This window comes from Metasolibacillus sp. FSL K6-0083 (assembly GCF_038630865.1).
Lineage (GTDB): Bacteria > Bacillota > Bacilli > Bacillales_A > Planococcaceae > Metasolibacillus > Metasolibacillus fluoroglycofenilyticus.
The window spans coordinates 2,191,514-2,249,184 of sequence record NZ_CP152046.1 but is presented as its reverse complement, the minus strand read 5'-3'; the positions used below and the strand labels follow the sequence as shown (position 1 = coordinate 2,249,184).

The window sequence follows — 57,671 nt, the reverse complement described above, 5'->3', positions numbered from 1 at the left end:
TATTTATGCAAGGTCAAAAAGTATACTTCTTAACTGTGGACAAATATGGAAATATTGTTCAAGCTACTAAAAACGGCTTAGATTATGATATCATTATAGTAGGACCTTAAAAATTTTTGATTAAAGCGAATAAAAAATTTAAGCACCTCCAGTACGAATGTGAATTCGTTACTGTAGGTGCCCTTTGTATTTATTAAATATCTTATAATATAGTAGTTTCTATACTAAGTATTTAGCTAGCCAAAAAAATCAAGATATAAAAAGTACGCAGCATTTACGATTACATTTAGCGAAGCGATTATGCGTCAAAAGCCTACAGGTACTTCAGGCGTTCTAAAAGCAGACTTGAACCGCTCGTCTATCCCAGCTTCGGGCACATTTGACTTATCTACGATTTTAGATATAACAAATGAGGCGGGAAATCCAATTACGTCCGAATATGAATTTGATAGCTACACAGTAGGGACAAATTCAACACAGGCAAGTAAACTTGTTATTAAACCAACTGCAAGCGGTACGATGGACAAGACGATTACAATTAAGATGAAAGATATGCCTGCTGCGTATGACTATGCGGGGCAAAATGCGTTTGACCTTGAAGACTTTGGTCAGTATATGTATCCACCAGCAGCTCATAGATTAAACACTATGTCATACGCACAATTAGCTGGTGACATTAGAGGTAACGCAGCAGAGTGGAACTCTGTTGATATGGAGATATCAGTAAATATCGGAGCTGCTCAAGCAATGGAGCAGGAATACTACTATGCAGTTGTAGCAGGCAATGCACCAGAGCCAACAGTAGACGATATCCTTACTACAGTAAGAAATAATTCGCCTGTTATAGGAAGTCCGATTATTTCGTTTGGTACAGGGAAAATCAAACAAGCTGCAGATACAAGTGTGATACTTGAACGGAAGGCTAATGGTTCTGAAGATGCAGATACTAGAAATGTATTCAAAACAGGGCAAAAAGTATACTTATTTACTAAGGATAAGTATGGAAATATTATTTGGGCTATAGAGAAACGGGACCCAATCGATTTGAATGCTCCTAGATATGTGATAATTACTAGATAATAATAAAACTTTATGATTTCATATTATATATGAGAAACATACTAACATTGAGGCTGGGACATAAATAGTTCTGGCCCACACAAAAAACGAAATGACGTCATGTCATTTCGTTTTTTGTGTGTGGCGAAGTGAAAATGGTGGTTTTCGTTACCCCCTTGCCACATATTTTCGGATGTTCACAGCCATCAAGGCAATGCCGATTTCATTTTCGACTTTCGATTCCCCACGAACCGAAAATCTCGTGAAACCTAAATTCGCTTTCAAAAATCCAAAAACTGGTTCTACATCTGTTTTGCGTTGATGATATAGATAGCCAGCTTTTTCTTCCGAAAGCTTCGTGCGTACATATTCTTTTTGTTGTTCCCAGCGCTCATTCACCGACAGTTTCCGATGCTTGCCTTCCTCCTCTTTCGTACAACTCGCACGAAGCGGACAACCCGTGCAGTTTTCACATTCATACACTTGGAACGTGCGCTCAAATCCATCTTTATCTTTTCTTTTAGACGTATAGCGGAAGGTTAACTTTTGCCCATTCGGACAAGTGTACGTATTTGTCTCTTTATCATACACCCAGTTACTCGTTTTGAACGGATCTTGTTTATACTTTTTGGTTTGTTCTTTTCGGAATTGATTATAGGTGATGAGTGCCTCACGCTCGTGATTCTCTAAAATATCCTTATAATTGGCTTCACTTCCACAACCAGCGTCTGCCACAATGTATTTTGGTAACTCAAAATAATCTGTTTCAATTCGATTTAAAAAAGGTGTCAATGTTTTCGTATCCGTTGGGTTTGGGTAGACACCATACGCCAATGTGTATTGTCCTTCTGTCGCGATTTGTATATTATAACCAGCTTTTAATTGGCCATTCTTCATATAATCGTCTTTCATTCGCATGAACGTCGCATCTTTATCGGTCTTGGAATAGCTATTCCGTGTGCCGAAAACTTCAAAATCACGCGCATATTTTTCTTTTCGTGTGACCCAGTCAGTTACTTGTTTTATCAGCTGTTTCGGCGTTTTACGTGCGCTTCGTAATGCTTTTCGTTCTTCGACTTGAGTAGAAGCTTCGATCTTTTCCGTGTAATCGACCACCACTTCTTCTAACTTTTCCGCCATCTCCTTCAGCTCGGGAATCGATAATTGTTCTTCCGATTCACGCTCGATGGCTGGAATGATTTGCTGTTGTAGCAGTTCTTCATATTAAACGATTCGATTTTTCAATGAGACTCGCCTCCTATTTTTCGATTGCACGTTTCCAAACAAACGTAAATTTATTCGCATCTGCTTCAATTTTTGTACCATCAATGAAGATTGCTTCTAAATCGATGAGTTTTTCTTCAACTAGTTGGCAACGGAATTGCACAAAACATTGGCGAATTAATTCCTGCATGACAGGATGAACACGGAAACGATTGATGGTGCGGTAACTTGGTTCGTAGCCTTGCGCCAGCCACATCATGCGCACGTTATCTTTCGTTAAATCCTCGATTGTGTATAGCCACATAAAATAATTTTTAACATCATACGTGGATGATACGAGGGACAGCCTGTGTGTTGAATAAAAGATCTAAACGCTTCATTGGGAATACTTTCGACAAGCTCATGAATGACAAACGCAATATCATTTTTTTGTAATTTGATTTCTAAATCAAGCGGTAAAATTAATTGATTCATGTTATAATCTTTAAACATAAGGACACTTCTTTCGTTTAAAATTTGGTAGTAGGATACTTAAATTTTAACAGATAGGTGTCTTTTTTTGTATTCAAAATCAAAGCCCCTGAAATTTTACTGTTCGTAAAATTTCAGGGGCTTTTCAGTTAGAGGTTGGGTTTTGTCCCAGCCTCATTTTTTATAGTAGAAGTGAAAGAAAGTCGAATAAACTCATTATTGTGATAGAGAAATCATTATACAATTATGTTTCGAACGCCTATTTTATTGCTTCCGCAATGTCCCTGAAAAGTTTGTGCCATTTTTGCGTTCGGCACTACAGTCAATCTCTGTCACTTTAATGGCATTATTTAAGTGCTCAAATTCGATAATGCAACGGTTCCCTTTGATTGATTCTTGCATAATTGCTTTTTTAGCAGATGTGATAACAGCGTAGCCTTCTGTTGTACCTTCATATTTACCATCATAGGCGGAGAGTCTGACATAAAAATCCTTGCTATTTGCACTTGAAATTGTTACATAGCGTGCATTACGCTCATATTGTCCTTTGCCCCACTGGTAGACATAGCGGTAGTTGCCATTCCACAGATTGCTGCTTGATGGGTTTTGCTGAAGGGAAGCATCTAGCTGTTTCTTTGCTTCTATAGCTCGTTCGTTTAAGGAATTGTTATCCTCATTTTTGTGTATGGCTTCTGCATCATCAGAAATATAGTAGAAATCCATGGAGTCCATGCGATATAGTAGCGTCACAACTTGCGCGCGGGTCATATTGTTTGTTGAGCCGAAAAACTTTTGTAAGTCGCGGTTTTCGTATTTTGGATTTTGTCCTGTTGAAATGGAGTGCTCCAATAAAAATTCGATAGAGCTATTTAAGTTTTGTTGTGCATCTGCTAAGTGAGCAATGGCTTGTGCCACAACACCGCGCTTAACAGGTTGGGAACGAATGGAATTATGTAAATAACCGTTTAGCGGAACACCGTAGCTTGCCAATGAATTATAAAATTCGTCAGACCATATTTCTGTTGTCGTTTGCTTTTTTAGTTCATCCTCTACTATCTCTAGCTCGAAATAATTAGCTAATAGTTTAGCGAATTGCTGTTCTGTAATCATTTCATTTGGTTTGAATGTACCGTCACTATAGCCATTAATAATTTCATATTTTTGTGCCCATAGTACAGCATCATAGGCAAAATGCTCCTTCGGTACATCTTTAAATCCCGCTGCTTCTGCGTGTAAGGCGGTTAGTATAAAAAAACAGGCAGCAATGACAACTGTATTGAAAATCGTTCTAAACACAAAAGCTCCCCCCTTCAAATTCCTACAGTAGCTGTTACTTCTAGTGTGACTGACTGCGAGGTAAAATTCAAGGAGCAAATCGTCCTAAATGGCAGTGCATATTAATACTATGTCTTTTTAGTATTTATGTTTATAATTGTAATTAAGGTATATTGACGAAAAGTAAATGCTTGGAGGGAAAGAGCCGATGAAAAAGAATCAAATGGCTACAGCGCTGCTGTTGTCTGCTTCTGTAGCTTTTGTTGCAGCGCCTATAAGCTATGCTGCTGAAGCATCAGATGCGGAAAAGCAAGCGGAAGAGGTAACGAAAAAAATAAACGCATTAACAAATAATTCAACAGCAGAGCAAGTATATGCAGCGCGCTTTGCTTATAATGCCCTTTCTGCCGAAGCAAGGGCACTTATTCAAAGTAATGTAATAGCTCGACTTGTCGCTGCAGAGGAACGTTTAAAAAATGCGCAAGAAGCTACAGATAAAAAAGCGAAGGCGGATGCAGAAGCAATCGAGCTAATGATTTATCGCCTTACATATAGTTCCTCAAAAGAGGAGGTTTATGCAGTAAAGGCCGCATATGATGAATTGTCTGCACTAGCAAAAGGTCGTGTAACAAGTCAAAGTTATTTATATTTAACAAAGCTACTTCAGGAAATTGCGAAGCAAGAAGCGATTATTGCAGCCGCAAAAGCAAGCGCAGCAGCGTTTGATAGATATATGGCGAATGTCACAAGACAATCTTCGGGAACGGTGTTAGCTAATGCGCGCTCATATTACAATCGCCTTTCCTACGAGGCAAAGCAATATGTGACGACATTATCAAAATTAGAAAGGCTAGAAGAGGCATACGGGAAAAATCCATCGGGACCACCGAAGCAGCCTACACACCCAAATACAAAGCAAGAGGATTTAACGGGCATTGTCGAAGTGAAAGATGACAGTAGACCCGCATCATTAAGTTATATTCCTGATAACGAGTATGGAACAATTGTGCCGGATAGTAGCGTGGATTTGCAATTTGTCAGAAGTGGTGATGAGCTATTTGCCTATGTTCCAGCAGATATTATTTATTACCAGCAGCAGCCAATTACGATTACCTCGTCAAATGGTGTTGAGGTGAAGCTACCAATTCAAGATTTAAAAGGTGTTAGTGGTACAGTTGCAGTAACATTAACGGTTGAGAACGATAAATTTTACTTTTCTGCAAAAGCGCGAGGCAATGATATTAGCTTTAGGGAATATGTGGAAATTACTCTCCCTACACAGGAATTTAAAGTTTCAAGAAATGCGATTGTGTATCAAGCAGAGGGCAAATTAAAGCGAACTCGAGTACCATTGAAGGTTGAAAAAAATGCCTTCATTGTGAAAACAAAGACATCTGGTAATTTTGTCGCTTCCATTATAGACTCGACTTCAAATTATTCTGATATAGAGGGTGACCCGAATGCTTACTATATAAATGAATTAGGAAGAAGAGGTATTTTGACGAACGCATCGGGTAGTAGTTACTTGCCAGCAAGGGCAGTAACGCGCGCTGATTTCGCAGTAATGCTAGCACGAGCAGCGAACTTATCATCTTCAAGCCCTACGCCATTTAATGATGTGCGCGGTAAAGCTTATGTGAAGGAAGTTCAGGCGTTACATGAAGCGGGGATTATGCCAGGGTCAGGAAGAGTCTATTATAATGCGAACGGACAAATAACGCGCCAACAGGCAGCCGTTATTTTAGACCGCTATTTGGAGCATTTAGGCGTAGATGTTTATCAAATTTCAAGAGCTGGGAACTTAAAATATACAGATGTATATATGCTGACGGAAGCAGAGCAAAAAAGTATTGCGTTAATGGATACATTAGATATTTTTACACCTAGTAAAAATGGCGAATTTAGACCGAATGCTACTTTAACACGCTCTGAAATGGCAAGAATACTGTATATCACAATGGAACTAGCAAACTTACTTTAAGTAGAAATCGGATTGAGTCTGAAAAAAGCGTGAGAAATCAACTTTGTAATGTTGGTTTTTTACGCTTTTATCACGAATAAAGGAGGAAAGCTGCATGCAATATTTATCGATAATCTTTTTCAATATTGTAGCACCGATTTTATTATTGCTACTTATCGGGGGCTTATTGCAAAAGAAGTTTTCCTTTAACTTAAAGGCGATGTCGCAGTTGATTACGTATTGCTTTATGCCAGCCGCTGTGTTGTTAAACCTATATGAAACAGCTATTCAGCCCAGCTTGATTGCTCAAGTTTTATTATTTATTCTCTTTTTTATCGGCGCACAAATGCTACTCGGCCACTTTATTGCAAAATTACTTCATCTTCCAAGGCAGGAGGCGGCAGTATTTAAAAATAGTGTTGTTTTAATTAATTCTGGAAATTACGGAATACCTGTAGCACAAATGATTTTTGCGACACAGCCAATTGGTGTAGCTATTCAAGTCATTATGGTTATTTTTCAAAATATAACGACCTATACATATGGTTTGTACAACTTGATTTCCACCTCGAAATCGGGCAAGGAAATTATTAAAGATTTTTTAAAAATGCCTATTATTTATGCGTTGATAGTGGGGATTTCATTAAATGTCCTGCACATTACAATCCCCCAGCCAATTTATATTCCAATGCGTTATGTGGCGGATGGCTTTGTTGCGGTTGCTCTTATTACACTAGGAGCGCAAATTTCCCAAATTGAAATGCGGGCAATGTTTAATAAGGTAGTTTTTATTAGCTGCATCACACGTCTTATCGTAGGACCTGCTAGTGCTTTCGTCGTTATTATTGCACTTCAGCTTGATGGGGTTGTGGCACAATCGCTGTTTATTGCCAGTGCTTTTCCGACATCACGCAATAGCTCTAGCTTAGCGCTAGAATATGACGTGGAGTCGGACACAGCAGCGCAAACAGTACTGTTTTCTACAATTGTTAGCTGTCTTACTGTCACAGTTGTCATTTATATGTCGGAGATATTATTTGGTTAAAAATAGGGAGGGGCTGTCGATGGTGCTTCTTCAAATTTTCACTTGTTAAAATAGCAAGAGCGTTTTTGAAGACGGGAGAAACACTGGGTTTAGCAGATTTTCCTTCGAATGAAAGCGAATAAGTGAAAATGAAATTTTCATTACATTGTAAAGAGGAAGCTATCCGAAAAGGTAGCTTCCTCTTTAGTCGGTATAAAATGAAACTTCAATCAGTAGGGGTTTTCCTCATCCCTACTTAGCCTTTAGCATATTTTCACTTAGGTCTTAAAGTGGGCGTCTTACTACCTGTTAATGTGGGATAAAACGATTGTTGAATTAAGTGTTGCTATTATCTAGTGTATGGGTTTGTTAAATCCATACCGTCTAGTGTTAAGCCCATTGCTTTTGCCACACCCTCACCGTAAGCAGGGTCAGCTAAGTAGCAGTGTAAAATATGGCGGCGTTTAATAAATTCTTCTACAGTACCCATTTCAGCTGCTGTCGTTTCAAATAGACGTTGCTGCTCTTCAGGTGACATTAAGCGGAAGAGCTTGCCTGGTTGCTCAAAGTAGTTGTTATCATCTGCACGGAAATCGTGAATACCCGCGTCACCATCAATGCGTAATAGTGGTTCAGCTAGCTCTGTATTGTGCTCCCATTCGCCGTAGCTATTTGGCTCATAGCTTAGTGTTGAGCCTAAATTGCCATCAAAGCGCATTGCACCATCGCGGTGGAATGTACGGAATGGACATTTTGGCGCGTTTACAGGAAGCATATAGTGGTTTACACCTAGGCGGTAACGCTGTGCATCCGCATAAGCAAAAATACGTCCTTGTAGCATTTTATCTGGTGAGAAGCTAATACCAGGAATAATATTTGATGGTGCGAATGCCGCCTGTTCTACCTCTGCAAAATAGTTATCAGGGTTGCGGTTTAATTCGAATTCGCCAACAGGAATTAATGGGAAGTCACCTTTATACCAAACTTTTGTTAAATCGAATGGGTTGTATGGTAAATTACGTGCTTCTTCTTCAGTCATAACTTGGATGTACATTTTCCATTTCGGGAAATCGCCACGCTCGATTGCTTCGTATAAATCGCGTTGTGAAGATTCACGGTCGCTACCGATAATTTCAGAAGCTTGAGCGCCTGTTAAATTATCAATACCTTGCTCTGTACGGAAGTGGAATTTTACCCATACACGCTCGTTGTTAGCGTTAATCATTGAATATGTGTGTGAGCCAAAACCATGCATATTTCGATAGCCTTTTGGAATACCACGGTCAGACATAACAATTGTTACTTGGTGTAGTGCTTCAGGTAATGAAGTCCAGAAATCCCAGTTTGAATTAGCGTTATGCATATTCGTGCGCGGGTCACGTTTAACAACGTGATTTAAGTCTGTAAAGTGTAATGGGTCACGGAAGAAGAATACAGGCGTGTTGTTCCCAACTAAGTCCCAGTTACCTTCCTCTGTATAGAATTTTAAAGCAAAGCCGCGAATATCGCGCTCAGCATCTGCTGCACCACGCTCACCAGCTACTGTTGAGAAACGTGCAAACATTTCTGTTTTCTTCCCAACTTCAGAGAAAATTTTTGCTTTTGTATATTTTGTAATATCATGAGTAACAGTAAATGTTCCAAATGCACCGGAGCCTTTTGCGTGCATACGGCGCTCAGGAATTAATTCACGGTTAAAGTTTGCTAACTTTTCGATTAACCAAACATCTTGTAGTAATAGTGGACCGCGTGAACCAGCAGACATTGAGTCATGATTGCTTACTACAGGTGCTCCACCGGCTGTTGTGAATCGGCGTTGTTTATCCATTGTCATAATGAATGTTCCCCCTAAAAAGTATTTTGAAAAACTCTACATCTATAATTATAGCAAAACTACATCATAATTTCTACTAAATTATAATAATTCTATTTAAGGAATTTGTTTTTTGTTCAGAAAATTTTGTAGTTTGAGGGGAAAAGTAAATAGGCTTGAGATTTAAGTAGGGGAAATGCTAATTAATTACGCCTTCCTTGACACTTGTCCAGATTTTCTCGAGCGTGCATGGAAAATCTATGACATCGGCTAAGGCTGACACCAACATGCTGTTAGTCACTTAGCCGTTACGCCCATGCTGCAATGTTTTTAGACTGAGCTCTTCTTTTTGCGAGTGATTTGGACATCTGCTGAAAGGAGTCTATGAAATGCATTTATTTCGCCATCTATAGAGGCGGGGGACCTTTACTGAAAGAAGTTAAATCATCATTTTACTTTAGACAGCACGCATTTTATGTTGCAAAAATGTGACGTTGATATATGCATTTTTTGTTTGAAAATAGGTATCAAAAGTAAAAGGATTGTAGCTCGGTTCAGCTTAAAAACATCATGTATATATAATATGATAAATATTGAAGCAGCAGATTGTGTAAAAAAGTTAGCCTATGTGTAGTCAACTGAAAATAAATTATCAATAATTGCTTATAATGCTTTTATGATTATATGGTTATTGAAAATGAGCTATACTAATTGAAAAAAGAAGGGGATATTTTGTAGTAATAGATGATAATGTACTAAGCTAGATAGCACAGCTTAACTTCTTTTAGCAATATTTTTGCGACGAGTAACCGCAGGAGCACATTCTTTTATACATATAGCAAGATGACAGATACAACAGTCTCTATATATGACGTTTTATAGGAATTTTAAGACTATAGGCGACCTTTTCATTTGTTTCTTATACAATAGAGGGTGACTATAGCGAGAAGGAGTCGCAATTTATGCAATTAACATTAACATTTATTATTTTAATCGCGACAATTACTTTATTTGTAACGAATCGTTTTCGTGCGGATTTAGTAGCGCTGCTTGCGCTAATAGCCTTTGTCGTATGCGGTATTTTGACGCCTGCCGAGGCACTTGTAGGTTTTTCGAATTCGGTTGTGATTATGATTGCTGGATTATTTGTAGTTGGTGCGGGTATTTTACGCACAGGGCTAGCGGGCATGGCAGGAAATCTGCTTTTGAAATGGTCTGGGGATAGTGAGCTCAAACTATTTATTTTACTGCTCGTCATCGTTGCAACAGTTGGGGCATTTATGAGTAATACAGGAACCGTTGCACTAATGCTACCAATCGTTGTAAGTGTTGCGATGAGCATACAGGCTAGTCCGTCCAAGTTTTTAATGCCATTGTCTTATATTGCAAGCATGTCAGGCTTGATGACATTAATCGCCTCGCCTCCCAATTTAATTGTTTCGCAGACTTTAGTTGATAATGGTTTTGACAAGCTAGGCTTCTTTACGATTACACCAATTGGTATTATTGCGACAATTACAGCGATTATTTATTTAGTTATAATTCGTAACAAGCTGCTGCCGAATGATAAAGAGCGTCTGCAAACGAATGCAGGCTATAAGTTATCGCCTAAAAAAATTGTGCAAGAATATGATTTGCATGATAAGCTTTTTTGCGTCAATGTGTCGGAGGGCTCAAGCATCGTGGGGCAAGGGCTAGCTGAGCTAAAGCTACCAGCAAATTATCATATTTTTATTATGAAAATTCAGCGTCGTGCTACAGAGGGAATCAATTTGCTGCCAATGACATATCAGGAGATGGCGGGCCCAACGAGTGTAATTCGACCAAATGACGCTCTTTATATTCAAGGGACACAGGAGGATGTTGAACGTTTTGCCACAGACTACCACTTAGCGATTGATTATATGACAGATGAACATGTTGAGGAGTTGATTTCGAAAAAAATCGGTGTGGCAGAGGTATTACTAACACCGCAATCAAGCTTAATTGGTGAAACGGTAAGCAAAATGGGCTTCCGTAAAAAATACAATTTAAACATTATAGGCATTAACCGCAAAGGTGACTATATACTGCAAAATATGGCGGAGCAAAGGCTGCGTTTTGGGGATGCTATATTAGTGCAAGGAACATGGGATGAAATTGATTTGCTGTCACGTGAAACACAGGATGTTGTCGTTGTAGGGCAGCCGCGTGAGCACGCGGGTGTGGCTGCAGCAACAGGGAAAGCGCCAATTGCTGGGGCTATTATGGCATTAATGGTTGGTTTGATGGTGTTTGAAGTGTTCGATGCTGTTATTTCAGTTTTAATCGGCGCTATTTTAATGATTGTCACAGGCTGCTTACGCAATATGGACGATGCCTACAATAAAATGAATTTTGAGAGTATTGTGCTCGTGGCGGCAATGCTTCCAATGGCAACAGCACTGCAAAAAACAGGGGGAATGGTGATTATTTCTGATGCCATCATTCGAGTGCTTGGGGACTACGGACCGTACGGCGTATTGCTCGGTATTTATATAGTGACAGTTGTTTTTGGTCAATTTGTCAGCAATACAGCAACAGCCGTATTATTTGCACCAATTGCAATGACGGCAGCCATCTCGATGGATGCCAATCCATACACATTTATGATTGCAGTTGCAGCAGCTGCTGGTATGGCTTTTGCGACACCAATCGCCTCACCGACGAACTCGTTAGTATTAACAGCCGGTGGCTATAAATTTATGGATTTCGTTAGAGTAGGTGTGCCGTTACAAATTATTATGTTTATCGTCATGATGATTGCTATCCCATTATTGTTTCCGTTTTAAAGGGGCGTCCGAAAAGCGTGCTAAAGCACCGCTTTTCGGACGCTTCATTTATGCTTCATTAAAATAATGGTCATTTAATATATGCGAGGTATTGTAAAAATCCGTACCAATTGCATCCAAATTTACTGTATAATAGCTTGCGGGAGGGATAAAATGATACGTGCATTAAAAGTGGGACTCAAGATTGAGTTAACGAATCGAAAAAACTTGTTTTTGTTGTTCATTGTTGCGCTTATTACGATAGGAATGATGTTTTATATCGAATCGCAATCTACGGGTAATCAAATTATTGAAAAGACGGGGGATTATTACTCTTCGCAGGCGGCGCTAACGAAGTTCCAAGTAGTTGATGCCTCAGATGATGGAGATGGCAGTGATTTATATAAAAATTTGAATAAGCAAAAAATTGCTGTTGCTCTACAAATTGCTGTATTAAAGATGAAAAATGATAGAGTTTATTACGAAACTTCTATTGAAATTGCTGAGCTACGCGCGGAGGCTTTTGAGTTAGAGGGATATGAAAAGGTAGCCTCCTTAATGCCATCGCGTATAAAAAATACATTGAACCATATGTATTTTTCCTATTTGTTAAAAACAGACAAGCCGGTAGCACAAAATCCGCTACAATATTTTCCGTTTTTATTACTGTTCTTTAGCATTGTTGGGGCAGGTTGGTATATTTTTATTAGTTTTTATACGAGCTCTATTTTGCTAGAGGATTTCGAGCATTCAAGCTTAATTAAAGGTTATCCGATACGTTTTGACCAATACATATTTACGAAATGTGTAACGCATTTTCTATACATATTGGCCTTTATTGCGGTCGTCTTTGTCTGCACATTGCCTTTAATATTTATGAATGGGCTGGGTGACGCGAGCTATCCAATTGCTGTTTATGTTGGGGAGCCAGCAATTTATTCGACACTTCATTATATCGCTCTAAGCATTGGCTATATGATTGTCGGGTCGATTTTCGCAATGTTGTTGTCTATTATTTTGAATGTAGTATTGAAAAATATGTATTTGACACTGTTTGTGCAAAGTATATTGTTCTTCTTGCCAGAGGTGTTTCCGTCGATGATTAGCTTCTTACCGTATAATCCATTCAATTTTTTGAATTTTAATAAAATTTTGAGTGGTTATCCTTTGGAACTTGCTCAGCCTGTAAGTTTAACGATGAATGTTGGGCTACTTGTCCTACTGATTAGCATCACACTTATGATGCTAATTATTAAAACATTCTTTTCTACAGGGAAAATAGCGAGAGCATAGGAGGGGACTACAATGTGGGCATACTTTAAATTTGAGCTTGTACAATTTTTTAAGAATAAGAAAAATATTGCGATTTATGTGCTGCTGCTATTCGCTGCACTGTTCTATGCAATTAAAATTGCACCTGCCTATGACCCGATTGAAAAGGTGGATGTAGATGAAATTGAGGCCCGTTATTTAACGAGAGAAACATTTATTCAGGAGATGGCAGATAGAAATTTACGCTTTGTACATCCCGCTGTGCGCTTTGCGCTAGACGTCTTTCATATGGTAAATCCATACGATCAAGAAAGGCTTGAAGCGCTAGAAAGTGGCGATTTGCAAAAATACGCAGCGGCAACTAGTCAATGGTACTATATTACGAACAGTTTTACGTATCGTAGCGATTCCTTTTTCTACAACCCTCGCTATTATACATATGGCAATCAATATGCGCATGAGGACGCATTTTATGCCTATTTAGAAACCGGCAAACGCTTTGAGGAGTTTGCGAAAGCAGATTATGCTTTATCAATTCCATTATTTGAGCAACGGACAGCATGGCAAACAGTGGAGCGTTTAATGAAAGGTGCTTTACCAATTGTGCTTATCGTTTGCGTCTTGTTATTGGCAGTAGATATTGTGACAAAGGACCGTCTGCATCCATCTGTACTGAAAGGTTTTCCAATTGCTGATTGGAAAAAGCTGTTGGTAAAAGGCTTTGTTACGTTTATTGGTAGCCTCGCTTTATTTGTGCCGTTAATAGCTGGCTTCCTCGTGATTGGGCTACAATTTGGCTTCGGGCATTTTGATATCCCAGTGCCACAATATATCCCAGATTATAAGGAGCAGCAGGAGGGCTTGTTTAAAATGATGTCTCTCGGCATGTTTTTAGTACAGTGCTTACAGCTATTATTGCTATGGTTTATCGCAATTATTACAGTTGTATTGCTGTGCAGTGTGTTGTTGCGTAATGAAGTGATTAATTTAGGCATTGGCTTCGTTATTATTTTTGCAGAGTATTTTTACTTTAGTCGCGGTATTGGATTTTTGTGGGATATCGAAAATTATCCGACATCTTATATTCAAGTTGGACAAATTGCCTCAAAAATACGCAATTTCTATTATAACGATGACAATATGTCGGTATTATTAGGGACGAAGCTACTGACGGTTTCTATCATTGTGATGCTAGCTATTACATTATGTATCTCATTAAATAAACGCTTTAAATTGGTGAAGTAGGAGGGGAATTGACTTGATTGAACTGCAAAATATAAAGCTTAGCTTTAGTAGCAAGAAAGTGTTAAATGATATTAGCGAAACCTTTCATCAAGGTGAGGTCATTGGGCTTGTTGCACCGAATGGAACGGGAAAATCTACTTTAATGAATGTCATGATGAATTATGTTGCACCTAATAGTGGAAAAGTGATATTTAAAAATGGTTTAACCTATTCAAGTAAAGCAAATGAGGTGAAAATTCATCAGCTAATTTCAATGATGCCTGACCAAAGCGATTTATATAACCATTTGAGCGGTCGTGACCATTTAAAAATCTATTGTACGATGTGGAAATCCGACCCGAAGCTTATCGACACAACGATTGCAGCATTAAACATGGGCCATTATGTCAATAAAAAAGCAGGCACTTATTCATTAGGGATGCGTCAGCGCCTATGTTTTGCAATGCAAATTGTTGCCAATACGGAAATTATGCTGATGGACGAAGTAATGAACGGACTTGACCCTATTAATGTAGAAATTATTTCAAACGTTCTTATGGAAAAAAAGGCGGAGGGTAAAATGATTATTATTGCCTCACATTTACTCGATAATTTAGAGAAATACGCGGATCGTCTATTTTTATTCAAAGATGGGAAACTAATGGATGTTGATGATATTGTTGAAGGTTTTAGTGAGCCAACAATGACAACAGTGCGCGTGAAAAATATGTCTAGTGATGTGAAGGTGGCATTCCAAACACGTTATCCAACGATTGCCCTGCAAACATTAGTTAATGATACGACCTTACTAACATTGGATAAAAAAGATGCCGAAACATTGGGAAGCATGACTGCCTATTTGGCTGAGCTACAGGTAAATGATTTTACATTTGGCAAAATAACCTTGAATGATTTATATGCGATGTATTATGGGGAAGAATCATAACAAATCGCCCATGTAGGATGGCGAATCGCCAATAGAACAAGAAGAACTGCCAATAGAATTAAGGAAACCGCCAATAGAACGTGGCAAGTCGCTGATAAATCAAAACAGCGTTCCGAATGCACTACTTTCGGGACGCTGTTTTTTATTAGTTACGAATTAAATAATCGAATGCGCCAAGAGCTGCTGTTGCGCCTGAGCCCATTGAAATAATGATTTGCTTGTAGGCACTGTCAGTACAATCACCCGCTGCAAATACGCCAGGCACGCTAGTCGACCCATGCTTATCTACAATAAGCTCGCCGAAGCGCGTACGCTCTAGTTCTTCGCCTAACCACTCTGTATTTGGTACAAGACCGATTAAAATAAAGACACCTTGTAAATCGATATGGCGCTCTTCGCCAGATTTAAGGTCTATGTAAGTAAGACCGTTCACTTTATCTGTACCTGTAATTTCTTTCGTTTGCGCTTGCGTCACAACTGTAACGTTCGGTAAGCTATACAGACGTTTTTGGAGTACCTCGTCTGCCTTTAATTCTGCGTTATACTCAATTACCGTAACATGCTTTACGATACCCGCTAAATCAATGGCAGCCTCAATACCTGAGTTACCACCACCGATTACAGCCACATCTTTACCAGCGAATAATGGACCATCACAGTGTGGGCAATAGGCAACACCTTTATTTTTGAATTCTGCTTCACCTGGTACACCTACATTGCGCCAACGAGCACCTGTTGATAAAATAACCGTTTTACTTTTTAAAACTGCACCGTTTTCAAGCTCAACTTCGATTAAATCTTTCTTCTCTAAACGTGTTGCACGCTGTAAATTCATAATATCGACCGGATAATCCTTTACGTGCTCCTCTAGGCTTGCTACTACTCGTGGACCTTCTGTATGCTTCGTTCCGATAAGATTTTCAATCGATAACGTATCATTTACTTGACCACCAAAGCGCTCTGCAACAAGACCTGTACGGATTCCTTTGCGCGCTGCATAAACTGCGGCGCTTGCGCCAGCAGGTCCACCACCGACAACAAGCACATCGAATGGCTCTTTATTGTCGAATTCAGCAGCATCTGGGCCACTACCTAGCTTACCTAAAATTTCTTCAAGCGTCATACGTCCGCTACCGAAAGGCTCACCATTTAAGTATACAGTCGGTACAGCCATAATATCTTTGCTTTCAACTTCTTCCTTGAAAGCTGCACCGTCAACCATTGTATGTGAAATATTTGGATTTAATACACTCATAATATTTAGCGCCTGTACAACATCAGGGCAATTATGACAGCTTAAGCTAATATATGATTCAAAGCGGTACTCGCCCTGAATGGCTTTTACTTGCTCAATGACAGCTTGCTCTACCTTTGGCGCACGTCCACTTACTTGTAATAAAGCTAAAACAAGTGACGTGAATTCATGACCAAGTGGTACACCTGCGAAAACAATACCTGTATCTTCATTTGCGCGATTCACGCTAAAGCTTGGCGTGCGTGGGAGTGTAGCTTGCTCTACAGTAATATGTGATGACATTGATTTTAGTTCATCTACTAATGCGAGCATATCGCGTGAAACGTCATCTGAGCCAGCACTAACTTTTAGAACAATATCGCCTTCTAGTAACTCTAAATATTGGGCTAATTGTGCTTTAATATCTGCATCTAATAACATGAGGGAAAACGACTCCTTATTTTGATAAGTTTTAATAATAATGGGCTTTTACAAGCAAATAAGTTTTTAGCATGAACAATACCTTAATAAAAAACAAGTAGCTGTCTGAGAAGCTATTGCGTAAGCATGCTTTTCAGACAGCCTTCTTTTTCTTAGATTTTACCTACTAATTCAAGGCTTGGTTTTAATGTAGCAGAACCCTCTTGCCATTTAGCTGGGCATACTTCGCCTGGATTGTTACGTACGTATTGAGCGGCTTTAATTTTGTTTACTAATGTGCTTGCATCGCGACCGATACCGTCAGCATTAATTTCTACAGCTTGTACAACGCCGTCTGGGTCAATAATAAATGTACCACGATTTGCAAGACCTGATTCTTCATCTAAAACGTCAAAGATTGTAGAAATTTGATGAGATGGGTCACCAATCATGATGTACTCGATTTTCCCAATTGCTTCTGAAGAATCGTGCCATGCTTTATGTGTAAAATGCGTGTCAGTTGATACAGAGTATACTTCAACACCTAGCTCTTTTAATGTTGCATATTGATTTTGTAAGTCTTCTAATTCAGTTGGACATACGAATGTGAAGTCCGCTGGGTAGAAGCATACAATACTCCATTTACCTTGGAAGTTTTCTGATGATACATCGATGAATTCACCTTGTTGGAAGGCCTGTGCTGTGAATGGTTCTACTTTTTTACCGATTAATGACATAATAAATTTCCTCCTTGAATTTAAAAGACTGCAATAATTATTCTACACGAATAGACAGCAATTGAGAAATGAAAGGCATTATAAATTTTAGATAATAAATAAGGCAAGATATGAGAAGCCTAATAATGCCAAGGAATACTAAGTTATCTGTGCTAGTCAATTCATATTAATAATAGTTATTGCTTTTTTATAATAATTATTGCTTACAACTAAAATTATGGTAGAAAACCGACTGCTCTGTCAAGGTTATGATAACCCAAAAAAAGTACATTATACGGAAAGTTCGAAATTTGTTCATAAAGAGGGAGTTATCCGAAAAGTTCACTTTGTTTTGCTACCACATTGAAATCAATATTTTCATCGCTTCCCTTTTACTGAAGGATAACGCTGCTAAAGCCAATGTTTATCCCATTTTTAAAAGAGGTGTTCTCTGTTTATATGAATCAACATCGCTACTGTCCAAAATGCCGGCTATGCACGGCTTTTTGGACAGCCCCAGCTATTAAAAATCAATGATAAGATACTTGACTAGCTAATAGTTGATTTTTCCTCTGATTTGTTGATGCGAGACGGCTATATAAGCTGAAATAGCTCCATTAAATAATTTTCATAAATAAACTTAAAAATTTTTGAAACTATTTCAGGAATTCTCCGTCTGTACGTTGCTTAAATGATAGATGGAGGTAAAGTGATGAAGAAAATTTATATGAATGGGCTATTACTGGTCGGCCTCATAATATTGATAATAGGTATAAATGCGAAATGGAATTCGTCTGTGGGAGATAGTAACAAGGCATTTGCACAAACTGTTCAAAAGGGGTTACTTGTCACGGAAAGAGAATTTGAGCAAGTGCTAACACTACAACAGCGACAGCCGATTTATATGAAGGGTGACTCCTTTATTAAAATTGGCGAGTTAGAGGCAAACCAGCCTGTTGTCATTATTGGTCAGGATGAGGCTTATTATGAATTGCGATTGGGTAAAATAACAGCCTTTGTTCGAAAGGAGCAAGCAATTGTCGACAGGAAGAAGCTGACGGCATTTGTACACACGGAACGATTGGCAGCAATTAAAACGTTACAAAGAACAATCGTTTATACTGAGGCTGATTTGCAAAGTGCCGCATTAATGCATTTGGAGGCAGACTATCGCTATCCAATCGTACATGAAGAAAAAGATTGGTATATTGTAAAAATAGGAGAGCGACCGGGATATATATATAAACAGTCAGTTACCTTAGATGAGGGGTTACCAGTACTTGTATATCATCATATATTGCCGAAAAGCTTGATGGAAACAACAAATAGTACAATATCATTAGAGGCTTTTGAACAGCAGATGAATTATTTAGCAGATAATCAATTTAAGACATTAACGACGCAGCAGCTTTATGATTATTTAGAGGGACGCCTTATTGTACCGATACATGCGGTGTTAATTACATTTGATGATGGTCTATTGTCTACACGAGAGTACGCCTATCCCATTTTAAAGCAATATGGGTTTACCGCGCTTCAGCATATTATTTCCTCGCGCACAAATAAAGCGCAGGGACTACAAAACTTTGATGCTACAGGACCACTACAGTTTTTTACAGCTACAGATTTGGCAAAGCTAGCAGATGTTTTTCAATTTGAGGCACATACGTATGATTTGCATTCACTTCATAATGGGCAGGGCATTGCTTTAGAAAATTCAAAGGAAGTGATTATAATGGACTTACAACGCAATATAGAGCAAGTACCAAATGCCATTTCACTAGCCTATCCATATGGGCATTATAATGAACAATTTATAGCGGCTGCTAAGGAGGTAGGGCTGTTAATAGGCTTTACAACAAAGGAGGGCTATGCCAATATGAGTAGCTCCAATTATGAGGTCAATCGTTTTGGAATGACAGAAAAGAGGTCATTTGAGCACTTTACTACTTATGTCAATGGTGAGATGATGTGGCCATAGAAAAGGGTGAAATTTCGTAAATGAATCAAATTGATCAGATTATTGATGAGCACTCACGTTATTTAGTACGCATTGCGTATTTATACGTGAAAAATTGGACAACAGCTGAGGATATTGTCCAAGAGGTTTTCGTGACATATTTTCAAAAAAGCGATCAATTTCGCAATGAGGCATCATTAAAGACTTATTTAACTAAAATGACGGCCAATCGTGCAAAAGATTATTTACGTTCATGGAAGCATAAAAAAGATGTGTTATTTGATACAATTTTTACTTCTACAAAAGGCACAGAGGAAGTATTGCTAGAGCAGGAACAATTAGCCTCACTAGAAAAAAATCTGTTCCAGCTACCATTAAAATACCGCGAGCCTTTAATATTATTTTATTATGATGAGCAGTCTATTGCGGAAATTGCAGCCTATTTACAACTTAATGAAAATACAGTGAAAACAAGACTGAGGCGAGCAAAGCAGCAATTAAAGGAGTTTTTTGAGGAAGAGGAGGTCGAAAGCAATTGAGCGATTTTAAACGCAAGCTTGATCAAATGATGGGCGACACATCAACACAGGAAAGACGAATCAAGCAACGTGTGTACGAAAATTTACGAGCGCCAGTTAAAAAACGTTCATGGCAAGTACCTTTTATAACAGCGGGAATTGCTGTAATAGCGCTATTCCTTTTTATCACATTTAATCCGATAGAGCAGCTTTCATCAAATGAAGGACCGGGAACACCGTATGACCCACTAGATGATTTAGCGCAAATTTCGGCGCTACAAAAAAAGAAGCTGCTATCAGCAATTGATTATGAGCAATTTGGGAAACTTCCACATTTTGAGCAGGTCGATGGGCTGCATTATGTAGATAGTGAGGCATTTTCATTAGCAGACAGTTCCGATACTTTTCATACGGTTATTGAGCGCAAATCTAATTTATATGATGGTGTTGTTTATGAGGTAGGAGATATTGTACGTACAATGACAAATACGACGAGCCATTTGCCGACATATGCAGATGCATACTATGAGGTCGTTGCTGTCCCGGGGGATCGAATCGTATTGAAAAATGGGGAGTTGAAAGTAAATGGAAAGCCTCTACAGTCCGAGTTATTAGATATCTACAAGGAGAATGGGGTTGAGATAGCAGGGGGCTATGACCAACTATTAAATGCACGAGAATATTTTTTATTAAATCATTTTCCAGCTAGTGAAACGCTACAAGCTGGGACTATCACACCTGTTCATAAAATTTATGGCGAGGTTGTAGGGCTAGCAACAGAGGAAAATACGGAGTCAATTTATTTGGAAGGTGGACAATCAGGCATATATACGGCTGAGCAATATTTTGATTTATTTTTATATGATAGCCTTTTTGATGAAGGGAATTTAGCTCAGTCACTTATCGACCCTTCAACAGTATTTACACAGATGAATCGTTTAGGTGAGCTATTTTTAGAATCAGCTTATCGCAATGTTTCCTCTGTTTCTAATAATCGGGTGGAGATACGCTACCAATACGGGAGAGCAGGCGTTAACGAGCATGTGTTTTATATGGTGCAACAGCCAGATACAGGTAGATGGATAGTGAGTGAATGAAAAATGGGCGTCCAAAGTGCCGTGCAGTAGCCGGCATTTTGGGCGCTAGCGGGTGCGTTTTGGTAGAAGGTTTGCTTAGTAAAGTAGCGAGAGCTTTCTTTGAAAATGTTAGAAACACTGACTTTAGCAATATTTCTTTTAGGTAAAAAGGAAAAGACGTGAATCTATTTTCCTATCCCGTGAATGCCCGATTGGTTCAACTAACAATCAGTGGGGGATGAGTGAAACTTCCACTGATTGAAGTTTCACTTTCTTTCATTTTCCATTAGTTCTTTAATATTTGCTCGGTAACGATATGGTGTTGTGTTTTGGTGCTGCTTGAATACTTTAATAAAATAGTTAACGTCCTCAAAGCCGTTTAAACTTGCGATTTCTGTAATGGCTAAATCAGTTTCAAGCAAAGTGTTGCAGGCTGCTTGAATACGCACATTCTGAACATAGCGCTTAAAAGGAATGCCCTGCTTTTTTGAAAACAGGGTGCTTAAATAATTAGCGCTAATGCCGAGTTTACTAGCAACAGAGTGCAAGTTCAAAGTGCTATCGCTAAATTCACGTTGAATCAGCTCAACCGCTAGCTCACTATAATCCACCTTTAGCTGCTCCCGTGATTTTTCAACAGCATCCATTAATGTTTGGGTAAACAGCATCATTTCTTGCAAAATTGAATATAAAATAGGCCCCTCTAATATAAGGTGAAAAAGCTGACGATAATCTGCCTCGATGCTTGCCTGCTGCTGCAAATGGTATTTCATCATATAGCGACGCAGTTGAGCGAGTACACTAGTTAAATGAATGCGCACATCATCATGATGGTAAAACGTATTCGCCTTTGCTAATTGATAAAGGAAAGCTTTAATGGCTGTCGTATTTTTTTCCTCTAAGCTATGAATCCATAGCTGTTGCTCCTCTGGCGTTAGTAGTGGGTCAAGTCGTACGATTGAAAATTGCTCTGAGCTAAGGAAAATATGTTCATAGCCTTTGTAAAAGCGCTGAATAAGCACCTTCTTCACTTCATCATACATTTCACGTATTGTTGCATTCTCTCCATCGTATAATGCAATATTCATATATTCGCCGCTAACCACATGCCACTCCTGTATAAGTAAACGAAGCTGCTTTAATAATTCAGTACGTAAGGTATTTTCCACAACGCAAATAATGCGATTTTGTAGCGGTAATGCGGTCATTTCTTGGAATAAATGCAGCTCGATAAACCATTCATAAAGGCGTAAATTCGATTCGAAATGAGACGGCTCGATAATGAAAAATTGCTTTTGGCTAACATCAACAAGTGTCGGTTTTTTCAAATATAAATCAACATAGAGTTGCACATCTGAAGCCTGTGTGGTAGCTAAAGGAGCGGCACGGTCAATATTTAAAGCGAGTAAAGTCGACTTCAATTGCTCTAGCGGAATTGGTTTGACAAACAGTTGCGCTGCCTGTAATTGAATAGCCTTTGCCGCATGCTGGAAAATGGGCTGTGCGGTTAACGCGATGATATGTGGTTGGTGGCGCAGCAATAGCTTTTCGATAGAGGGTGTTAGCATTTCAATTTCAATGACCACCACATTTGGTTGCAATCGTTCAATAGAATTTTGCAATTGTGCGGTATCCTGCACATGCTCTACTTCCACATGGCTAGGGAAATAGTTTTTTATATACCAACTAATGCCTCGTGCCTCCTCAATATCCCGATCAATCAATAAAATACGCATATCATCACCCCTTAAAATCACTCTTTTCAATATTATTTCTATTTTTAATCGTAAATATGAATTAATTTCTTTAAATATTACTATATTGTGCAATGTAAATCCATTTATTCAGAATTGAAAGAAATTTAAAGTGAGGATAGGGAAGGGGATGGAATGGTAAGCAACCAACAAGCTGATAGTCAGCAACCATTGATAGGGTTTCGACCGAAGCAGGCAATTAAAATGATTGTTTGTACCTTTCACGTATTTATTACAAATACCAGATCCGATGTTAACTGCAAAAGCTTTATCGCTATCGATTGCAGAAATGCTTATACCAGCACTGCTAGTAACACAGGCTGCGACGGTTACTAAGTTTATCGTGGCAGTTGTATCTATCTCGGCAATCCTATTTTTCTCGGTCGTTATTCCAGCTATTTTATCAACAGATATTCCGTTATCCATTCGCCAAATGATTATTATATGGTTTGAGCGGGTTGTCTTAACATTAATTTTAGTAACACCAATTGCATTTTTATTATTTTAAAGGGAGAGATTGAAAATGGCTTTTAAAACAAACATTAAAGCACCAAGAGGCAGTGAATTAACATGCAAAGGATGGACGCAAGAAGCGGCAATGCGCATGCTAATGAACAATCTTGACCCGGAAGTAGCCGAAAATCCAGATGAGTTGGTTGTTTATGGTGGTATTGGTAAAGCGGCGCGCAACTGGGAAAGCTATGAGCAGATTATCGAATCATTAAAGAAGCTTGAAAATGATGAGACATTAATTGTGCAGTCAGGGAAACCTGTTGCGGTATTCCGCACACATGAAAATGCGCCGCGTGTATTAATTGCAAACTCTAACCTAGTGCCTGGTTGGGCGAATTGGGATAAGTTTTATGAGTTAGAAGAGCGCGATTTAATGATGTATGGACAAATGACAGCAGGTAGCTGGATTTATATCGGTGCGCAAGGAATTTTACAAGGAACATATTTAAGCTTTGTAGAGGCAGGTAAAAAAGTGTTTGGCTCAGCAGATTTGCGTGGGAAATTCATTTTAACTGGTGGCATGGGTGGTATGAGCGGTGCGCAGCCACTTGCTGGTAAAATGGCGGGGGCAGTTATTTTAGTTGTGGAAGTAGACCGCGCAAAAATAGAGCGTAAAATGAAAGAAGCATACTGTGATTATTTAGTGGAAACAGTGGACGAGGCGATTGCGTTAGTGAATGAGCTACGCGAGAAAAAGGAGCCTGCATCAATCGGGCTTGTAGGGAATTGCGCGGATGTTAATCGCGAGCTATTAAATCGTGGGATTATCCCGGATTTCGTGACAGACCAAACGTCGGCACATGACCCAATTAACGGCTATGTACCAAATGGCATGACATTAGAGGAAGCGTTTGCGCTACGCAAAGCTGACCCGAAAGCCTATGAGCAAAAAGCGAAGGAAACAATGGCGGAGCATGTACGTACAATGTTAGAATTCCAACAAGCGGGTGCAGAAGTGTTCGACTACGGTAATAATATTCGCGCATATGCACAGGAAATGGGTGTAGAAAATGCCTTTGATTTCCCAGGTTTCGTACCAGCGTATATTCGTCCATTATTTTGTGAGGGTAAAGGACCGTTCCGTTGGGCTGCGTTATCTGGAGACCCAGAAGATATTTACAAAACTGATGCATTAGCGAAGGAAATGTTCGCGGATGATGAAGGCTTAGTAAACTGGATTGATATGGCACAAAAAATGGTGAAATGGCAAGGGCTACCTGCACGTATTTGTTGGTTAGGCTATGGTGACCGTCATCGCTTCGCATTACGTGTCAATGAGATGGTAGCGAGTGGCGAGTTAAAAGCGCCAATTGTCTTTGGCCGAGACCACTTAGACTCGGGCTCTGTTGCTTCACCAAACCGTGAAACAGAGGGAATGCGCGACGGTACGGATGCAGTGTCAGACTGGCCATTATTAAATGCGCTTGTCAATACGGCGAGCGGTGCAAGCTGGGTGAGCTTACATCACGGTGGTGGTGTAGGAATGGGCTTCTCACAGCACGCAGGTCAGGTGCTTGTAGCGGATGGCAGTGAGCTAGCAGCGGAAAAAATTCAGCGCGTATTAGTGGCAGACCCAGGTATGGGCGTTGTGCGCCATGCCGATGCAGGATACGATATTGCAATTCGCACAGCAAAAGAAAAAGGCGTACAAATGCCGATGTTAAAGGACTGAGGAAATGGCGTTATTAATTATTAATGCAAATGAAGTTGTAACATTAGCGAGTGAGAAAAAAGGGCCTCGTATAAAAGAGGCAATGGCAGAAATCAATGTACTGCAAGATGTAGCGGTATTGGTTGCTGAGGGGAAAATCGTCGAGATTGCTCCCCTTGAGCAATTAAAGCACAATCATACGGAGTTAGTAGAAAGCGCAGAAATCATCGACGCAAAAGGTCAAATCGTCTTACCAGGTTTCGTTGATGCACATACCCATTTAGTGCACGGTGGCACACGTGAAAATGAGTTTAATATGCGCTTAAACGGTTCGACATATATGGAAATTATGAATGCTGGTGGTGGCATTCACTATACGACGACAAAAACGCGTGAGGCGAGCTTTGATGAGCTGTATGATAAAACATATGCCCATTTAAACACATTTTTAAAGCACGGTATTACAACGGTTGAGGCGAAATCTGGCTACGGCCTTGATTGGGAAACAGAGTATAAGCAATTAACGGTTGCGAAAAAATTACAAGAAACGCATGCGGTAGATGTTGTTTCAACATTTATGGGTGCACATGCTGTACCGAAGGAATACAAGGAAAACAGCGATAAATTCGTCGATATCGTCATTGAAGAAATGCTACCAAAAGTAGCGGAGCAAGGCCTAGCTGAATTTAATGATGTCTTTTGCGAGCATGGTGTTTTTACGCCGGAGCAATCGCGCCGCATTTTATTAGCAGGCAAAGCTTTAGGCTTAACACCGAAAATTCATGCGGATGAAATTGAGCCGTATGAGGGGGCAGAGCTAGCAGCGGAAGTCGGGGCAATTTCAGCGGAGCATTTACTCGTCGCTTCAGATGAAGGGATTCGCCAAATGGCAGAGGCTGGAACAATTGCTGTGCTTTTACCGGGAACAGCTTTCTTCCTACGTGCGCCATTTGCACGAGGCCGCCTAATGGTTGATTCAGGAGTTCCTGTTGCAATTTCAACGGACTTCAACCCGGGCTCATCCCCTACAATTAGCTTGCCATTTATTCAAAATTTAGCTTGCTTAAATATGGGCATGACGATGGAAGAGGTTATTACAGCGACAACGATTAATGCGGCATATGCGATTAATCGCGGCGATGAAGTCGGCTCATTAGAGGCTGGTAAAAAAGCAGACATCGTCATTTTAAACGTACCAAACTACAAGCAAATGCAATATTTCTATGGCATGAACCATACACATACAGTTATTAAAGGCGGGCAAGTTGTTGTGAAGGATGGCGTTCTCGTATGAGTGAAGTCATTGTACAGCCAAGCTTTAAATGGCAGCGTCAAGATGGGCAGGATATAAAAGTGAAGGATTGGATTTGTCCTGTAGCGGAAATGACAGAGGAGCCTCAAGTCGTTGTACTAGGTGTGCCTTTATCGCGCTCGTCAATTAGTGCATCTGCCGCATCGGAATTTCCAAATGCCTTCCGCAAAAGCTGGGAGCTATTCGCGACCTATTATATTGATGAGCAAGTCGATATTCGTGGCTTGCGCGTAGCCGATATTGGCGATGTCAAAATGCATACGACCGATATTTTGCAATGTCATCGCAATATTGAACAGGCAATGAATGAAGTGATGCAGCGCTATCCACAAAGCTTTTACGTGTCAATTGGTGGTGACCATTCAATTACAGCACCGCTCATACGTGCATTGCGTGAGGGAAAGCGTGTTGGCATTTTGCAATTTGACACCCATTTAGATTTGCGTGATTTATCGGATGGCCCATCAAACGGTACACCGATTCGCCAGCTACTGGAGGCGGGTGTCGTGCGCGGTGAGGATGTATATAATATTGGCTTACACGGCTTTTATAATGCTCCGTCCTTAATTGAGGCGGCAAGGCATTACGGTGTCAATATGATTACATTGAAGCACATGCGTCGCAAAGGGGCACAGCAGCAAATTGCTGAGGTCATGACAGCGCTACAGGACAAGGTTGACTTTGTTTACGTAACCGTCGATATAGATGTACTAGATATCGCCTATGCTCCAGGCGTACCAGCCTCCACACCGGGCGGCATGCGTACAGACGAGCTCTTCGATTTATTGTTTGAGGTAGGCAAATATGAAGCGGTGCGCGCAATGGACTTTGTTTGCATTGACCCACATCGTGATTCGAAGGAGCTACAAACTATAAAAGCTGTGACCTATGCGTTTCTAACAGCAATGAGCTCTCGTTATATTCATTTGAAGAGATTGAAGCAGAACGCTATTATTTTGAAAAAGAATGAAAATGCATAATATTTTTTGCTTCATTAGAGTTAAACATCCCTATTTAAATCGAAAAAATGTTAGACCATTTATATGTGAATCTAACATTTTTTCTTTTTGTCTCTGCTTCTTATTAACGAATCGCTTTGATGTAAGTGCAGATGAAATCGCGGAACTATACAAATCTAATTTGAATAGGGTGATTTGAGTATTTCATTTTTTATTTTCAGATAAAAGTTTTTTTAACAGGACAGTGTCATAGGTTTCATCAATAATTAGAATGCTAAAGAAAGTTATAAATAGTACTGCCTTTAACCAGTTTGCTAAGTCGATGAACATAATTACTGTAAAAATTAAAGTCAAAGTAATTTTGGTTATTAATTTCATAGCTTTTCTGGTTTTTTTAGTATTCCCCATTACAAAAACCCCCTTATAAACTAAAATATGTTATTATATATTGTATTATATGGTATTTCATATAATATTACACTAGAAAGAGGGCTATAGAAATGAAAAAGCTTACAAAAGGAAGTATATTAGGGACAGCATTAGTAACCATTTTATCCACAGTTACACCTACTTTAAATGCAGAGGCTTCTTCGAACTCACTGGAGTTATTGAAACAGGATGTTTTACAAAAAGACTCCAATTTATTTGGGCATCAGGATTTAACGTTATCTAAGAATGAGATGATTAAATTCAGCGAGTATGTTGCATTGGATAATAATTTCTATTTCCTAAATGGTAGAGCATCTGTAGAATTGACTTCGGTGGAGTATGACAAGTTAGAGTTGATAATTTCTCATGCAAATAATGTTATACAAGAATTTAGTAGCACAACGGAATTTGAACTTGAAATCTTATCGCCTCAAGAAAGTTTAAATCAACTAACTGGAAATCAATCTTTGATTGCTCAAGCAGTGTATATAGAGGGTGTGACTAAGGTAGATTTCCATTGGTGGGGTGTTAAAATTTATCTTTCAAGAACAGATGCTAATAAAGCAGCAATGTTTGGATTAGGTGTTGCGGGTATTTGGATACCTAGTAAAGTTCTTACTACTGTTGCATTGGGATTAGGTATTGCTGGATCTCAACCGATACCTGGGGGTATTTGGATTGAACAATATTGGGTTGCTAGCTGGGGACCAATCAAAGAATTATTTGGTTTTGATGCATATGGTTATCAATAAATAATAAAAATATTTGTCGTACCTAAAAAGAATAGAGTATGTTTGAATGAACATACCTTAAAAAACTATCGATTTATTAAACTGCTTCTTGATTTATACAGCGTCCTATCATAAATCCAGTAAGGAAGCTGTTCTTTTCCCCATGTCTTTTCGGGATCAATTAAGGTAATTTCTTTTCACCTCCAACCATTGTGAAGTCCTAACAAAGGCAAGAAACGATCGGTAAGTTTGACTTTAATCAAATGAAAAGCCATGATTGCTATTGCAAATGAGGCTCGCCTGATGTGAATCTACTCACCCATAATTTCACAAACCAGCTATAGATTTTGTCGTCTCCACCTATTGTGAAGGGGATTCAAATACAAACGATTCGTCCATACTTCTTTTGGGGTATTCTGATTAGGATGCAACTAAAAAACTTTTTAAAAATTCCACCTCACACTAAGGGAAATGTTTGTTCTAAAATCGACCGCTATAAAAAATAAGAAAATGGCTTGATTTTAATGGGCTACGAATAATTTAGGTAAAGTTTTTCCATTATCAAGGTAATAAATTTTTCTGATTTATTGCTATACGCAGGTTAGTCAGTGAGTATTCTATATAAAATTAAAAAACCGTTTGGAAAGTAGCATAGTTCATACGCTTTCCAAACGGTTTTTTTAGTCATACTTATTTTTTAGAGCTCTTATTCTTCATATAAAGTAAAAGACTTGAAGCCACATAAATGATTATTAGAAATACGGGTATTTTAAAAAGCCAATGACTTTCCACAAATAGTAATTTTGGGAAAAGCAGCGCAAGAAAAGCGAAAACTAGCAATCCAATTGTTTTGCTAAAAGATATTTGCTCGTCATTCTTTTTTTCGTCACCGTATTTTATAGCCGCTATATTTTACACTAGCGCTGCGGCAGTAACTAAGGCAATTAAAATGGCAGGTACTTTGAACGACCAGTGCTCCCTCACGAATATTTCACGTATGAAGTAAATCATGAAAAAAGCTGGGATTAGTATTCCTATTAATCTTCTAAAATTCATATCAGCGTTTAATCTCTCGCTTTTTAATTAATAAGAAAATTCCCCGAATTAGTAAGGCTATACTAATAGCAAGAGTGAATAGTCCGCTAATGGGGGTTAAAAATCCAACTGAAAATACTATTATACTTAAAATAATCAATACTACTGCCATAATTATTCCCCCCTTCCTTTATAATAATTGATAAATATGTTATTTTCTACTTCCAGAGATGCATCTTATTTTGACTATTTTTAGTCATATATGAAAAATACATGTTTTTGAAAGTGCACTAAGCATTGGTTTCTACTAAAGCTTCTTCTACAATTAAAGCGAGTGGAGGATGCGACGATGAATAAGCAAGAGATGTATGACTTTTTTAATTTATATAAAATAGAATGTAATAAAACAGATGAATGGTTAGCAGAGCGTTTGAAGCAGGAGCCATTCTCTTTAACGACAGAAGAATTAACATTTGGTGCGCGTGTTGCGTGGCGCAACAGTAATAAATGTATCGGGCGTTTGTTTTGGCAGTCATTGCATGTTTTTGACGAGCGTCATTTACTAGAGGAGCAAGCAATCTTTGAGGCACTTTTGCGCCATATTAGTTTTGCGACAAATAGTGGGAAAATTCGTCCTGCACAAACCGTTTTTGCCCCTAATCGTGTGCGCATTTGGAACCATCAGTTGATTCGTTATGCAGGATACGAGACGAATAATGGGATTGTTGGGGATTCGGATTCATTGCACTTTACGAAAATATGTATGGAGCTTGGGTGGCAAGGGGAGGGTACGGATTTCGACGTACTGCCACTTGTTATTCAAGTGGATGAACGTAAGCCAAAATGGTTTGAGATTCCGAGAAAGTATGTGTTAGAAGTTGATATGACACATCCGGAATATGATAGCTTTGCACAGCTTCAGCTTAAATGGTATGCCGTGCCGATTATTTCGAGCATGCGCTTTAGTTGTGGTGGATTCGAATTTGCTGCTGCACCATTCAACGGCTGGTATATGGGCACTGAAATTGGTGCGCGTAATTTGGCTGACGTGGAGCGTTATAATATGCTGCCTGCTGTGGCAGATACAATTGGTATTACACGCGAATCAAACAGCTCCTTATGGAAAGACCGCGCACTTGTCGAGCTCAATATTGCGGTACTACACTCTTTTAAAAGGGCGGGTGTCAGCATTGTTGACCATCATACTGCCGCACAGCAATTTAAGCTTTTTCAGCAGCAAGAGAAGGACGCGGCGCGTGAAGTAACAGGCAATTGGACGTGGTTAATTCCACCGCTTTCGCCCGCAACAACACATATTTATCATCAGCCTATTTCCAATGAGATAAAGAAGCCAAATTATTTTTATCCTGTATGCAAGCCCTTTACATCAAAATAGCAAGAGGGTGCTAGCTAGTAAAAAGCAAAAGCCCAATATACTTTAATATAAGGAAGAACTGCTAAATTCAGTGTTAGTAGGACGCCGACTTCAAGACTTAAGTGGAGATACGCTAAGGATAAGTGAGAGGTTGACCGCCCGTAAAAGCCGATTGGTCCAACTAATAATCAGTGGAGGATGAAAAAACCTCCACTGATTGAAGTTTCACTTTATCACCTTTTCAAAGACAGCTCTCTATTCTAATGCCAAAGCACAATCTTCAGCGTCTCGGTCTAGAGACGTAGTAGTAATTCCACCGCGAGGATGTTTTTGGAAAAACATTAATTCTATATACTAAAGATAACATATACAGTATGTAGAGGGAGGATATAAAAAATGAAAAAGGTAATGATACTTGGAGTGATGATAGGTGCTTCGGTTATGGTGTTAACAGGCTGCTTTCCTTTTATGTCAGGCAAAACAAGAGAGGAATCCATTGAGGTTACCAGGGATGAGGCTAAAAACTTAAATGTCGATATTGACCTTGGGGTGGGAGAGGTAACAATTGCTAAAGGTGCAAAGCAATGGGTAGAGGGCACTGCGCAGTATAATAAAAAGAAGTTAGCTCCGCAAGTGAGGTATAAATCAAAGGGGCAGACAGGCGAAGTCAAAATTGAACAAAAGGGTTCGAGAAACATTGGTTTGTCAGAAGTAAAAAGCAATTGGTTGCTTATGCTGAATGAAGATGTGCCGATGGATTTATCTATAGAGACGGGTGCAGCCGTTGCTAAGCTCGACCTACAGGGTCTACAGCTTCAAAAGCTAGATATTGACACAGGCGTTGGTGATTTATCCGTTAATTTAGGCGGCGATTGGTCAAAGGGCTTTGACACAAAAATTGAATCAGGTGTAGGCAAAACAACTGTTATTTTACCATCAGCCGTAGGTGTGAAAATTACAGTGGAAAAAGGTATCGGTACTCTTGATGTCGATGGCTTTATTGCTAATGGAAATGGCGTATATGTCAATGAAGCATATGGTGAGGCAGAAGTAACAATTAATGTAAGTATTGAAATGGGCATCGGCGAAGTCACATTAAAGTTAGATAAATAATAGATGAAGAGATGGCTGTCTTGAAAGCGCTGTGTTGCTTGCTTTCGAGACAGCCATTTTAGAGTAAAAATAACTTTTTTACAGCTATTTTATTTTTTTAGAATAAGGTCGATTAATTCTTCACGGTCAATCAAATAAACATCGTTAATATCCGCGAGCTTGATAGCCTGCTTTGTGAAATGGCTATTTGTCACAACCCATGCCTCTGTTGCATCATACATTTTAACTGCACCGATAATTTCTTGCACTGCTTTTACGCCAACTGTGCCGCTATAACGCTTAGCTTGCACAGCAATTATTTCTTTGCGGTCCTTTAAAATCAAGTCTGCCCCATAATCACCGGAAGCGGCGGTATAGGATACTTTATATCCGCGGCGTTTGAATAACTGGCCTAAAAATTGTTCAAATTCTTCCCCAGTCATATTATCTACATCTTTAATTCCCGCTCTACGTAAACGAGCAAGTCGTCTCGTTTTAAACCAAACTGTACAGCAAATAATGACAACGAAATAAATGACGATGGCAGTGATAATACCTTGCCACGTTTTTGCGAAATACCAGCCTATAACACCAGAGATTACTAATAATATTTGAAGGAATGAAGTGAATAAGCTTTTTTTATGTTTTTTCTTTCTTTTTTTCAAAATTTGTACTCCTAACTATAATGATACTTTTTATTATAGCATAAAAAAGTACAAATGTTCGTATTAGATTGTACGGTTTTGTGAGCTAATCATACTTGTTATGAAAAGTATGACCGTAATAATAATGAACATGACATTTGGAACATACCAGTCGCCCGTAGCATCATGAATATAGCCAAGCGCGATAGGTCCAACCGCTGCAAGCAAGTAGCCAATAGATTGAGCAAATCCTGATAGCTCAGCAGCTTCATATGCTGTTTTAGTGCGCAAAGTGAAAAGCATCATACACAGACTGAAGGAGGCCCCTCCCGCGAAGCCAAGGAAAATCATCCAAATGATTACTAGGCTTGTCCATTCCATTAAAAGCCCAGCATAACCAATGAAATAGCAAATAATAAAAAATACTGCAATAGGGCGTTGAGAAGAGAGTCTACTTGCGATAATTGGCACGATAAAGGTCATTGGGATTTGCGCAAACTGTGAAAGCATTGTAAGCCAGCCCGCTTTTTCAGGAGTTATGCCTTGTGATACTAGTATTTCTGGTAGCCATGTTGCTAAAGAATAAAAGAAGAACGATTGAAATCCCATTGTTAAAGCGACAGTCCATGCAAGCCCTGAACGAGAGAGCTTTGCGCGCGGTTGTTTTGCACTAGGGCCAATCATTTCTACTTTATTGCTACGTAATAAAGGAAGCCAAGCAGCCAATGTGATCAGACAAAGGATTATGGAGAAACCTAGAGCCCCCTGCCAGCCCCACGATGATGAGGCGATGGGGTGACTTATGCCGACTGCTAGCCCAGCTGAGAGGTTCATGGATACGGTATAAATCCCCATTAAAAGTCCGATATGTAGCGGAAATTTCAGCTTGAAATAACTGGGAATAAGTACGTTGGCAAAGGAAATAGCTATCCCAATTAATATTGTTCCAGCTATAAGTAAAAACGCAACACCTGTAGAACGTAAAATGATTCCTATTGCTAAAAATATAACAGAATAAAATAAAGTGTTCTCCATCCCCAATTTACGTGCGATTGATGCCGCAAAGGGTGAAATAACCGCAAAGGCTAATAAAGGAATCGTCGTTAAAAATCCAGCCAGCGTATTGGAAATTCCTAAATCAGCACGAATAAATGGAATAGCGGGCCCTACGACAGTCAGTGGTGTTCGTAAAATCGTTGCAATAAGAAAAATGGCTACAACGAAGAGCAAAGTTTGCTTTGTTAGTTTTTTATTTGTTTGGCTTGATAAATCTGAATTCATTGCGATCCTCCTACTACATAATTATTTCATTATATAGCAAGTGCATACGGATTTCTAAAAGGTTGTTTACATACGCTAGGAAAAGGTAAGTGAAATATGCTAAAATGCAAGAAATCATTATTATGAAGGATGTGAAGCGAATGGGAGTATCGGCAGGGTTTTATAAAAAGATACAAGCTTGGGTAACGGATGATGATGCGCAATTGGCCTTTCGACCGTTTCAAGTCGATGGGAATCCATATAAATCTAGAATGTTATTAGTCGGTGCAGTTGCGACTCCTAAAATTGAAAGTAATACAACGAGTGAAGCTGTGTATATCGATGCGCTAGTAAATGGTCAATTATTCGATGAAATATACGGCCATGAGATGAAGCAGCAATCGCGAGAGTATTTGGGGATGTTGCATTTCATTGAATGGGTCAGGCAAACGTTTAATACTCAGGTAGTTGCAACATATATAAATACTTTACAGGTGAAGGATGTGCAGGAGCTAAAGCTAGCGCGCAAGGAAACGCCGAATTTATATAAGAGAGGGCAAGTAATCTTTCGAGAAGTAGTGGAGGAATTTCAGCCCGAATTTATTGTCTTACATGGTACAGAGGCAGTGCAACAATTTAGAATGAATTTTGCCGAACAGCTAACGGATTACTATAGTCAAGTGAACAAAGTGCAACAATTAGAGGAGTATGGTGTTTTTGGAGAGTTGCATTGTAAAAATGGTCATATTATTAAGGTTTTAGCATGCCGTAGCATGAGTTACTACGGTAAAGAGGGTAAAGTATTTCAACAATTTAAAGACAAAATAAAGAGCTTATACGAGCCGTATCAATAAGATACATAATCAGAAAAGTGTGAAAAATTTTATTATTTTGGAGCTATTGCATTAAAGCGTTTTGGTGCTTATAATTGGAGCATTCTTAATTCAAAATTATATTTTACTCATATAATAACGAGGATATGGCTCGTAAGTTTCTACCGATTTCCCGTAAAGAAATCGACTATGAGAAGAAGTAGCAAAATGCATGTGAGATTTACATGTTAATTTATTGTTATACGTTCTTTCGGTGTAGAAAACTCGAAGGGCTCTTCTCTATATAGAGATAGCTTTTCGAGTTTTTTAGCTTCTTTTAGTAAATGTTTGGATATTCCCTAACAAAGAGGAACTTTTAGTCTAAGAACACTGCTATTTTCGATAACTACTAAGTGTCCAGATTTTGGGGAGAATGTTACAGGACGTAACGGCTTTAGGTTAAATTCCATCAGTTTGCTCAAAAAACCTAGGCGACAGTAAGCCGAGGCGTAATTGATTTATTATTTTAGAGGAGGAGCTTTCATGAAGCTTTTAAAGGATAAAATTCAGCAAGAAGGAAAAGTATTATCAGATGTTGTATTAAAGGTGGATTCTTTTTTAAATCACCAAATCGACCCTATGCTAATGCAGGAAGTAGGGGAGGAGTTTGCCAATCGCTATAGCGATGAAATCATTACAAAGGTGTTAACAATTGAATCGTCGGGTATCGCACCAGCAACATTTTTAGGACTAGTGCTTGGTGCGCCTGTTGTTTTTGCTCGCAAGCGTAAATCTTTAACATTAACAGATAATTTATATTCTTCAAAGGTTCATTCTTTCACGAAAAACGAAGTAAATGAAATTTCCGTTTCTAAAAGTTTTTTGTCAGCAGATGACCGCGTAATTATTATCGATGATTTTCTAGCGAATGGTGAGGCGTTGAAAGGATTATTAGATATTGTACAACAGTCAGGTGCGCATGTTGTTGGCGCGGGAATTGTTATTGAAAAGGGATTCCAGCAGGGCGGACAACAATTACGAGAGCAAGGTTTACGCATTGAATCATTGGCAAATATTAAATCATTAGCAAACGGCAAAGTTGAATTTTTTGATTAGGACTGTAGGAGGTCACATTTTTTATGAATGGCTTTAAGGCAACAACTTTAGGTATACAGCATTTACTTGCAATGTACGCAGGAGCAATTTTAGTACCTTTGATTATTGGTGGCGAACTTAATTTTACGCCAGCACAAATGACATATTTAGTCGCAATTGATATTATGATGTGTGGTATTGCGACACTATTGCAAGTATGGAAAGGCAAATATATCGGTATTGGTTTGCCTGTTGTACTTGGCTGTACATTTACAGCGGTAAGCCCAATTATCTTAATCGGTTCTTCTAGCGGCTTAGGTGCGGTTTACGGTGCGATTATCGCTTCCGGTATCATTATTGTTTTAATTTCAGGTGTTTTTGGCTTATTAGTGCGCTTTTTCCCACCTGTTGTAACAGGCTCAGTTGTGACAATTATTGGGGTTAGTTTAATTCCAGTAGCAATTAACAATATGGGCGGTGGACAAGGGGCAGATGACTTTGCGTCAGGTTCTAATGTTGGTTTAGCGTTTATTACACTACTAATTATTTTAGTAATTTACCGTTTTTCTAATGGGTTTATCCGTGCGATTGCTATTTTATTAGGCTTAGTCATTGGGACGATTGTTGCAGCATTTATGGGGAAGGTGGACTTTACACCAGTTATTGATGCTTCTTGGATGCATATTGCAGTGCCATTTTATTTAGCGACACCGACCTTCGATGCATCTGCCATTATTATAATGACACTTGTAGCGATGGTATCCCTAGTTGAATCAACAGGTGTTTACTACGCATTAAGTGATATTTGTGAAAAGCCCTTAACATCGAAGGATTTAGCGAGGGGATATCGTGCGGAAGGGTTAGCCTCTATTATCGGTGGTATTTTCAATGCTTTCCCATACACGACGTTTTCACAAAATGTCGGCTTAATTCAAGTATCTGGCGTGCGTGATCGCAAAGTTATTTTTATTACAGGTGGGATGTTAGTTGCGCTAGGTTTTTTACCGAAGCTTGCTGCTTTAACGACAATTATTCCAACGCCTGTGCTAGGTGCTGCGATGCTAGCGATGTTCGGAATGGTCATTACACAAGGAATTAAAATGCTAGCTCCAGAAATTGCGAAATCAACAGAAAATGCCATGATTGTTGCCTGTGCGGTAGGATTAGGTATCGGCGTAGCCGTTGTACCAGAGTTATTCGCATCATTACCTTCTAAGTTTGGCTTAAATATTTTAACATCAAATGGAATCGTCTGTGGTTCTGTGACAGCGATTGTTCTTAACATTGTATTCAATATGATTGGCAAAAAATAAAGTGCCAGGCACACAAACAATTCTGAATTGTTTGTGTGCCTGGCACGTTTTTTACGTTAGCTTGACATAAAAATCTTTACCGTTATTAATGCCTATAATTTCAGTGTTTTTCTTTTTTTTATAGTAGTTATCAATTTGTCTTGCAAGGCTCGAATGACCGTTCAAATAAATACCAGGCTCAATTTTCTTAGCTACATTATGAAACTCAAAATAGATTTTTGTATCTTCTTCCATAAGATTGATAATTTGTGAGAACTCATCAGCAGGAATATGAATGCCACGCGTATAACGACATTCTCTGCGATACGTGTCGTGCGAAATGTGGATTGGCTGTTGTTCGACTATCATTTCTAGTTTAATCATAATGAGCACCTCCTTAGTATATTACTTTGCCTGTATTATATCAGAATTCTGTAATATTAGAAGATGCGTATATTACCAATTTTCTTGCTGCATTTCTTCAGCAATGACTTGTAAATCATAAGCATTAATTGATAAAAGCTCGTATTCATCGTGTTGCTCCATATATTTTTTTACTAAATTTAATACATATTTAGGTGATGCTTCATTTTCCTCATCATAAATGAGTAGCGCCGCATCTGTATTGCTAATAATAAATTTATCCTTCTCAATAAACTGCCAAGGCGCCTCATATGGTCGCTTCGTTACACTTGTGACAAAATCAGCCTGTAAAATCATTCGTTGATATAGCTCTTGCTTATGCTCATTCCAGTTTTTCTCCTGCTCTAAAAATGGTGTAATAACCGAATATTTTAAGATAGGGTATTGCTCCTTTAATGCGCGAACAACCTCTGTCGCCCATAGTTCAACACCTAGCTGACCACTAACAATCACCCATTCTAAGCCATCATCTAATAATGCCAGTAACTTATTTTCTATTGCTTTTTTTATAATCGCAATGCCTGGATGCTGCTCATTAAAAATACCTAACTCATGTGGCCTATAGCCTGTAATAAAAAGTGTTTTAATCATCTAAATCACTCCCTATGATAATTAATTGATTCGTATGTTAAGATGTTTCTAATTGTACGAGATTTTTTGAGGAGAAAGAAGGGAATGGCATGGGAAAAGCTAAAATATATATCATTTTACTAATTGTAATGCTAGCTTGGGGATTAAATGTTGTTGCCTTAAAGCTATTAGTTTCTTATTTTAGTCCATTGACGATGACTGCTGTGCGTATTTTTATTGCTGGCATTACTGTTGTAGGGATTTTAGCTCTTTTAAAAAAGCTACAAAAGCCTACTCGTACCGAGGTATATTCTATAATGGCTGCAAGTATATTAGGCGTCGTGCTACACCATAGCTTGTTAGCATTTGGATTAGCAAATACGATGGCTACGAAGGGCAGTATTATTTTAGGCTTTAGCCCATTATTAACGGCAATACTTGCTATCATTTTTGGCTTCACACAAATGAGTTGGCAGCGTTTTTTAGGCTTTGTTGTAGGCACGTTTGGAGTGATAATGGCTGTTTTACGTGGGGGAGAAGGAATGACGGGAATAGCAATAGGTGATATCCTCGTTTTTCTATCTATTTTAGCACAAGCATTTAGCTTTCTAATCATAAGTAAGGCATCCAAAACGTTAAATCCGGTCGTACTAACAGGCTATATGATGCTAAGTGGCTCGATAGTTTTGCTATTACTAGCGTTAATGATAGAGCCAGCGCAGTTTATCTACTTTACTACGGTTGCACCGTCAGCAATAGCTTTATTATTAGCATCTGCAATATTCGCAACTGCTCTTGGTCATGTTATTTATAATTATGCCATCGCAAAAATAGGCGCAGCCGAAACTGCGATTTTTGGTAATTTTAACACGTTATTCAGCTTGCTAGGCACAGCCATTTTACTAAAGGAGCCGATAGGTATGAATCAAATATTTGGCTGCTTGCTTATAATTGTTGGTGTGCTGACGGGAACAGGAGCGGTAGAGGCATTTGTGCGAAGCCGAAAAGCATGAGTGCCAGGCACACAAACAAACACAAACAATTCAGAATTGTTTATGTACCTGGCTAGAACTACAAAGAAGCATTCCGATAAAGCTAAGAGTAGCTAATATGAAAAATACGTGGTGGATAGAGAAGTTTTCAGCTAATATACCAAAAATAGGTGTTAAACAAACGACAATACTTTGATTAAAAAACATACGAACACTAGCAGCACGACCGTGGTATTGAGGTTCTGTTGATATTTGTTGAATGGCTTGAAATGTTGTTCGTATCCATGTTGTACAGTACCCAATGCCTGCACAGCCTACCATAGTGAATGCGAGCGTTGTGTTAAACGTTAGCAAAAAAAGACTAGCTATTAGTATGAGCATAATAGTTAGTGAAGAAAATCGCTGGAATCGCTTTATGAATTTTGCGCCAAGTAATCCAGCTAATACACCATTGATTGAAATTGTTATTTCAAGCAATCCATAAACAGTAGCAGAAGATTTTAAAACTTCATACGTATAAGCTGCTAAAAATCCGATAGTTGTATGATAAATCAATTGCCCAATTGCCATGATGACCAGTAGTTGTAGAAAAAAACGACTAGACAAGGAATAGATAAAGCCAGCTATCATTTCTTCAAGCATTGAATGGTGGGTAAGAGCAGTAGATGCTTGCTCTGTTGGTAATTGCCAAAGTAAATAAAATGCGATGATTAAGGTTAACAAAATGATGACTGATAGCGTGTTAATCAATGCTTGAGCAATGAAGAAACTACTAATAGCAGTGCCTAAAATACCACCAATAATCGTGTAAGAAGCCGATTTTTGAAAAGTGATAATAAGCTGCTCTTTATTAAAGATGGTAGCTAGATATGCTTGCATAGTTGGACGTATAAGTGACCCGCATAATTGCAGTACCATATTGGACAAAATTAGCAGAACAGGCGATATATTTTTGAAACTTATTAGAACTGTACATATTGTTAGAAGTATTAATGTTAGTGCCAAAATTAATAAATGCTTTTTGTTATAACGATCTACAAATACCCCGATAAAAGGTATGCATAATAAGCTTGGCAATAATCCTAGCCCTACAAATAGTCCTGTATACACCACATTCTCTGTTTGCTCATAAAGACTCCATGTAGTAAAAATAAAATAAGCAGATAAGGAAAAATCCAATAATCCTTGTAACCAAATTACTTTTGCTAAACGAACCAATCTAAACACATCCCTTCAAATGCTATAATAAAGTGGACGTAGAAAAAGAAAAAGGGACAATTACTGAGATTTATGTCTACTTTTTAAAGTGGGGGAGGATAAATAATGGAGTTAGCATTGCAATTATTATGGTCACTGCGTAATGAACAACTATCCATTCATAAGATAAGTGAGATGATGCAGTTAAGTACAAAGCAAGTGACTCGCAAAATCAAGAAATGGGAGACAGAGGGCTGGATACGTTATTGTGCAGGTAAAGGAAGGGGACATATATCAAGCATTCAGTGGTTGCAGGATATCGAGAAACAATTACTTATTGTATTAAATAGTGAATTCAAACAGAAAAATTTCAAAGCCCTAACAGATATAAATATGTCTTACTTTTCAGAGAAGTTCCAGCAAAATGTCGCAGCATTATTGACGGAAAATATCGTGTCAGATGAACGAAAAGCAGCGTCAATGCTGACAATACCTATTTATAGTAAAAATCTAAACCTTCACCCACATAATTATAGCGATACCGAAAGTGGCTGGGTGTTATCCCATATTTATAGCCGTATCGTAATTCAAAATAATAATACGTTTAAAGGAGATTTAATCCACCATTGGGAGCAATTTGGACAATGCTTTATTTTTTACGTTCGCCCATTTCTTTATTGGCATAATGGAGAAACCGTAAAAATAGAAGAAATCATGCAATCAATTAAAACGACTTTTATGCTAAACAAATATAGTCATTTTTTTAGAAAAGTGATTAGTATAGAAAAACGAACGAATGCTATTTTTGAAATCAAATATATGGGGGGAGAGGAGGAGTTACTAACACTTCTTTCTCAATTGGATTTTAGCTTGTATCATCCATTAAACTACCGCATTGGAACAGGGGCGTATAAAATAGCTCAAGATTCTAATGGAGCAGTGCAATTAACAGCATGCTCTCAATATCACCTCACACAAGCACTTATTAATAAGATTCAATTTGTAACGATACCTTCAACGCTGCAAAGAAGGCTGGAATGGTCAATGCAACAAAACGAAGCGCAGTATCAGAGCTGTGTGGAGCTAGGGGGAATCGTATCAACTTACTTTAATCCTTTTTCAAACAACTTGCAGAAGCGCGAGGTACGTCTATATATGCTATGGATTTTAAAGCGATTTGCGCAACAAATAGGGCAGGTGGATTCTCTAAAGTCATCCTGTGTTCAAGAAATATTAACTAGCCTACAACGGGTAAGTATGCCGGCATTGCGTATTGGCTATATCGTCAATCAAACGAAATTTATTGTAGCTTTGCATAATTTTTGTGAAGAGCAAGGTATACAAGCAGAGGTAATAAAGCTTACGATTGATGATTTGCCTTTAAATAAATTATTTACACAAGTAGATTTAATAATAATAGGAGAGTACCTCGCCCCACCATTTATTTTAGAAAATGATAAAGAGCACCCATTGTCTATTATTTTAGAAAATGTTAATGATAACACATGGTTTGCTGTCCTGTATAAATCCTTCCGGGAAATCTATTATCCCTCTAATTTCAGAAGAAGTGTAGAAAATATTTATGGTTATCCTAATTTAACGACATGTTGGTTTGGATGTTAATGATTAAGTGCCAGGCACGGAAACAATTCTGAATTGTTTCTGTGCCTGGCACTTATATAAACTGAAACATCCGAAAAGCAGTGCGTTAGCACGCTTTTCGGACGTCTTCTTAAAACACAGCTTTAATTTGTTCGATTGCCCAATCTAAATCTTCTTTTGTAATTACTAATGGTGGTGCAAAGCGGATTACTGTATCGTGTGTTTCTTTACATAATAAGCCGCGCTCCATTAATTTCTCACAGTATGGTCGAGCAGATTCGTGTAATTCTAAGCCGATAAATAAACCTCGTCCGCGTACTTCTTTAATCGCAGGGTGGTTGATTTGGCGAAGGGCTTCCTGGAAGTAGTCGCCTAAGCCTAGTGAGCGTGCTGCTAAGTCTTCCTCTTCAATTACTTCAAGTGCCGCAATAGATACCGCACATGCAAGTGGATTTCCACCGAATGTAGAGCCATGTGAACCTGGGTTAAATACGCCTAAAACATCACGGTTAGCTACAACACATGAAATCGGGAAAACTCCACCACCTAGTGCTTTACCAAGGATTAAAATATCTGGTGTAATACCTTCCCATTCATAAGCAAACATTTTTCCAGAGCGTGCAAGACCACTTTGAATTTCGTCTGCGATAAATAATACATTGTTTTCTTCACATAATTGCTTCGCCGCTTTTAAGAAGCCTGCTGGTGGAATAAGGATACCTGCTTCCCCTTGAATTGGCTCAACAATAAATGCCGCTGTATTTGGCGTAATAGCATTTTTTAATGCATCAATATCGCCATATGGTACTAAGCTGAAGCCCGGTAATAATGGACCGAAGCCACGCTGATACTCTGCCTCAGAGGATAAAGAAACCGCTGCCATCGTACGACCGTGGAAGTTGCCGATACAGCCAATAATATGTGCTTGGTTTTCTGCTACCCCTTTTTTCTCGTATGCCCAACGACGAGCCGTTTTAATCGCTGTTTCAACTGCCTCAGCACCTGTGTTCATTGGTAGAACCATTTCTTTATTCGTTAATTTACTTACTTTTTCATACCAAGGACCTAGTTGATCAGAGTGGAATGCACGAGATGTTAATGTCACGCGGTCAGCTTGTTTTTTTAATGCCTCAATGATTTTAGGATGGCGGTGACCTTGGTTAACTGCAGAATAAGCAGATAACATATCCATATATTTATTGCCTTCAGGGTCCTTTACCCATACACCTTCTGCTTCAGAAATCACAATCGGCAGTGGATGGTAGTTATTTGCACCGAAATTTTCAGTTTGTGTAATAAGTTGAGCTGTTTTCGTCATAATAAAAATCCCCCTTATTAAATGTAATAGAATAGAGCGCAAAGAAAATTTGCGTCTTATTGCACCTTATACTTATTATAATGCAGAAATATCTTGCATTTTTCAAGTTTTATTTTTAAATATTTTTTCATCACAAAAAGCTTGAGCTGCGAATGGGGAAGTAGCTCAAGTTTTTTCGCAATTTAATAACTAGTATAGCTCTATAATTTATAAAATTATACTTTTGTGCATTATTGCTATTCTTTAGAATGCAGGAGTGCAGAAAAATACGGAAGCATCTTTAGAAAAGAGAATAGAGATAAAGCCGCCGTTCAGCTCCAAGAGGTATAGAAGGGTGCAGGCGTAAAAGTGAACGCTCCAGCATTTTGAATGAAGACTTGAAATGACCGAAGGGTACCCGTTTAGCCTAGACATTATTCTAAGTTATTTATTCATTAAAAAAAGTGTCCGAAAGCACTGTGAACGCGCGCTTTCAGACACCTCCCTTATAGCCAAGCTTCAAAGAAATTCGCTTAGCTGTGTCGATGACACTGTTTGCTAATGTTTGAATATGTTCATCGGAGACATTGAAGCTTACAAAGTCAATGGTTACAACACCTTCAATTTCATTAAATCCATTATAAACAACAGCGGAAACAGCTGATGTTCCTTTTGTAAATTCTCCATGACTGACAGCAAAGCCCTTTGCCTTTATTTGCATAAGCTGTTTTTTAAGTTGTTCTATCTCTTTCGGTGTGACAAGCTGGCTTAAAATCTCTGTTACTTCTTCATCTGACATTGCAGCGAGTAAAGCTTTATTACCTGAACCAATATGCATTGGAATCCGAATACCTAATGGATCATAGATGCGAATAGGGTTAGTAATATTGTCAATTCGTTCGATGATTATTGTATCTGTGCCTGACATTTTGCTTAAGTATACACTTTCTCCAACTTCCTTTGATAGGCGCTGTAGCTCAGGTCGGATGACATTAATAAAATCCTGGGAATCATATATTTGCAAACCGATTTCCATCCAAATTGTCCCGATATGATAGTGTTTTGTTTGTTTATTTTGTTCCACCATACCTTGCTGAATCATTGCTTGTAAAATTCTGTGCAAGGTACTAATTGGCAAATCACATTTTTGAGCTAAATCAGAAATGGATAAACCGTTATGTGTATCAGAGGACATAAGTGCTTTGGCTATTTTTACACATCTTTCTAATAATTGCATAATATTAACAACACCTTTTCATTTTACTAGATTGCTATTAATTTTACATTAACGAATAGGAAGGCGCCACAAGCTTTGCGGTGAGCTTTCAGTAAAAAAATATTCGTTTAGCGTATCTAAAAGAATCAGAATATATTGACATTATAATCGTTAACGATTATATTTCATAGTATATTATTTCCGTTTAGCAGAAATGATTTCCGTCAAGCGGAAAAAGGGGTGAAATGATTTAGTTATGTATACATCATTAGAATATGTAATTATAGTTACTGTCTGTAGATGTGGGTAAAAAAGAAATGATGAATGGTAGCAGTGGAAAGGGAGAAAAATGATGAGTCAGTATTTTTGGAATACACCAGAGAAATTACGCGCATTATTATGTGAAGTTGTTGGATGGGATAGTCGAACGTTAACAGAGGGCGAGAACAAATTTGCATATAAGCTGCGTGATAAGTTACAGATGTTGCCCTATTTTCAAGAGCATTCTGAATATATTGAGTTACATGATGCCGGTCTCGGTCGCAATGCAGTTACTGCACTCTATAAGCATCCGACAGCGACAGAAACAATCGTACTAATTAGCCATTTCGATACAGTGCATACAGAGGAATACGGTGAATTAGAACCACTTGCTTTTTTCCCTGAGGAGCTGACAGAAAAGCTAAAGGAACCAAAATACTTTAATGATTTGCCAGAAGTGGTTAAAGCGGATTTACAATCAGGTAATTATTTATTCGGTCGCGGCACGATGGATATGAAAATGGGCTTAGCTTTGCATATGCAATTAATTGAAAAAGCAAGCAATGAAAATTGGCCGATCAATCTACTTTTAACGGCTGTACCGGATGAGGAAGTAAACTCTGCTGGGATGCGAGCAGCCGTAGTGGAATTAGTGAGATTACGTAAACAATATGGTTTAACATATAAATTATTTTTGAATAGTGAGCCATCCTTCTCACAAAATCCTACAGATATTAAAGAGTATATGTATTCAGGAACGATTGGGAAAATTATGCCAGCCGCTTTATTCTATGGTAAGGAAACACATGCAGGTGAACCTTTGAAAGGTATGACAGCAAGCTTTATAGCCTCCTATATGACACAGCATATGGAATGGAATCCTATTTTCCGTGAGAGTGATTTAGGGGAACAAACACCTTTACCTGTTTCGCTTCAATTGAAGGATTTAAAGATGGAATATTCAACACAAACACCGTACCGTGCAGCCGCACTTTACAATGTGTTTTTATTAAAGCGTACAGCGACGGAAATTATGGACTTATTTGAGCAAGTAGCTAATGAGGCAATGGCAGCTTGTAACGCACATTATGAAAACATTTGTAAACGTGAGCAAGTGAACGGGGTAGGCGCTGTGAAAGTACTTCGTTATGAAACATTGTTACAATACGCAATTCAAAAATTAGGTGAAGTTGAAATAGCTTCTATTAAAGCACAAGTTGTTAAAAATGACCAGTTAGATGACCGAGAGAAATCAATTCGCATTGTCGACCAATTAATGATTCGTTGTCAAGAGCTAGCACCGGCAACTGTTATTTTATATGCACCGCCTTATTATCCAGCAATTAATTCATCGGACCATCCACTTGTAAAGGATGCAATTCAGTTAGTGAAGAAAACGGCGAAAACTTTCGACATTGAAATTGAACAAATCCATTATTTTAATGGCATATGTGATTTAAGTTACGTTAATTATTCTGATATATCTGGGGACTGGACAGCGTTTGAAAAGAATACACCGGTCTGGGGAGAAACATACAGTATTCCGTTTGAAGAGATGGCGACTTTACAAAGCCCTGTATTAAATGTAGGACCATTTGGTAAGGATGCTCATCAAAAAACGGAAAGATTACATGTTGACAGCGCATTTAAAGAAATGCCTGTAATTATTGAAACATTAGTAAAAAGCCTCATTTAGTTTGTGAAAGTTAGGAATATAAGTAAGCGGTTTCATTTGATTTTGTAATATGGGTATGTAAGTCGGAGGGGAAGCTATGAATGCAGTAATAGATAATCTACCTAAGCTTTTAGAAGGATTAAAGTACACAATTTATTATTCGGTAGTTTCAATTATTTTAGCGGTCATTATCGGATTAGTTGTTGCCGTAATGAAACTATCAAAATCTAAAGTGTTAAAAACAAGTGCCTCAGTTTATGTAGAAATTTTTCGTTCTACACCATTATTAGTACAATTATTTTTTATTGTTTTTGGTTTAGCAGGTATTTTGCCAATGAGCGAGTGGTTTGGACAAAGGTCGTATCCAGTTGTAGCTGCAACGTTAACACTTGCTTTGCATCAAGGAGCTTATATTTCCGAAATTATTCGCGCAGGGATTTTAAGTGTTAATAAGGGGCAAAGGGAAGCATCGGAAAGTATAGGGATGAGCGAATTTCAAATTATGCGTTTTATCATCTTACCACAAGCTTTCAAACGAATGATTCCACCTTTAGTGAATCAATCTGCTCAAGCGATTAAAGATACTTCGTTATTAGCACCAATCGGAATTATCGATTTAGTGTATAGAGGGCAAATTATTATTTCGACAACATTTGAGCCTTTTGCCATTTGGGTAGCGATAGGAATCATTTATTTTGTAGTGATATTTAGTGTATCCCAGTTTGCGGGTTACCTTGAGAGGAGAATGAAACTTGATACGCGTTGAGAATTTATATAAATCATATGGTGACTTGGAGATTTTAAAAGGTATTGATGCACATATCCATCCTCAAGAAGTAGTCGTAGTAATTGGCCCTTCTGGAAGTGGAAAAAGCACATTTTTAAGATGTCTCAATGGCTTAGAAAAATCGAATAAAGGAAAGATAGAAATTGTTGGAATGGAGTTAACGAACCCGAAAACAAATATTCAGCAGTTAAGACAGCATGTAGGCATGTGTTTTCAACAATTTAATCTATTTGAGCATTTAACGATATTGGAAAATATAACAATAGGTCCGATTCAAGTATTGAAGAAAACGAAAGCAGAAGCAGAGAGCCATGCGCGAGAATTACTAAAAAAAGTAGGCTTACCTGATAAGGAGAAACATTATCCACACCAATTATCAGGTGGGCAACAACAACGTGTTGCAATTGCCAGATCTTTAGCGATGCAGCCAAAAGTAATGCTATTTGACGAGCCTACATCCGCGCTAGACCCAGAAATGGTTGGTGAAGTATTAAAAGTAATGGGTGACTTAGCGCGTGAAGGAATGACAATGGTTATTGTCACACATGAAATGGGCTTTGCACGTGAAGTAGGGGACCGCGTATTGTTTATGGACGGTGGTTATTTAGTTGAAGAAGGCACACCAAGTGAGATTTTTAATAATCCGAGAGAAAAACGTACACAAGACTTTTTATCAAAAGTTTTGTGACAGATGTAAAGTTTTTTAGTTGAAGAAATCGTTAAATCCAATAACTATATGATTTCTATTATAAAAGGAGGTGTGTACTTAAATAATTTAAAGTAGCAAAGAGTAGCTATCAAAACATAATCATGTATTTACCGTTTTAAAAATTGAAACATTGTTAAGCATTTGTGCAAGTCAAAATTTTATTAATAATAGGGGGATATTTATGAGAAAGATAGCATTATTATTATTATCAGTTTTAATTGTTGGTGTATTAGCAGCATGTGGTGGGGAGAAATCAGAGGGCGGGACAGGTAGCTCTGATAAACTTGTGGTACAAGTAGGGACAAGTCCTACTTATCCACCTTTTGAAAGTGATGTGAATGGCGAGCTAGTTGGTTTTGATATTGGCTTAATCAAAAAAATCGCTGAGGAAGAAGGGTTCGAAGTAGAGTTTTCTACAATGCAATTTGATGGGCTTGTACCAGCATTAATTGCAGGTCAAATCGATGTAGTAGTTGGTGCAATTACAATTACAGATAAACGTTTAGAGAGCGTTGCTTTTTCTAATGCATACTATAAATCGGGATTATCTATTTTAGCAAAACCAAGTTCAGGCATTACAGGCTTTGATGATTTAAAAGGAAAATTAGTAGGTATCCAAAAGGGTACGTCATCTTATAATTATTTAATTGCAAATGGTATTGAAGACAACAATATTAAGCAATATTCAGATATTAGCACGACGTATAGCGCATTAGATACAGGTGGAATTGATGCAGTTTTATATGACAACCCTTCTAATATTAACTATATTACGACACAAACAACAGATGCGGAAATCGTAGGTGATATTTTAGCAGGTGAATACTACGGTATTGCAATTAATAAGAAGAAAACAGAGCTAATCGAAAAAATCAATGCAGGATTAGCTAAATTACAAGAAAATGGCGAATACGAAAAGCTGTTTGATGAGTACTTAAATGGTGAAAAGAACGGCCTTATTGAAGGCATAGCAAAGCCTGAGGATGTAGTAATTAAAGTTCAATAAAAATATAAGTGCCAGGCACGCAAACAATTCAGAATTGTTTGCGTGCCTGGCACCTTAATGCTGAGGTTTTTTCCAGAAAATCGTAATGATAACCCCGATGCCTAGAACTAATACCGCAAAATAATATGGATAGTTTAAATCAATATCAAACAAACGGCCGCCAATAATTGGGCCAAAAATATTTGCAAGGCTCGTAAACATAGAATTCATCCCACCTACAAAGCCTTGTTCATTACCCGCAATTTTTGATAAATAGGCAGTGACAGCAGGTCGAATTAAATCAAATCCAACAAATACTAAAAACGTTGTGATTAAAATGGCCATATAAGAGCTGACTGTCGTCATGACGAATACAAGAATTGTCGAGAAAACTAGCGAATAGCGAATAACTGCAATCTCACCTAAACGCTTTGTCAACCGATCGAATAATGCGACTTGTGCAACCGCACCAACGATTGCACCACCTGTAATAACGATAGCAATATCCTTTGGTGTGAAGCTAAACTTATGGTCAACAAAAAGGCTAAATAATGACTCGAAGGCAGCTAAGCCGAATGAAGAAATAAAAATAATTAGAAAGGCGATTAAATACATTGGTACGAAAATGCGGCGTAAACCTGATTTTTGTTCCTCTACTTCCTCTGCCTGCACTTCCTCAGCTCGCGTAGGTTCCTTCAATAATAACATCGAGCAAATCGCTGCAACTACGCCTAAAATACCTGCAGCATAGAAAGGCATCCTTGTACTGATTTCAGCTAAAAATCCACCGATACCCGGTCCAATAATAAATCCCGTGCTAATAGCTGCTGACATATAACCTAAAGCTTTCGCACGTGTAGCCATTGTGGTAATATCCGCAATAAATGCTGTTACAGCCGGCATAATAAAGGCTGCACTAACGCCGCCGAGCATACGAGATATAAAAAGAACTGAGACAGTTGTTCCAATACCGAATAAAAACTCAGAGAATCCGAAAATAAATAAACCGATAACAATCATAATTTTACGACCGTATCGGTCTACCCATTTACCTGCGATAGGTGAGATAACGAGTTGTGTAATAGCGAAGGCAGCAACCATATAGCCGACAACTTTGCCGTTTATATTTAATTCATTCATAATCGTTGGAAGAACGGGAATGACGAGGCCTATACCTAGGAATGCGATAAAAAGATTTGCTAATAAAATACTTAAGGTGACTTTTGAATTTTTCTCAAACATAAAAACTTCTCCTACTATAAAATTGTGCTATATACAGAGTAAACCCTATAGTGACTATAGGGTCAATGATTTTGTTTTATTTTAATAATTGTTTACATTAAAATAGTTTTAGTTACATAATCTCGAAAGGGTGATGGTGATGAAATTGTTGCTTATAAGGCATGGGCAATCTCAAGCAGATCTATTAGAAGTTCACGAAGGAAGGGCAGATTTTCCATTGACAGAGCTAGGCATAGAACAAGCAACGAAGCTAGCTAATCATATCGCAGCGCATTATAAGATAGAGGCGATTATCACAAGCCCGTTGCAAAGGGCGTATCAAACAGCAGATATTATTAGAGAATATTGTCCTTGCGAGTTAATCACAGTAGAGCATTTAATGGAATATAATAATGGCGTATTAGCAGGAATGTCGCGCAAGGAGGCCTTAATAAAATATCCATTGCCGGAGGGTGGACGACCAATGCATATAGCAATTGAAGGTGGAGAATCGCAATTACAATTCCGATATCGTGTGGAGTACGTATGGGAGTCGATTTTACATAATTATGGGCATTTACAGCAAATTGCAATTGTTGCACATGGTGGTACATTACAGCATTTATTGAATGTATTGTTAGGCAAAACGCTCGAGCAGCAATGCTTTTTCGATACGGGTGATACAGGGCTCCATGTGATTGAATTAAGAGATGGCAAGAAGTATGTTAGTTGTTTGAATTCACAGGCACATTTGACGTCTTTCAGTGGGTGTTCAAACACACGTTGAATCATAGGAACTCAGTCCAAGAACATCGCCACCTGCGATAACGACTGAGTGACCGACATCGTGTCCTCCAGTGGATGTCACAGGTTTTGAGCAGGGTCGGGAAAGAGGGCGTCTTTCCCGATATTCCTAAACAACGGTAGATTTCCTTCTATTATACCAACGACCAAATAACAAGATAAGCAAGGCTAATGTGACAACAGCTCCAGCAAAGAGCAAAGGCGCTTTATAACTAGCATAGTGCGCCTCAAATTTGCTTGCTAAAATAGGTCCAATAATTTGTCCAAATGCATAAAACGTCGTAAGCACTGAAACAACTATGCCACTTTGTGAGGGGAATAGCTGACGTGCATAGCCTGTTGACATGGAAACGAGTCCCACGAAAGTCATCCCAAATAAAAAGGCAGATAGTAGCACACTCCATACTGTTTGCGAAAGAACAGGTAGGATGATGCCGAAAATTTGCAAAATGTAAGCAATTGCCATTGCCTTTACTGGCGAGAGCCTTGACATCAATGAAACCCAAAGCGGTGCAGATGGGACGGCAGCTAATCCTGCAACAACCCAGCTATAGCCTGCATATGCACGCAAGCTATCAATATTGTAAATAATATCGACTAGAAATGTCCCTGTAATAATATAGCCTAAGCCTTCTAAACCGTAAGCAATAATGAGCCAGGGCATAAAACCTCGCCATATATTTGTATCATTTGTTTTAGCCGTCTTTTCATTATTATGTACAGTTAAATTACGCCATAAGACAGTCGTTGTTGTCACAAGTAACGCTGATATAATGCCGAGTCCCATCCATGTACCTTGCCATGCAACAATACTTTCTAAATAGGGCACAACAAGCCCAGAAATAGCAATGCCAAGCCCAATTCCACTAAAGATGAAGCCTGACCAGCGAGTTAAAACATGTGCAGCCAAATAATCCATGACAATACTGGAGGTTAGGACGAAAATAAAGCCGCCTGTTAAACCCGCAATAAAGCGTAAAATTAGCCAGGGGATTAAAGATTGTGTCAGTCCCATAGCAATAATGGAAAGCACATTTAAAACGACATTTGTCATTAAAAAGGCTCTTTTACGTTTATAAATAAAGCCTGCCCCAAGTGAGCCAAGGAAATAGCCTATATAATTGCTCGATGCAAGCCAACCACCAATCTTTAGCGAGAAGCCTTCATCCTCACGCATAAATGGCAAAATAGGTGTAAAAGCAAAGCGACTAATTCCCATTGCAACAACTAAAAGTAAAATCCCACCAAATACAATTCCAATATGCTGCCTCGTCATATAAATCCCCTCACAATGTCTGAATAATAAATAAATTTATTATACCGATAAAATTTATATTAATAAATAGCGATAGGATTTTTAAATTTTACTTAATAAAAAAATCCATGATTCCATCATTTCAGAGGAATCACAGATATTGAAAGGTGTTTTTCAGTCATTGATTATAAATATTTTTTGCTATTACGATGGAAGTCACGTTGAAAAATATACATGCGGTACGCATCGTGATAAGAGCCAGCAGTAAAAAACTCCTCCTTCAGCTCGCCTTCAATTTCAAAGCCCGCCTTTTGGTAAATATGAATGGCCTTTTCGTTTTGTTTGTCGACGATTAAATAGAGCTTATGCAAATTAAGGATGTTGAAAGCATAGCGCATCGCTAATACAGTAACTGAATATGCATAACCCTTGCCTTGGCAATTAGGGTCAATAATAATTTGAAATTCTGCATTGCGGTGAATTAAGTCAATTTCGACCAGTTCAACTAAGCCAAGTATTTCTTCATCCTTTTGGATAATGAAGCGTCTTTCACTTTGCTTATGAATATGCTTCTCGAATAAATCCTGTAACTCTACAAATGACTCATAAGGCTCCTCAAACCAATACGACATAATTCTAGAGTCGTTATTAAGCTTGTGCACATATTTTAAATCCTCTCGTTCTAATGGTCTTAATTTAATACGATTGTCCATCAAATAATACGCCTCCGAAAACAAATAATTATTTAGCATGTCTGCAATAATGAAGATTCTTTTCAAGCGTGTTGATTAGCCTTTATTTTACAAAGAAAGCCTAGGGATTCTTTGATTTCAGCTACTGAGGATGCTTTCCTCGGGGGCGGCTTCAGCTAATTTATTTCGGCGAATGCCGAAATAAATAGATTTTCAGCTCGAGGTTAACACGAGGTTGGTCACGGAGGCGTTGCCACAGGATGTGGTGACCTTAGCCTCCCTACCTTTAATCACGATGGAATCGCCCCCTGCGCTCCAATCAACGAATGCATGCTTAATAAATGGCGGTTCCTCTAAATAATACTCGCTAATTAATAGACAATATTTATATAATCAACACGCTTAGATTCTTTTTTAACTAGTTTATCATGATTAAGCAGGAAGTTCCTAGTTTCCAGTAGCGAATATAAATCGGGAAAAACCCCAGAGAAATCAGACTTTTGAGAGCTACTTACTGATAGAACCTAAAATCGCTTTGATTTCATTTTTCACGTCAAAAAAGACCACTCGTTATTGAGTAGTCTTGTGGTAACACATTATTTATTGGAAATTTTTATCCCAATACCTCTTGGAGCAGTTTAAATCGTTATTTTTCAAAACTTCTATGTACTTCAAAACGCTGATGTATCAACGTTTTGAAAGAAAAGCCACATTGCCGTAAATATATAGAAAGTTTTAAACCACACTTCTCAAAGTGGGTGTCCGCATGAGCATTCCTGTTTATCCTTAGGTCAAAGGAGCTAAGGCTCGCCATTCCAGCTCGGATATAAAACTCCCTGTTACTGTATAAAGGTTAAAACTTAATATTAATACGTACAACGTAGCTTGATTCTTATTGTAGTGCAACTATTAAATGAGTGCAAGTAAGTGTGTTTACACAAATTTGTCAAATGATAACGTATGGAAATTAATACAAATGTTCTGAATGATACTTTAACAGCTCAGCAATTTTATTCGTCAAAAAACCATCAAATGGGAATTCTTGATTGCTAATCACTTTTAAGAGCTCCTTAGTAGTGCTTAAAGCTTTTTCTTTTATTTCTGCATCGTAACAAGCGATTTCAATGCACTATTTAAGGCTTGTACACGATTTGTAATATCGCTCATCGTTTGCAGCATTTGATTTTCGTCCTCGACAGCTTGGACAATCGCGCTCGTTGAGATAGCATTTTGGGTAGTCATTTCATTGAGCTTTTCCACCTGCTGCTGAATGGTATTAAATTGCGCGACGGCACTTGTTAATTCCCCCATACCGCGCGTTAAATCTTCGTTGCTTTGTGAGAAGGAGTCTTTTAAACGATTTAAAAACTCGCCAACTTCCTTTAGGGATTGTTCTCCATGTTGTAAAGCCTGTTCTCCTTCCCGTGAGCGCTGCTGTGCCTCAGTTGATTTAGCGAAAAGACTTTCTGTTACTTGTGTAATATTAATCGTAATCGAAGCACTTTCTTCCGCCAGCTTGCGTACTTCATCTGCGACAATGGCAAAGCCTTTTCCATGTTCACCAGCACGTGCAGCCTCGATTGCTGCGTTAAGTGCGAGTAGATTTGTTTGTTCGGCGATATGCTGAATTCCTAATAAGAGCTGATTAACTATTTGTAAGCTACTTTGAAGCTCATTAACCGTATCAGCAGTAGCATGCATGGCACTGCTCATGATGGATATTTGCCCCATTGAATCTTGCATTTTCCCCCAGCCTATAACGACCTCTTGTTGTATATTTGTTGATTGGGCAACAGTATCTTTAGAGATTTCCAGCGTATCCCCTACAAAATGCATAGAATCGTTCATTGCACTACGAATAAATTGTAAGCTTGCGGCCTCCTGTTGCGTGCTTGCTGAAATGGATTCAGAAGCAGAAAGTATGTACTGGCTGCTATGTGCAATTTGCTCCATTGTTTGCTGAAACTGTGTTACATGCTCATCAAGAACTTGTGTGCTTGACTCAATTTCCTGAAATGTACTTTGGAGCTGTTGGAAGGAATGTTGCACTTCCTGTTGTTGCTGCTTCGCATGATTTATTAATGCATTGCCCCATCTAGTAATTAAGTAAAAAGCGATAATGACCCCATTCAAAATTGAAAATAATGTTATAAAAATGATAAATGAATTAAATGACCCTAATAAATTTTCAGGCTTTAAAATATAAATGACGATAATAGCAATGTTAACAATTATACCAAAAACGACAATTAGACTGCTTTTAAAATAAAGTGCAATAATTGCGACTGTACATATTAAAATATAATGTTTATTTAGTGAAAATTGGTCAACTAAAAATAATGTAAAGACAATTGCAGTAGGGATCATACCGAAAATAAAGCCTTTAACATAGGGCTTTATTGGTAAAAAATAATTAATAGCTGCCAATGCAATAACGATTAGGCCGACTACTAAAAACAAAATCCCTCTTGAAATAATTAGAGGTCCACAAATAAGGATGGCTAAAGCTGTAATAATGGCTAAATTTACACGATGTACTTTTTGTGTATCATATTGAATTTTAAGCTCCATAAAACCCCTCCAAAATGAATGATGATTCATTCGATTATACTAAAAGAATCAGCCTATGTCATTACATCAAATATAGAATATATACAAAATAAAAAGTCTTCCTCATGATTTTAGGAAAACTTTAGTTTAAAGCTTATTTAAAATTTCATGTGTGAGCGTAGCGACATCAATATGCGTATCCTCCTGCATTGCATCCTTTAAAATTTCTGTGCGGAAATATTGCACTGTTGCATTTAATGGAATTAAAAGTAGCTTCGCTAATGCATTTTGATACATATGGACAAACTCGGTATCTGTATTACCACGCTTTAATTCAGCAAAGGCCTCATAAAACTGATCAAGCTTATCTGCAAATTCCAATAATCGACCTTCGATTGTTGCATCCTTTCCTTCCTTCATGCGTTCGAAAAAGACATCTTGGAAATCGGGGGGGATTTCTTCCCGAATAAATTTCTCCATCATTTTTTCTTCAACATGTGCAAGCATTTCTTTTAGTTCGGGAGAGGCGTGTTTAACGGGTGTTTTAATATCACCGATGAATACTTCTGCAAAGTCATGATTAATTGTTTTTTCATATAAAGCTTTCCAATCGATTACATTGCCAGCGCGTTCCTCTAAAGTAGCGAAAAACATTGCATACTGTGATACCTTCCAAGAGTGTGCAGCTACATTGTGTTCCTCGAACTTAAAGCGTCCAGGGCAGCGGATAATGCGCTCCAAATCATTTAAGCTTGTGAAAAAACGATGAATACCTATAACAATCACTCCGTTTCTAGTTAATGTTGAGAAGGCTTGTCATAAGGGAGGAATGAACAAGCATTCTCACTTACAGCATACTTTAATTTATACCCAAAAAGCATGTTTTATAAAACATTTAACATATTATTAACAACAACTTTACAGCGCAACGATGCTATACTGAAAGCAGAAACCAACTTAAAGAGGTGTTGAAGTTTGTTACTTTTTAATATTCTATTATATGTACATATAGCAAGTGCAGTTGTATCAATAGGTCCATTGTTTGCATTATTCTCCATTTTAAAACGTATGGAAACGGCAGAAGAAGCGATGTTAATCGGTTATGTACAGTCATTCCAAGCGGGTATAACAGCAGTTAAGCATGGCGGGCATGTGCTTGTATTGTCGGGAGCTCTTTTAATGTGGCGAGGTGGCTGGCCTTGGCATACATCATGGCTTATCATGACATTCGTTTTGCTTATCGGCTCTACCTATTTTTTAGCATCTGCGTTCAAGCCGACGATGAAAACATTCGGCACAGTGCAATTCGAGCGCACAAAATTTATTACTAAATTAAGACGCTCAACATGGTTATATGTTGTATTAATGTTGATTATGCTTTGGTTTATGGTAGCAAAGCCTAGTTTGTGGTAAAAAGAGTAAATTTTCTATATTAATAGTTTTTTCTGAAAACGATTGCTTTTCTCCTAGTAGTATTACTATAATAAACACAAGTTTTACTTTTCTGAATTATTTTATTTCGGTTTAGCGAGTTTTTTTGTGACATGCAACCGTAGCGACAGATACAAAAATGCCCATCTTTATAGATGGCAAAATGCATGCTTCAGAGGCATTCATTTTGCGGGTGTTACAGATTTTGAAGATGATTTTTTCAAGTAAGCTTGAGGAAATCTAGACGAGAGTTAGCCGGAGTGGAGATAAGGATGATAAAGGGACTTATTTAGTTTAGGGGGAGATTGTTTATGAAACAAAGATTTTCAATACTATTAATGGTTGTTGCAGTAATGCTTGCATTAGCAGCCTGTGGAACAAAGGATGACACGAAGTCTGGTAGTGACTCAGGCTCAAGTGATGATAATAAGGTATATGTAGTGGGTACAGAGGCTACATTTGCACCATTCGAATCAATTGATACAAACGGCAACATTGTCGGTATTGATGTAGATGTATTACAGGCAATTGCTGATGAAGTAGGCATTCAAGTAGAATGGAAAAACATTGGCTGGGATGCTGTTTTCTCAACGATTAATAATAAAGAAACAGACATTGGTGCATCAGGCATTACAATTACAGGGGACCGCCAAAAAACTTTTGATTTCACAGAGCCATACTATGAGTCAAAGCTATTAATCGCAGTACGTGAAGATTCAACAATTAGCTCATTAGAAGAGTTAAAAGATAAGAAAATTGCTGTACAAATTAATGCGACAGGACATGTTGCTGCTAAAAAGCTTCAAGGTGAAACAAGCAAAAACATTTTGGCATTTGAAAGCCAACCATTTGCCATTCAAGAAATGCTAAATGGCAATGCGGATGCAGCAATTGGTGATAATGCGGTTGTCTATGAGTATATTAAAGCAAACCCAGATAAAAAGTTAAAAGTTGTTGAAGACGATGCTTTTGAAAAAGAATATTACGGCTTTATGGTTCGTAAAGGAAATACAGAGTTATTAGATAAGCTAAATGAAGGCTTACAAAAAATTAAAGATAATGGAAAACT

General features: G+C 38.3%; 48 protein-coding genes, 1 other RNA gene, 2 pseudogenes and 1 riboswitch (2 of these 52 running past the window's edge). Of the genes and pseudogenes, 30 read left to right on the top strand and 21 right to left on the bottom strand.

What is annotated here, in order from left to right; translation table 11 throughout:
- Both MHB51_RS10450 and MHB51_RS10445 read left to right on the top strand, forming a co-directional pair.
- Positions 1 to 110 carry the final stretch of an S-layer homology domain-containing protein gene (locus MHB51_RS10450; protein WP_342558112.1) on the top strand. Its footprint begins 4,288 nt before the window's first position, so 110 of the gene's 4,398 nt are visible here — the last part of the coding sequence; the start codon falls outside the window, past its left edge; its stop codon occupies positions 108 to 110.
- 190 nt (positions 111 to 300) lie between these two features.
- Positions 301 to 1,080: a hypothetical protein gene (locus MHB51_RS10445; protein WP_342558111.1), complete on the top strand. Its 780-nt coding sequence runs from the start codon at positions 301 to 303 to the stop codon at positions 1,078 to 1,080.
- Positions 1,081 to 1,227: 147 nt separating this feature from the next.
- On the opposite strand, the pseudogene MHB51_RS10440 reads toward MHB51_RS10445, so the two are convergent.
- Together MHB51_RS10440 and MHB51_RS10435 are read right to left on the bottom strand one after the other, a co-directional pair.
- A pseudogene (locus tag MHB51_RS10440) lies at positions 1,228 to 2,775 on the bottom strand (IS1182 family transposase).
- A 243-nt stretch (positions 2,776 to 3,018) separates the two neighbouring features.
- Positions 3,019 to 4,050 (bottom strand): S-layer homology domain-containing protein, encoded by a 1,032-nt coding sequence (locus MHB51_RS10435; protein WP_342558110.1) that lies wholly within the window; start codon positions 4,048 to 4,050, stop codon positions 3,019 to 3,021.
- A gap of 187 nt (positions 4,051 to 4,237) precedes the next feature.
- On the opposite strand from MHB51_RS10435, the gene MHB51_RS10430 reads away from it, so the two are divergent.
- On the top strand, positions 4,238 to 6,010 hold the full coding sequence (locus MHB51_RS10430) for an S-layer homology domain-containing protein (protein WP_161956355.1): 1,773 nt from the start codon (positions 4,238 to 4,240) through the stop codon (positions 6,008 to 6,010).
- Positions 6,011 to 6,104: 94 nt separating this feature from the next.
- The gene (locus MHB51_RS10425) at positions 6,105 to 7,034 is read left to right on the top strand and encodes an AEC family transporter (protein ID WP_342558109.1); all 930 of its coding nucleotides are present in this window, start codon (positions 6,105 to 6,107) and stop codon (positions 7,032 to 7,034) included.
- Positions 7,035 to 7,362: 328 nt separating this feature from the next.
- Here MHB51_RS10425 and MHB51_RS10420 read toward each other — a convergent pair whose 3' ends face one another.
- On the bottom strand, positions 7,363 to 8,847 hold the full coding sequence (locus MHB51_RS10420) for a catalase (protein WP_107941854.1): 1,485 nt from the start codon (positions 8,845 to 8,847) through the stop codon (positions 7,363 to 7,365).
- A 941-nt stretch (positions 8,848 to 9,788) separates the two neighbouring features.
- Here MHB51_RS10420 and MHB51_RS10415 point away from each other — a divergent pair.
- From MHB51_RS10415 to MHB51_RS10400, 4 genes are all read left to right on the top strand, one after another.
- Positions 9,789 to 11,636 (top strand): SLC13 family permease, encoded by a 1,848-nt coding sequence (locus tag MHB51_RS10415; RefSeq protein ID WP_066170475.1) that lies wholly within the window; start codon positions 9,789 to 9,791, stop codon positions 11,634 to 11,636.
- A gap of 153 nt (positions 11,637 to 11,789) precedes the next feature.
- Positions 11,790 to 12,908 carry an ABC transporter gene (locus tag MHB51_RS10410; RefSeq protein ID WP_066170471.1) on the top strand — a complete coding sequence of 373 codons (1,119 nt, stop codon included), beginning with the start codon at positions 11,790 to 11,792 and terminating at the stop codon, positions 12,906 to 12,908.
- 12 nt (positions 12,909 to 12,920) lie between these two features.
- Positions 12,921 to 14,132: an ABC transporter permease gene (locus tag MHB51_RS10405; RefSeq protein ID WP_342558108.1), complete on the top strand. Its 1,212-nt coding sequence runs from the start codon at positions 12,921 to 12,923 to the stop codon at positions 14,130 to 14,132.
- Between the two features lie 13 nt (positions 14,133 to 14,145).
- Complete coding sequence (locus MHB51_RS10400; RefSeq protein ID WP_066170463.1) at positions 14,146 to 15,057, top strand: ATP-binding cassette domain-containing protein; 912 nt, start codon at positions 14,146 to 14,148, stop codon at positions 15,055 to 15,057.
- Between the two features lie 145 nt (positions 15,058 to 15,202).
- Here the strand turns inward: MHB51_RS10400 and ahpF are convergent, their stop codons facing one another.
- On the bottom strand, positions 15,203 to 16,732 hold the full coding sequence (gene ahpF, locus MHB51_RS10395) for an alkyl hydroperoxide reductase subunit F (protein ID WP_107941860.1): 1,530 nt from the start codon (positions 16,730 to 16,732) through the stop codon (positions 15,203 to 15,205).
- Between the two features lie 152 nt (positions 16,733 to 16,884).
- Complete coding sequence (gene ahpC / locus MHB51_RS10390) at positions 16,885 to 17,448, bottom strand: alkyl hydroperoxide reductase subunit C (RefSeq protein ID WP_107941862.1); 564 nt, start codon at positions 17,446 to 17,448, stop codon at positions 16,885 to 16,887.
- 691 nt (positions 17,449 to 18,139) lie between these two features.
- Here ahpC and MHB51_RS10385 point away from each other — a divergent pair.
- The 3 genes from MHB51_RS10385 to MHB51_RS10375 are packed head-to-tail and all read left to right on the top strand — an operon-like array spanning position 18,140 to position 21,002.
- The gene (locus MHB51_RS10385) at positions 18,140 to 19,408 is read left to right on the top strand and encodes a polysaccharide deacetylase family protein (protein WP_342558107.1); all 1,269 of its coding nucleotides are present in this window, start codon (positions 18,140 to 18,142) and stop codon (positions 19,406 to 19,408) included.
- A 20-nt stretch (positions 19,409 to 19,428) separates the two neighbouring features.
- On the top strand, positions 19,429 to 19,926 hold the full coding sequence (locus tag MHB51_RS10380; RefSeq protein ID WP_066170444.1) for a sigma-70 family RNA polymerase sigma factor: 498 nt from the start codon (positions 19,429 to 19,431) through the stop codon (positions 19,924 to 19,926).
- Positions 19,923 to 21,002, top strand: coding sequence for a S26 family signal peptidase (locus tag MHB51_RS10375; protein ID WP_342558106.1), 1,080 nt, complete (start codon positions 19,923 to 19,925; stop codon positions 21,000 to 21,002). The genes MHB51_RS10380 and MHB51_RS10375 overlap by 4 nt, the downstream gene beginning before the upstream one ends.
- A 245-nt stretch (positions 21,003 to 21,247) precedes the next feature.
- On the opposite strand, the gene MHB51_RS10370 is transcribed toward MHB51_RS10375, so the two are convergent.
- Positions 21,248 to 22,717 carry a helix-turn-helix domain-containing protein gene (locus tag MHB51_RS10370; protein WP_342558105.1) on the bottom strand — a complete coding sequence of 490 codons (1,470 nt, stop codon included), beginning with the start codon at positions 22,715 to 22,717 and terminating at the stop codon, positions 21,248 to 21,250.
- Positions 22,718 to 22,943: 226 nt separating this feature from the next.
- Here MHB51_RS10370 and MHB51_RS10365 point away from each other — a divergent pair.
- The 4 genes and pseudogenes from MHB51_RS10365 to MHB51_RS10350 all read left to right on the top strand — a co-directional run.
- Positions 22,944 to 23,243, top strand: a pseudogene (locus MHB51_RS10365) (YjiH family protein); the annotation flags it as partial.
- Between the two features lie 15 nt (positions 23,244 to 23,258).
- A complete protein-coding gene (gene hutU, locus MHB51_RS10360; protein ID WP_107941872.1) occupies positions 23,259 to 24,920 on the top strand; it encodes a urocanate hydratase in 1,662 nt (553 codons plus the stop codon).
- Between the two features lie 4 nt (positions 24,921 to 24,924).
- On the top strand, positions 24,925 to 26,193 hold the full coding sequence (gene hutI / locus MHB51_RS10355) for an imidazolonepropionase (RefSeq protein WP_066170432.1): 1,269 nt from the start codon (positions 24,925 to 24,927) through the stop codon (positions 26,191 to 26,193).
- Complete coding sequence (locus tag MHB51_RS10350; protein WP_342558104.1) at positions 26,190 to 27,191, top strand: agmatinase family protein; 1,002 nt, start codon at positions 26,190 to 26,192, stop codon at positions 27,189 to 27,191. The genes hutI and MHB51_RS10350 overlap by 4 nt, the downstream gene beginning before the upstream one ends.
- A 183-nt stretch (positions 27,192 to 27,374) precedes the next feature.
- Here MHB51_RS10350 and MHB51_RS10345 read toward each other — a convergent pair whose 3' ends face one another.
- The gene (locus MHB51_RS10345; RefSeq protein ID WP_342558103.1) at positions 27,375 to 27,578 is read right to left on the bottom strand and encodes a hypothetical protein; all 204 of its coding nucleotides are present in this window, start codon (positions 27,576 to 27,578) and stop codon (positions 27,375 to 27,377) included.
- Positions 27,579 to 27,670: 92 nt separating this feature from the next.
- Between MHB51_RS10345 and MHB51_RS10340 the strand changes: the two genes are divergently transcribed.
- Complete coding sequence (locus MHB51_RS10340; protein ID WP_342558102.1) at positions 27,671 to 28,351, top strand: hypothetical protein; 681 nt, start codon at positions 27,671 to 27,673, stop codon at positions 28,349 to 28,351.
- A gap of 1,036 nt (positions 28,352 to 29,387) precedes the next feature.
- Here MHB51_RS10340 and MHB51_RS10335 read toward each other — a convergent pair.
- On the bottom strand, positions 29,388 to 29,537 hold the full coding sequence (locus MHB51_RS10335; RefSeq protein ID WP_161956356.1) for a hypothetical protein: 150 nt from the start codon (positions 29,535 to 29,537) through the stop codon (positions 29,388 to 29,390).
- 177 nt (positions 29,538 to 29,714) lie between these two features.
- On the opposite strand from MHB51_RS10335, the gene MHB51_RS10330 reads away from it, so the two are divergent.
- Together MHB51_RS10330 and MHB51_RS10325 are read left to right on the top strand one after the other, a co-directional pair.
- Positions 29,715 to 30,761 (top strand): nitric oxide synthase oxygenase, encoded by a 1,047-nt coding sequence (locus MHB51_RS10330; protein WP_342558101.1) that lies wholly within the window; start codon positions 29,715 to 29,717, stop codon positions 30,759 to 30,761.
- Between the two features lie 375 nt (positions 30,762 to 31,136).
- Positions 31,137 to 31,853, top strand: a complete 717-nt coding sequence (locus tag MHB51_RS10325) for a toast rack family protein (protein WP_342558100.1) — start codon at positions 31,137 to 31,139, stop codon at positions 31,851 to 31,853.
- 89 nt (positions 31,854 to 31,942) lie between these two features.
- Here MHB51_RS10325 and MHB51_RS10320 read toward each other — a convergent pair whose 3' ends face one another.
- Complete coding sequence (locus MHB51_RS10320; protein ID WP_342558099.1) at positions 31,943 to 32,497, bottom strand: restriction endonuclease; 555 nt, start codon at positions 32,495 to 32,497, stop codon at positions 31,943 to 31,945.
- Positions 32,498 to 32,560: 63 nt separating this feature from the next.
- Positions 32,561 to 33,757 (bottom strand): MFS transporter, encoded by a 1,197-nt coding sequence (locus tag MHB51_RS10315; protein WP_066170415.1) that lies wholly within the window; start codon positions 33,755 to 33,757, stop codon positions 32,561 to 32,563.
- Positions 33,758 to 33,846: 89 nt separating this feature from the next.
- On the opposite strand from MHB51_RS10315, the gene MHB51_RS10310 reads away from it, so the two are divergent.
- From MHB51_RS10310 to MHB51_RS10300, 3 genes are all read left to right on the top strand, one after another.
- The gene (locus tag MHB51_RS10310) at positions 33,847 to 34,590 is read left to right on the top strand and encodes a hypothetical protein (RefSeq protein ID WP_342558098.1); all 744 of its coding nucleotides are present in this window, start codon (positions 33,847 to 33,849) and stop codon (positions 34,588 to 34,590) included.
- Positions 34,591 to 34,677: 87 nt separating this feature from the next.
- Positions 34,678 to 34,779, top strand: a riboswitch (purine riboswitch).
- Positions 34,780 to 35,091: 312 nt separating this feature from the next.
- On the top strand, positions 35,092 to 35,664 hold the full coding sequence (locus tag MHB51_RS10305; protein ID WP_066170411.1) for a xanthine phosphoribosyltransferase: 573 nt from the start codon (positions 35,092 to 35,094) through the stop codon (positions 35,662 to 35,664).
- A 23-nt stretch (positions 35,665 to 35,687) separates the two neighbouring features.
- Positions 35,688 to 36,956: a nucleobase:cation symporter-2 family protein gene (locus tag MHB51_RS10300; RefSeq protein ID WP_342558097.1), complete on the top strand. Its 1,269-nt coding sequence runs from the start codon at positions 35,688 to 35,690 to the stop codon at positions 36,954 to 36,956.
- A 51-nt stretch (positions 36,957 to 37,007) separates the two neighbouring features.
- Here MHB51_RS10300 and MHB51_RS10295 read toward each other — a convergent pair whose 3' ends face one another.
- The gene (locus MHB51_RS10295) at positions 37,008 to 37,319 is read right to left on the bottom strand and encodes a hypothetical protein (RefSeq protein ID WP_342471406.1); all 312 of its coding nucleotides are present in this window, start codon (positions 37,317 to 37,319) and stop codon (positions 37,008 to 37,010) included.
- Between the two features lie 72 nt (positions 37,320 to 37,391).
- Complete coding sequence (locus MHB51_RS10290) at positions 37,392 to 37,949, bottom strand: DUF1273 domain-containing protein (protein WP_066170399.1); 558 nt, start codon at positions 37,947 to 37,949, stop codon at positions 37,392 to 37,394.
- An 89-nt stretch (positions 37,950 to 38,038) separates the two neighbouring features.
- On the opposite strand from MHB51_RS10290, the gene MHB51_RS10285 reads away from it, so the two are divergent.
- Positions 38,039 to 38,941, top strand: coding sequence for a DMT family transporter (locus MHB51_RS10285; protein ID WP_342558096.1), 903 nt, complete (start codon positions 38,039 to 38,041; stop codon positions 38,939 to 38,941).
- A gap of 30 nt (positions 38,942 to 38,971) precedes the next feature.
- Here the strand turns inward: MHB51_RS10285 and MHB51_RS10280 are convergent, their stop codons facing one another.
- Positions 38,972 to 40,138: an MFS transporter gene (locus tag MHB51_RS10280; protein ID WP_342558095.1), complete on the bottom strand. Its 1,167-nt coding sequence runs from the start codon at positions 40,136 to 40,138 to the stop codon at positions 38,972 to 38,974.
- A gap of 105 nt (positions 40,139 to 40,243) precedes the next feature.
- Here MHB51_RS10280 and MHB51_RS10275 point away from each other — a divergent pair, with 105 nt between their 5' ends.
- A complete protein-coding gene (locus tag MHB51_RS10275; protein WP_342558094.1) occupies positions 40,244 to 41,740 on the top strand; it encodes a hypothetical protein in 1,497 nt (498 codons plus the stop codon).
- A gap of 109 nt (positions 41,741 to 41,849) precedes the next feature.
- Here the strand turns inward: MHB51_RS10275 and MHB51_RS10270 are convergent, their stop codons facing one another.
- Positions 41,850 to 43,037, bottom strand: coding sequence for an ornithine--oxo-acid transaminase (locus MHB51_RS10270; RefSeq protein WP_066170384.1), 1,188 nt, complete (start codon positions 43,035 to 43,037; stop codon positions 41,850 to 41,852).
- Positions 43,038 to 43,509: 472 nt separating this feature from the next.
- Complete coding sequence (locus MHB51_RS10265; protein WP_107941895.1) at positions 43,510 to 44,253, bottom strand: IclR family transcriptional regulator; 744 nt, start codon at positions 44,251 to 44,253, stop codon at positions 43,510 to 43,512.
- Positions 44,254 to 44,584: 331 nt separating this feature from the next.
- On the opposite strand from MHB51_RS10265, the gene MHB51_RS10260 reads away from it, so the two are divergent.
- The 4 genes from MHB51_RS10260 to MHB51_RS10245 all read left to right on the top strand — a co-directional run bounded on the left by MHB51_RS10260 (position 44,585) and on the right by MHB51_RS10245 (position 48,670).
- On the top strand, positions 44,585 to 46,189 hold the full coding sequence (locus MHB51_RS10260) for a M20/M25/M40 family metallo-hydrolase (protein ID WP_342559481.1): 1,605 nt from the start codon (positions 44,585 to 44,587) through the stop codon (positions 46,187 to 46,189).
- Between the two features lie 76 nt (positions 46,190 to 46,265).
- Positions 46,266 to 46,934 carry an amino acid ABC transporter permease gene (locus MHB51_RS10255; RefSeq protein WP_107941899.1) on the top strand — a complete coding sequence of 223 codons (669 nt, stop codon included), beginning with the start codon at positions 46,266 to 46,268 and terminating at the stop codon, positions 46,932 to 46,934.
- Positions 46,921 to 47,643, top strand: coding sequence for an amino acid ABC transporter ATP-binding protein (locus MHB51_RS10250; RefSeq protein ID WP_342558093.1), 723 nt, complete (start codon positions 46,921 to 46,923; stop codon positions 47,641 to 47,643). The genes MHB51_RS10255 and MHB51_RS10250 overlap by 14 nt, the downstream gene beginning before the upstream one ends.
- 202 nt (positions 47,644 to 47,845) lie before the next feature.
- Positions 47,846 to 48,670 carry a basic amino acid ABC transporter substrate-binding protein gene (locus tag MHB51_RS10245; protein WP_342558092.1) on the top strand — a complete coding sequence of 275 codons (825 nt, stop codon included), beginning with the start codon at positions 47,846 to 47,848 and terminating at the stop codon, positions 48,668 to 48,670.
- A gap of 54 nt (positions 48,671 to 48,724) precedes the next feature.
- Here MHB51_RS10245 and norA read toward each other — a convergent pair whose 3' ends face one another.
- The gene (norA, locus tag MHB51_RS10240; RefSeq protein ID WP_342558091.1) at positions 48,725 to 49,891 is read right to left on the bottom strand and encodes a multidrug efflux MFS transporter NorA; all 1,167 of its coding nucleotides are present in this window, start codon (positions 49,889 to 49,891) and stop codon (positions 48,725 to 48,727) included.
- A 139-nt stretch (positions 49,892 to 50,030) separates the two neighbouring features.
- Between norA and MHB51_RS10235 the strand changes: the two genes are divergently transcribed.
- Entirely contained in the window at positions 50,031 to 50,657 is a 627-nt protein-coding gene (locus tag MHB51_RS10235) for a histidine phosphatase family protein (protein WP_235615988.1), read from the top strand.
- Positions 50,658 to 50,783: 126 nt separating this feature from the next.
- Here MHB51_RS10235 and MHB51_RS10230 read toward each other — a convergent pair whose 3' ends face one another.
- From MHB51_RS10230 to MHB51_RS10210, 5 genes are all read right to left on the bottom strand, one after another.
- The gene (locus MHB51_RS10230; RefSeq protein ID WP_342558090.1) at positions 50,784 to 51,950 is read right to left on the bottom strand and encodes a YbfB/YjiJ family MFS transporter; all 1,167 of its coding nucleotides are present in this window, start codon (positions 51,948 to 51,950) and stop codon (positions 50,784 to 50,786) included.
- Between the two features lie 164 nt (positions 51,951 to 52,114).
- The gene (gene speG, locus MHB51_RS10225; RefSeq protein ID WP_107941910.1) at positions 52,115 to 52,642 is read right to left on the bottom strand and encodes a spermidine N1-acetyltransferase; all 528 of its coding nucleotides are present in this window, start codon (positions 52,640 to 52,642) and stop codon (positions 52,115 to 52,117) included.
- 679 nt (positions 52,643 to 53,321) lie between these two features.
- Positions 53,322 to 53,511: non-coding RNA, 6S RNA (ssrS, locus tag MHB51_RS10220), on the bottom strand.
- A 205-nt stretch (positions 53,512 to 53,716) separates the two neighbouring features.
- Complete coding sequence (locus MHB51_RS10215; protein WP_342558089.1) at positions 53,717 to 55,192, bottom strand: methyl-accepting chemotaxis protein; 1,476 nt, start codon at positions 55,190 to 55,192, stop codon at positions 53,717 to 53,719.
- A gap of 126 nt (positions 55,193 to 55,318) precedes the next feature.
- A complete protein-coding gene (locus MHB51_RS10210) occupies positions 55,319 to 55,957 on the bottom strand; it encodes a YfbR-like 5'-deoxynucleotidase (RefSeq protein WP_201261879.1) in 639 nt (212 codons plus the stop codon).
- A gap of 189 nt (positions 55,958 to 56,146) precedes the next feature.
- Between MHB51_RS10210 and MHB51_RS10205 the strand changes: the two genes are divergently transcribed.
- Together MHB51_RS10205 and MHB51_RS10200 are read left to right on the top strand one after the other, a co-directional pair.
- Positions 56,147 to 56,584, top strand: a complete 438-nt coding sequence (locus MHB51_RS10205; RefSeq protein WP_107941915.1) for a hypothetical protein — start codon at positions 56,147 to 56,149, stop codon at positions 56,582 to 56,584.
- Positions 56,585 to 56,913: 329 nt separating this feature from the next.
- On the top strand, positions 56,914 to 57,671 hold the 5' portion of the coding sequence (locus MHB51_RS10200; protein WP_066167773.1) for a basic amino acid ABC transporter substrate-binding protein. The gene runs 37 nt beyond the window's last position; 758 of the gene's 795 nt are visible here — the first part of the coding sequence; its start codon is at positions 56,914 to 56,916; its stop codon lies beyond the right edge, outside the window.

Bases quoted from the DNA above. Each gene is read 5' to 3' on its own strand.
- MHB51_RS10445 (WP_342558111.1), top strand. From the start codon at position 301: ATGCGTCAAAAGCCTACAGGTACTTCAGGCGTTCTAAAAGCAGACTTG.
- MHB51_RS10430 (WP_161956355.1), top strand. From the start codon at position 4,238: ATGAAAAAGAATCAAATGGCTACAGCGCTGCTGTTGTCTGCTTCTGTA.
- MHB51_RS10425 (WP_342558109.1), top strand. From the start codon at position 6,105: ATGCAATATTTATCGATAATCTTTTTCAATATTGTAGCACCGATTTTA.
- MHB51_RS10420 (WP_107941854.1), bottom strand. From the start codon at position 8,847: ATGACAATGGATAAACAACGCCGATTCACAACAGCCGGTGGAGCACCT.
- MHB51_RS10415 (WP_066170475.1), top strand. From the start codon at position 9,789: ATGCAATTAACATTAACATTTATTATTTTAATCGCGACAATTACTTTA.
- MHB51_RS10410 (WP_066170471.1), top strand. From the start codon at position 11,790: ATGATACGTGCATTAAAAGTGGGACTCAAGATTGAGTTAACGAATCGA.
- MHB51_RS10405 (WP_342558108.1), top strand. From the start codon at position 12,921: ATGTGGGCATACTTTAAATTTGAGCTTGTACAATTTTTTAAGAATAAG.
- ahpF (WP_107941860.1), bottom strand. From the start codon at position 16,732: ATGTTATTAGATGCAGATATTAAAGCACAATTAGCCCAATATTTAGAG.
- ahpC (WP_107941862.1), bottom strand. From the start codon at position 17,448: ATGTCATTAATCGGTAAAAAAGTAGAACCATTCACAGCACAGGCCTTC.
- MHB51_RS10385 (WP_342558107.1), top strand. From the start codon at position 18,140: ATGAAGAAAATTTATATGAATGGGCTATTACTGGTCGGCCTCATAATA.
- MHB51_RS10380 (WP_066170444.1), top strand. From the start codon at position 19,429: ATGAATCAAATTGATCAGATTATTGATGAGCACTCACGTTATTTAGTA.
- MHB51_RS10370 (WP_342558105.1), bottom strand. From the start codon at position 22,717: ATGCGTATTTTATTGATTGATCGGGATATTGAGGAGGCACGAGGCATT.
- hutU (WP_107941872.1), top strand. From the start codon at position 23,259: ATGGCTTTTAAAACAAACATTAAAGCACCAAGAGGCAGTGAATTAACA.
- hutI (WP_066170432.1), top strand. From the start codon at position 24,925: ATGGCGTTATTAATTATTAATGCAAATGAAGTTGTAACATTAGCGAGT.
- MHB51_RS10350 (WP_342558104.1), top strand. From the start codon at position 26,190: ATGAGTGAAGTCATTGTACAGCCAAGCTTTAAATGGCAGCGTCAAGAT.
- MHB51_RS10345 (WP_342558103.1), bottom strand. From the start codon at position 27,578: ATGGGGAATACTAAAAAAACCAGAAAAGCTATGAAATTAATAACCAAA.
- MHB51_RS10340 (WP_342558102.1), top strand. From the start codon at position 27,671: ATGAAAAAGCTTACAAAAGGAAGTATATTAGGGACAGCATTAGTAACC.
- MHB51_RS10335 (WP_161956356.1), bottom strand. From the start codon at position 29,537: ATGGCAGTAGTATTGATTATTTTAAGTATAATAGTATTTTCAGTTGGA.
- MHB51_RS10330 (WP_342558101.1), top strand. From the start codon at position 29,715: ATGAATAAGCAAGAGATGTATGACTTTTTTAATTTATATAAAATAGAA.
- MHB51_RS10325 (WP_342558100.1), top strand. From the start codon at position 31,137: ATGAAAAAGGTAATGATACTTGGAGTGATGATAGGTGCTTCGGTTATG.
- MHB51_RS10315 (WP_066170415.1), bottom strand. From the start codon at position 33,757: ATGAATTCAGATTTATCAAGCCAAACAAATAAAAAACTAACAAAGCAA.
- MHB51_RS10305 (WP_066170411.1), top strand. From the start codon at position 35,092: ATGAAGCTTTTAAAGGATAAAATTCAGCAAGAAGGAAAAGTATTATCA.
- MHB51_RS10300 (WP_342558097.1), top strand. From the start codon at position 35,688: ATGAATGGCTTTAAGGCAACAACTTTAGGTATACAGCATTTACTTGCA.
- MHB51_RS10295 (WP_342471406.1), bottom strand. From the start codon at position 37,319: ATGATTAAACTAGAAATGATAGTCGAACAACAGCCAATCCACATTTCG.
- MHB51_RS10290 (WP_066170399.1), bottom strand. From the start codon at position 37,949: ATGATTAAAACACTTTTTATTACAGGCTATAGGCCACATGAGTTAGGT.
- MHB51_RS10285 (WP_342558096.1), top strand. From the start codon at position 38,039: ATGGGAAAAGCTAAAATATATATCATTTTACTAATTGTAATGCTAGCT.
- MHB51_RS10275 (WP_342558094.1), top strand. From the start codon at position 40,244: ATGGAGTTAGCATTGCAATTATTATGGTCACTGCGTAATGAACAACTA.
- MHB51_RS10270 (WP_066170384.1), bottom strand. From the start codon at position 43,037: ATGACGAAAACAGCTCAACTTATTACACAAACTGAAAATTTCGGTGCA.
- MHB51_RS10265 (WP_107941895.1), bottom strand. From the start codon at position 44,253: ATGCAATTATTAGAAAGATGTGTAAAAATAGCCAAAGCACTTATGTCC.
- MHB51_RS10260 (WP_342559481.1), top strand. From the start codon at position 44,585: ATGAGTCAGTATTTTTGGAATACACCAGAGAAATTACGCGCATTATTA.
- MHB51_RS10255 (WP_107941899.1), top strand. From the start codon at position 46,266: ATGAATGCAGTAATAGATAATCTACCTAAGCTTTTAGAAGGATTAAAG.
- MHB51_RS10245 (WP_342558092.1), top strand. From the start codon at position 47,846: ATGAGAAAGATAGCATTATTATTATTATCAGTTTTAATTGTTGGTGTA.
- norA (WP_342558091.1), bottom strand. From the start codon at position 49,891: ATGTTTGAGAAAAATTCAAAAGTCACCTTAAGTATTTTATTAGCAAAT.
- MHB51_RS10235 (WP_235615988.1), top strand. From the start codon at position 50,031: ATGAAATTGTTGCTTATAAGGCATGGGCAATCTCAAGCAGATCTATTA.
- MHB51_RS10230 (WP_342558090.1), bottom strand. From the start codon at position 51,950: ATGACGAGGCAGCATATTGGAATTGTATTTGGTGGGATTTTACTTTTA.
- speG (WP_107941910.1), bottom strand. From the start codon at position 52,642: ATGGACAATCGTATTAAATTAAGACCATTAGAACGAGAGGATTTAAAA.
- MHB51_RS10215 (WP_342558089.1), bottom strand. From the start codon at position 55,192: ATGGAGCTTAAAATTCAATATGATACACAAAAAGTACATCGTGTAAAT.